Origin of the sequence: Pantoea sp. EEL5, from assembly GCF_049892805.1 — a bacterium.
Lineage (GTDB): Bacteria > Pseudomonadota > Gammaproteobacteria > Enterobacterales > Enterobacteriaceae > Pantoea > Pantoea ananatis.
This window is the reverse complement of the sequence record NZ_JBNDNJ010000001.1, coordinates 1,996,479-2,054,149: the sequence shown is the minus strand read 5'-3', so window position 1 is coordinate 2,054,149 and position 57,671 is coordinate 1,996,479. Positions and strand designations below refer to the sequence as shown.

Genomic DNA, 57,671 nt, shown 5'->3' with positions numbered 1-57,671 from the left:
GGTACAGGCGGGCGAGCGCTGGGTGATTCGCGGCCGTTCGGGCTGTGGTAAGAGCACGCTATTGCGCGCCTGTGCCGGGCTCTGGCCTTATGGCGAAGGCACTATTATTGCCCCCGAGTCTGTTCGTACGCTTTTTTTACCCCAGAAAAGCTATATCCCGGTAGGCACGTTAAAAAGTGCGCTGACCTATCCGCTTGAACCTGACGTTTTTACCGATCAGCAGTGCCAACAGGCGTTAATTGACTGCTGCCTGGAGGCTCACGCCGCTTCGTTAACACAATTTGACCGCTGGCAGCAGGTGCTCTCCGGCGGCGAACAGCAACGGCTGGCGATGGCCCGGGTGCTGTTGCACAAACCCGAAATGCTGTTTCTTGATGAAGCGACCAGCGCACTCGATCCGCAGACAGAAAACCGACTTTATCAGGCGCTTATCGACCAGTTGCCCAACTGTACGCTTATCAGCGTGGCACACCGTAAAGAGCTTGAACACTTCCACCCTCATATTCTCACGCTCACGGCCCGTTAATGAGCGTTAACGCTTGCAAAGGAAACACTATGACGCATAAATCCATTGAATTAACCGATCTTGAGCTTGATGTCTTTCTGGCCGATGCTCAGTTACCGGTTCTCGTCGATCTCTGGGCCCCCTGGTGCGCGCCTTGCCGAGCGATGTCGCCGATTATCGATAAGCTGGCCCGCAACACGGCGGGACATTTACTGGTCGCCAAACTTAATGTCGAAAAATATCCTTCCATCATGCAGCGCTTTAGCGTGCGGGGCATTCCCACCTTATTGCTGTTTAACCCGGCTCAGGACCCGGTTCGGTTAGTGGGCGCTCAGTCTCTGGCTCAGCTCAACGAATGGCTTGCCAACCATCATGTCAACATCTCGGTACCCACAGTGCACTTACAGCAGGACGAAAGTCTGGAATGGGGCAGTTTCTATGGGGATGACGAACTGTTCGCTTTTATTGCGGCACGTGTGCTGCGACATGCCCGCGAGCGAGAGATTACCACGGGCCAGAGTCGCTACTGGATCGAGGGTAAAGGCACCCTTGCGGCGGCGATGGTCCATCAACCCGACAGTAATGCATTTGAACGTATCACCGGGCTTTCCGCTGCACTGGGCTGCCTGCTTGACCGTTGTGAATATCTCACGGTGGAACAGGTGGAAGGCCTGTTTGGGGCGTTACGGGCAGGTAAAGATTACCGACTGGTGCCATCAGCGTTTATGCAGTGGTGGCTGAGCGATGGGTTCTTCCCCTGGGATAATCATCTGCGTGCGCCCGAGCTAATAACGCTACTGGCGCAGTGGCAAACACTGTGCGCCGACCGGTTTGCCGGACGCGAAACGACACCGCAGGCCTGGGCCGATATTGGCAATCTGGCATCTTCCCTGTTGTCTGGCTTCCAAACGTCAGACCGACAGCTGGAAAAGATAGTCGCCATGCTGATCCAACATCTTTCACCGTTTCCTGTTACGACCGACGGTGAACGGTGGGACATCATCACGAAAAATATGAACTGGGCGCATTTCCACATTATGCAAATCCACTCAGGCTGGAGCGACGACGATCGCGCCACACCAGAGAAGCGAATGGGTTGGTTTATGGCGAAAGAGCGTCAAACGCCGACGGGCAAGCTCACTCAGGGGGAGATCGCCCAGCTCAGAGATGAATGGAAGTCGCTAAATGGTGAATTTATTAGTAAAGAAAACGCGCTTCATCAAAACCTGTTGCAGCTTGCGCTGCCAATAAGCACAGCATCGCAGGCGGTTTTGAATCGCCTGCTTGCCGCGGCACCGGACCTTTAATAATGATGCATAAACAGGAGGCCGCTATGGCAAATACGTTGGCGCACAGCCGGGTTCAGCTGTCGGACCTGGCTGACAGCGTTATCAGGATGGCCTTGCAGGAAGGGGCTTCCGATGCGCAGGTGATGTTTAACGAAAGCACAGGACTGCTACTTGAAATGCGTCAGGGCCGGTTAAAAACGCGCACCCGCGCCAGTCAATCCAGCCTGTTTCTCACCGTTTACCGAGGTCATCATCAGGGAACGACCAGCTCAACGAACTATTCGTCTGCAAGCCTGCGTGAAACGGTGCAGGCCGCATGCCGTATTGCAGGTTACACCGGCGAAGATCGTTTCGCCGGACTGGCGGAGGCACGCTTTCTTTGCCGTGCATCGGACGAACTGGACCTCTGGCATCCCTGGAACCTCGACGAAGTCGATGCGACAGCACTGGCACAGCGCATAGAGGCCGGGATTGTTTCAGCGGGAGACGACGTGATTAGCGACGGTGTTACCGTGCACACCGGGCACTCGGACTGCTTCATCATGAACAGTCATGGATTTAGCTGCAGCGAACGCCAGAGCAATCACCTGATGGCAGCCCGCGCGCTGGCCCGTAAGCAGAATCGCAGCCTGCTGGATTTCCATTTCTCTGTTGCCCGCCACGCCCAGTCACTCATGGCACCGGAAGAGATTGGACGCCGGGCTGGAAATGGCGCGATAGCGGCGCTGGATACTGCCCCGCTTCAGGGCAGCCAGCGCTGTCCGGTCTTGTTTGACGCTAAATGTGCGCTGTCTTTGCTTGACCATCTGGTTCAGGCAACCAGCGGTAGCGTGCTGTATCACCGTAACAGCTTCCTCGCTGACAGACTGGGCGAGACGGTTTTCAGCGACCACGTCAGCGTCACTGAAGATCCCTTCGCGCCGCAGGGGCTCGCCAGCCGGTCATTCGACGGCGACGGTATCGGTGGCACAACCCGCAAGATCGTTAATCAGGGGATTCTGGCGGGTTTTTTCCTCTCAGCTTATGCCGCGCGCCATCTTGATATGGCTCCGACCGGGAATGGCTGGGGGCCGGGAAACCTGTCTCTGACCAGCAGCCTGACGCAGAAGGGCGATGATTTCGACGCGATGGTAAAAAAACTTCATACCGGGCTGATCGTGACCAGTTTCAGCGGCGGCGGGCCACGGTTGATTAACGGTGATTACTCGCGAAGCCTGCGGGGTTTTTGGGCTGAAGGCGGGCAAATACGGTACGCCGTTGATGGCGTTACGGTGGCGGGTAACCTGGCCGAAATGTTCCGCAACATTGTGGCTATCGGGACTGACGTGATAACCCAGGGCGCACTGACTTCCGGGTCTGTATTAATTGATAACCTTCAGGTGGCAGGACGCTGAGCCAAAGGAGTTTTACTATGAGTCAAACAGGCACAACCACTCGCCTGGTACAGGCCAAACAGCAATTGCTGGAACCCTACGGCCTGAGCGATGCCCTGCTACAGGACATCATGGGACGGATTCTCGTCCATCGGGTCGATTACGCCGATTTATATGTGCAGAGTCTTCGCCATGAAAGTTGGGCAATGGAAAATGGCGTGGTGAACTTTGGATCGTTTGATGTCGATCAGGGGTTCGGCCTGCGTGCGGTAGAGTACGATCAGACCGCCTTCGCTTATTCTCAGCATCTTGATCTCAAACATTTGCGCGAAGCCGCGCGATCGGTACGGACCATCGCTAAGCATTGCTGTCTCGCCCTGCCTGAACCTGTTAAAGCCCGGCCCGAGTCAACGCATATCGGCTCCCGCGATCCCTTAGTGGCATGGGAGGCGGCAGAGAAAATCAGTCTGCTGGAAAAAATCAACCAAATGACTCGTGCGCTTGACCCACGGGTGATTCAGGTCACGGCCAGCCTTCGATTGTCCCATTCGGTTAACTATGTTCTGCGCCATGATTTTTATCAGGCTGCAGATATTCGTCCGATGCTGCTGTTGCAGGTCAGCGTCATCGTCGAGCAGCGTGGCGTCCGTGAGTCGGCCACGACCGGCATAGGTGGGCGCGGCGATTTCAACATGTTCAACGATCAGGTGCTGCAACAGACTTTACGCACGATGGTGGATTCGGCACTGATAAATTTAGAGGCGGTTGCGGCCCCGTCCGGCGGAATGCCTGTTGTCATTGCCGCCGGATGGCCCGGCATGTTGTTGCATGAAGCCATGGGGCATGGCTTTGAAGGTGACTATAACCGGCTGGGTACCTCAGTTTACGCAGGGCGCATCGGAGAGAGAGTTGCACCACCTGGGGTGAATATCGTCGATGACGGCACGCTACAGGGGCGCCGGGGTTCGCTCAATACAGATGATGAGGGGCACCCGACGCAGTGCACCTCATTGATTGAAGGCGGTATTCTGCAAGGTTATATGCACGACAGCCTGAGTGCCCGTCTGATGAAACTTCCCCCCACTGGCAATGGCCGACGTCAGTCCTACGCGTATCTTCCTATGCCGCGCATGACAAACACCTTTATGCGTAATGGCCAGTATGAACCTGAGGAGATCATTGCGTCTGTTAAACGTGGATTATATCTGGCTAACCTGGGCAGCGGACAGGTGGATATCGTCAGTGGCCAATATAGCTTTCAAAGCGCGCTGGCCTACCTGATCGAAGACGGCAAAATTACAACACCGGTTAAAGGCGCCACGCTGACCGGAAAGGGACCGGAAACGCTGCAGCAGATCAGCATGGTTGGCAACGATCTGGCTCTGGATCGTGGCGTCGCCACCTGCGGGAAATCGGGACAAAATGTTCCAGTGGGCGTAGGGCAACCGACGCTTAAAGTGGATAACCTCATCGTTGGCGGCACGCGCCAGCGATGAGGTCATCATCCGACGAAACCGGTCTGTGGCGCTTGTCGCTTTGACGGACGCTACGGGTGGGCTGACCGCTGTTCAAATGTCGATGCCAGCGTTTGCGCGCGCTGCGGACGCGCCAGAGCCCGCAGCGATCATGTGTTTTATAAGCCAAAAATGAACCTGCCGTCACTGACTGGCGGTAAGGGGAATCTTGAGACGGTTAACGCTTTCTCGGGTAAGGAATGATGATGAAATTAACGCCATCCTGGACTGATGCATTTGCCCGGATGCCATTAACCTATTTGCGCCAGGAATATCCCAGTCATCTTGTACACTTAATGCTTGATGACAGTGATGCCTTGTCGCCACGTGTACTGCATCCGGTTTTCTATGGCTGCTACGACTGGCACTCTGCGGTACACGGTTACTGGCTGTTGCTCCGTGCCCTGAGCCTTTATCCCACGTTGTCATGCCGTGATGAAATCATTGCTGTTTTTCATGCGCATTTTACTGAAGAAAATATCGCGCAGGAACGTGCTTATTTTACCGTACCGTTTCGCACGGCGTTCGAACGTCCTTACGGTTATGCATGGTTGCTTGGCTTATCCGGGGAGCTGAAAAAATCTGCCTTGCCGCAGGCTGCGCAGTGGTATCAGAGGCTTGAGCCACTGACGCAGGACATTCGCAGTCGCTTTATCGACTACTTCAGTAAGCTGACCTACGCTATTCGGGTCGGGACCCATACCAATTCTGCCTTCGCGCTGATGTTAGCACTGGATTACGCACGCACTTTAGAGGACAGCTTGCTGGAAAACGTCATCGTTAATGTCGCAGAACGTTTTTACCGCGAGGACACTGATTATCCAGCACATTATGAACCCGGTGGGGACGAATACCTTTCTGGTGCATTAACGGAAGCCATGTTAATGAGTAAAGTCACCGTTAACTTCGCCAACTGGTTCGATGCATTTCTACCTGATATCGCCAGTAAGACCGCGCTGATGCAGCCTGCAGAGGTCAGCGATCGTACCGATCCCACCATCACACATCTTGACGGATTGAATCTCAGCAGAGCCTGGTGCTTTAGGCATCTTGCTGTTGCATTGCCAAATGCTCATCCCGCTGTCTCGTTGCTTCAGGCCGCAGCCGAACGGCATCTGACAGCCAGTCTCCCTCACGTGGTGGGCAGCCATTACAGCGGCGGCCACTGGCTTGCCAGCTTTGCACTGCTGGCTTTGGCGTCGCCTGTTGACGGCCAGGCTCATCATCAAACGTGATCTCGCGTTTGAGATCCTCTCCGGCATCCTGAGGTTACGATAACAAGATACGTAGCAGTAAACCGGTGGTCCTGTAGATATCGCAGGGAATTTGTCATGACGCTGTTTTCAATGACAAAGCGCGGTCCGTTTCCGGCAAAGACGTTGACGCCGTTTGGCATCTTGACGCTAGAGCCTGCGCTTTTGCTGGGTGCGGGCGTGGGACGTTTTTGGGGCGCGAGGGCAGAAATGTACTGGACGATGATGTGCGAAGCGGCGTTTTCTCATGCCACGCGCTTCTGATATCTGATCACAGCAAAATGATGGCTGGTTTTACCATTTTTTTACCCTCTCCAATCGCAGGCAATAAAAAACCAACCGTAAAGGTTGGTTTTTTAAGGGATAATTTGGTCGGCACGAGAGGATTTGAACCTCCGACCCCTGACACCCCATGACAGTGCGCTACCAGGCTGCGCTACGTGCCGAACTTTGGAAAGCTAGTCTACTGATTCTCTGCACGAATGCAAGCGATCAGGCAACTAACTGCCTCATTATTAATCAGTTAGCGATAAAACGTTTCTCTTCTGTGAGCACCTGCAACAAGAGCGCGAGTTCCGGTTTGTGATCTTTCAATACATTTCCACTGGCGTCGTAAGCACGGTAGCTGCCGTTATTGTTCAGCACCAGCGTGATTTTAGGCGTGGTAATGACCAGCTTATTATCTTCGCTACTGGTGACCCAGTCATGACGACGCTGAGCAGCAAACAGATCTTCGCCTTGAGCATAGTTGACCGGATTAGTGCGCACATGCAGCAGGCGCTGCATCAGGGTCACCATCACGTCCTGATGATCGGAAAGCCGGGTCACCGTCTGCGCGGGCGTGTCCGGCCAGTGAATAACCAGTGGCACCTGCAAGGTCTGGCGATTGCCTTCGTTGTCCGGATTGCCATCCAGCGCCACACCATGCTGAGCGGTAATGACCACCACGGTGTTTTTCAGTAAGTCACGTTGTTGCAGTGTGGTAAGGATGGCCTGAATCTGTTCATTGAGGGCAGGAGCCTGCCGCATATAGCTTCGCTGACGTGCTTTGTCGTTATCACCGCTTACCGTTGGGCCGTTCAGCGCCACCCAGGAGAACCAGGGCGTACCATCGCCTTTTTGGGCACTCAGCCAGCTTTGCCATTGTGAAACGGTGCTGGCATTGTGCTGCTCCTCGCTGGGGGGCAGAGAGTAGTCGGACAGCAGCGCCTGACGATACAGCGGCTGACTAAACCCCTCTGACGAGAACAGGCCAAACTGATAGCCTTGGGTGCTCAGTGCAGTAAGCAGGGCAGACGGCGTCCGCTGTGCCAGAACACCGTTCATATAACTCGGGGAGATGCCGTAGAACAGGCCAAACAGGCCTTTTTCTGCGTTGTCCCCGGCGCTGAAATGCTGGGTAAAACGCACGTTCTGGCTGGCAAACTGGTTCAACGCCGGCAGGGCGTTATCGGCACTGGCACTGTTCAGACCATCCACCGTAATGACCAACAGGTTATCGCGTGAGCCTTTGTCCGCAAAGGTGATATCGCTGAGCGGATACTGCACTGCCGCAGCCTCAGGATCGCCTTGCTGCACCAGACGGCGCTGATATTCCTGCGCATCCAGCAAGCCGTGACGCTCAAGAAAGCGACGGGCGGTCATCGGATAAGAAAGGGGCAGATTCGCACGTTGCATCGTGATCGGGCGATAAAAATTAGCGTCCGCCCAGATATACATCAAATGACTGGCAAAAAAGGCGCTGATAAAAAGGGCGGCCAGCGGCTTACCAAACGAACGGCGGTTCAGGCTACGCAGCTTCTGCCAGCTCCAGGTGGCAAACAGAATCTCCACCAGAAAAATGAGCGGCACGCCGATAAACATCAGCTGCCAGTCGCGCGCCATCTCACTTTGATCGGGGTTAATCACCAGTTCCCACACCACCGGATTAAGGTGTAAATGGAAACGGTTAAAGACGGCGCTGTCGACCATCAGCAGTGTCAAACCGGCGGTGGCGACCACCGTCGAAATCACCCGCATCAGACGTTGCGACATCACGACAAACGTCAGCGGGAAGATAATCAGCAGATAAACGGCAAATACAATAAAGCTGAAGTGACCAATCCAGCTGCTGTACGCATAAATGCGCCCAGCCAGTGAAGCAGGCCAGTCGGCAACCAACAGATAGCGGCTACCCAGAATAAGCGCGAAAAAGATATTGAACAGGGCAAACCAGTGTCCCCAGCTAATCATCTGGGAGACTTTTTCGCGGTAGCGCTGTCGGTTGGTTACCATAGTTTGACGTCAGATTAGCGAATTAATGGGCGCTGTCGTCTACCGACGCCTGCAGGGCATCAGCAAAAGAACGGGCCAGAGAGCGGCGTTGCGCGGGAGCAACATCGCTGTTGATCAGATTGGTTACCATGTTCCCCAGTACCATCAGGGAAAGGTCGGTTGGCGCCTGGTCTTTTTGCAAAACCTGCGCCATTTCCGCGAGGAGTTGTTCAACGCGTTGGTCGCTGTAACGGGATGATTGTGGCATAGCGAAAACTTATCTCGTCTCAAAAGGCGATATAGTACCGGAACAGCGCACTTTTTTCCGCAAATTTATCGAAAGCGCGGTGTTCGGGTTGTGCATGGAGTTGAAAGCTGCTGCTGGCGGTGTTTGAATACGCGCCTGTGCTATTAGGAGAGTTTACCATGAGTCTGGATATCGACCAGATTGCCTTGCACCAGTTAATCAAACGTGATGAAAATCAGTTAGAGCTGGTGCTTCGTGATTCGTTACTGCCGGCCACCAATACCGTCGAGGCGATGGTGGAAGAGCTGCACCGTGTATACAGTGCAAAAAGTAAAGCTTACGGGCTGTTTAATGCTGAAAGCGAACTGGCAGATGCACTGCGCAACTGCCGCAAGGGTAACGATGATTTTCTCGCTTTTAGCCGGGCTGCTACCGGACGCCTGCGTGATGAACTGGCAAAATATCCGTTCGCCGAAGGCGGCGTGGTGCTGTTTATCCAGTACCGCTATCTGGCGGTAGAATACTTGCTGGTGGCGGTGTTAAACAGCCAGTCGAGTATGCGCGTCAACGAACAGATGGATATCAGCAGTACCCACTATCTGGATATCAATCACGCCGATATCGTGGCACGAATCGATCTTACCGAGTGGGAAACCAGCCCTGAATCGACGCGTTACCTCACCTTCCTGCGTGGACGGGTAGGGCGAAAAGTTTCTGATTTCTTCATGGATTTTCTGGGGGCGGAAGTCGGACTGGATGCCAAGGCGCAGAACCGGGGGCTGTTACAGGCGGTAGATGACTATTGTGACGAGTCGAATCTGGATAAGAATGAACGACAAAACTACCGTCAGCAGGTTTACAGCTACTGTAATGAACAGCTTCAGGCTGGGGAAGAGATCGCGTTGAAAGCGTTATCAGGTGAGCTGCCACCACTGGGTGAAAAGACGTTTGAAGCCTTTACTCAGGAGCAGGGCTATGACCTGGAAGAGCATTTCCCGGCAGATCGCAGTACGTTACGTCAGTTAACCAAGTTTGCCGGTAGCGGTGGGGGGCTGACCCTGAACTTCGATGCCCTGTTGCTTGGCGAGCGCATTTTCTGGGATCCGGTCACCGATACGCTGACCATCAAAGGAACACCGCCTAACCTGCGTGAGCAACTGCAACGCCGCACCAGCAGTAAATAAGCATCTGCCCGATCCGGCGTTCTGGCGGATAACAGGCAAAATAAAAGGGCCGGTTTCGCAACCGGCCCTTCTACTTTCAACGCATTCGGCGATTAAGCGCGAACGAAGTCGATGTGGTGCAGTTTTGGCTTGAACGGATGACGCTGAACAGCCTGCACTTTAACTTTGGTTTCTTTACCGTCAACCACCAGAGTCAGCACTTCTTCGTAGAAGCCTGGCTTGGTTTGAAGGTTCATCACCTGGTCGTGGTCGAGGTCGATAGCAACAGCGGCTTCTGAACCACCATAAATGATGGCCGGGAAGCGGTTTGCTGCGCGCAGGCGGCGGCTCGCACCCTTACCCTGCTCTTTACGTTCTACTGCATTGATAGTGAACATTAATACGTCTCTTTATGATTTCTGCTACAGGCGACCCAGTAACAGAAGGGTTATTCAACACCGCTTATGCACATGCAAAAGCGGGCGGCATTATAGCGGTAATCCCCTACAGGGGCAAACGCTAATAAGGCTTAGCGCAGTTCATTAGCGCGGCGAAAGCGCCCCTGGTAGTCAAACAGCTTTTCGCGAATCTGCCAGAACTGGCCTTTGGCACGGGCCACCACAAAATCGGGATGGCGCAGAAGAGGCTGCAGGGCCAGCACATCGGCGGCGGTTTGCCAGCCCAGCGGCACGCCGGGCGCGCGCTGATGCGGGCGCATAAACAGGTGTTCAAACGCCTTGCGCTGTGCGGGCGTTTGCAGACGAAACCGCTCACTGACGCTGGTGCCGTCTTCATCGAAATAGGTGGCTTTCAACCATTCGCCTTTGTCGTCGCGGCCCTGTTCCAGCGTCATGCCGCCGCAGCGCAGAACGCGCGCATCTTTCAGCTTCAGCGCGGCTTTAAGCATATCGTCAGGATCGACCAGAATCTTGTCGCATTCGCGGCAGCGGCGCGCGGCGATGTCGTTTTCCGCGTTGCACGCCGGGCAGTTCTTAAACCGAAAGCGGTAGTCACACTGCTCGCGCCCGCCTTCGTCGTCTTCCAGTACGCCCTGACAACGCCGGCCAAAGTGCTCAATCACCATGCCATCGCTCGTGGCCTTGCCCCAGAAGGTATTGGCAAAGCCGCAGGCCGGGCAAAATACCTGCACGGGCTGATTGTCACTTTTCCCTTTCGGTGCGCCTACTTCAGGCGTAAACAGATCGTGAGGATTACCGGCATAGTCCAGAATCAGGCAGTCTTTTTTGCCGGGCGACAGGCGCAGACCGCGTCCGACAATCTGTTGATACAGGCTGACTGACTCGGTAGGGCGCAGGATCGCGATCAGATCCACATGCGGCGCATCGAAGCCGGTGGTTAGCACCGCAACGTTGACCAGAAACTTAAGCTGCTGGGCTTTAAACGCCGCGATTAGCGCATCCCGATCTTTCGCGTGAGTTTCTGCCGATACCAGCGCGCTGTTTTCAGGCAGCAGGCCCAAAATTTCGCGCGCGTGTTCGACGGTGGCGGCAAAAATCATCACGCCGTGGCGATCCTCGGCAAATTCCACAATCTGCTGGATAATATGGGGCGTCACCCGCTGCTGCTGTTTGAGTTCCCGATTCAGGTCGGCTTCGCTGAACAGGCCATTTGCCTGAGCGGTGAGGCGACTGAAATCATACTGAACCACCGGCATATCCAGCCGTTCCGGCGGCACCAGAAACTGATGCTTGATCATATAGCGCAGGGGCAGTTCATAGATGCAGTCGCGAAACAGGGCCTGCTCGTCGCCCCGAACCATACCGTGATAATGAAAACGGTAGATCCAGCCTTTGCCCAGGCGAAACGGTGTTGCGGTCAGGCCGAGCAGACGCAACTGAGGATTATGCTGGCGCAGGTGATTAAAAATTTGCTGATACTGGCTCGCTTTGTCATCACCAATGCGGTGGCACTCATCTACAATCACCAGCGAAAAGGCGCGGTCAAACAGGCTGAGATTACGTGCAACAGACTGGACGCTACCGAACACGACTTTCCGCTGGCTTTCTTTGCGCTGCAATCCTGCCGCAAAGATGTCAGCCTCAAGTCCGTAAGCCTGATACTTGCTGTGATTTTGCGCCACCAGCTCTTTGACGTGCGCCAGCACCAGCACCCGACCTCGAGCCAGGCGCGCAAGCTCGGCGATCACCAGGCTTTTTCCGGCCCCGGTGGGCAGAACGATCACGGCAGGTTCAGGATGACGACGGAAGTGGGCGAGGGTGGCATCGACCGCTTCCTGTTGATAAGGGCGTAAGGTAAAAGACATGCTGTTCACTTTTGTAAAACCTGCCGCAATTATGCCACGAATCCACAATAAACGCGCTGTCAGCGAGGCGCAGATCAGGCTATACTTCCCCTACTTTTTCAACGGTTAAAAATGCCGTTTTAGTTTCCCTCCGCAGTAACAGGCAAAACGAATTCATGCGACTCGACAAATTCATCTCTCAGCAACTGGAAATCAGCCGTGCCATCGCCGCACGTGAAATCCGTGGTCAACGTGTTACCGTTAACGGTGATGTGGTGCGCGACACCGCTTTCAAACTCCAGCCCGATCATGAGGTTGAGTATGACGGCAATGTATTGCAGATGCAGACCGGGCCGCGCTACTTTATGCTGAACAAACCTCAGGGCTATGTCTGCTCAACGGACGATCCCGATCATCCCACCATCGTCTATTTCATTGAAGAACCGATGGCGTTTAAGCTGCATGCCGCGGGCCGACTGGATATTGATACCACCGGTTTAGTCCTGCTGACGGACGACGGTCAGTGGTCACATCGCATTACCTCACCGCGCCACCATTGTGAGAAAACTTATCGGGTAACGCTGGAAGCGCCGGTGAGCGATGACACGGCCGCACAGTTCAGCGCCGGGGTGCAGCTGCATAATGAAAAAAGCCTGACTAAACCCGCTCAGCTTGAGGTCATCACCCCCACGGAAGTGCTGCTGGCCTTGAGCGAAGGCCGCTATCACCAGGTCAAACGCATGTTTGCAGCCGTGGGTAACCGGGTCGTTGGCCTGCACCGCGAGCGCATTGGTGAGATTGTGCTGGACGAGGCGCTGGAACCGGGTGAATACCGCCCGTTAACGGAAGAAGAGATAGCCAGCATTGGCTTACCGGATGAACTTAAACAAAAATAGCGAGAAACCTGGTGCGTAAGGAAAAGAATTCGCCAATGGGGCTGGTCGTCATCCTCGGCCTGTTAGCGATGTTGATGCCGTTGTCGATAGATATGTATCTGCCTGCAATGCCACAAATTGCGCGCCAGTTTGCCGTGTCCGCCGGTAGCGTTCAGATGACGCTCAATCTTTATATCCTGGGTTTTGCCATCGGTCAGTTGATCTACGGTCCGCTCGCCGACAGCTATGGCCGCAAGCCGGTGATTACGCTCGGCACCCTGATATTTGCCTGCGCAGCGGCAGCCTGCGCACTTTCGCAGTCGATTGAACAACTGATTGCGATGCGTTTTTTACACGGTCTGGCGGCAGCGGCGGCCAGCGTCGTGATCAATGCGTTGATGCGTGACAGTTACTCGAAAGAGGACTTCTCGCGCATGATGTCGTTCGTCATGTTGATTACCACCATTGCACCGCTGCTGGCGCCCATCATCGGCGGCTGGCTGCTGTTAGTCTGGAGCTGGCACGCCATTTTCTGGACGCTGTCGATAGCGGCGGTTATAACGACTGTGCTGGTGGCAACCCAGATTCGCGAAACCCTTAAACCTGAGCAGCGACAGCGCTTTAACCTGCGCACCACGCTGGGTAACTTCGTTATCCTGTTTCGCCACAAGCGCGCGTTCAGCTATATGTTATCGAGCGGATTCTCGTTTGCGGGGCTGTTTACCTTTCTCAACGCTGGCCCCTTTGTTTACATCGAACTGAATCACATTTCACCGCAGAGTTTTGGCTACTACTTCGGTCTGAATATTGTGTTTTTGTTCATCATGACGCTGATTAACAGCCGGGCAGTGCGCCGTTTTGGCCCCGTGGTCCTGTTTCGCTTCGGGTTGTTGGTGCAGTTTGCTATGGGCATCTGGCTGTTGATCGTCAGCGCTTTCGATCTGGGGTTCCTGCCGCTGGTATTAGGCATTGCAATGTTCATCGGCTGCGTGTCGATGGTGTCGTCAAATGCTATGGCGGTTATCCTTGATGAGTTTCCGCATATGGCCGGTACGGCCTCTTCTCTGGCGGGCACCTTGCGTTTTGGCGTGGGTGCGCTGGCGGGGGCGCTGCTCTCCCTGTTCAGCTTCAACAGTGCCTGGCCCATGGTGGGAACCATTGCACTGTGCGCGACAATCTCCGTTTCGTTATTTCTCTACGCCTCACGTCCGCGTACCGTCGCCCGCTAAGCGGGCGTCTGCCATCCTCTTTTTCCGCTTAGTCAAAAATGTTTCTTATTTGTGAAAAAAAATAGCAAATAAAGTAATCGTATTGGGACTAAAATGATTGTTAGTTATCATTAAACGCGGTACATATAGCCCAAAGTGAGATTTAACTCGCAAATTTGCTCTACCGGGCGATTGCGGATCGGCGCGTTAAGCAGACTTTACCCACTCTGCAGGCTGACACCATTGGTTGTGAATTGCGCTTCATTCTCTGGAGATAGGGATCACTATGTTGCAACTTTCGGTTGTGCATCGCCTGCCGCAGCGGTTTCGCTGGATTAGCGATCGTCATGCCGTGATTGAAACCGACGATGCGGGCTCAGAAGAGCATGACGTTATTGCGCTCCGGCTGATAAGCCATGATGGTGTTCCGGCATGGGAGATTCTGCGGGAACTGAAAGACATGCTGGCCGCCATTCAGGTTGACGGCAAAATCGCCGAGTGCGAAGGGCAGCCCTGCCTTTTTATCCGCCGTTGTGATGAGAGCGCCACGAACTGCTGCCTGAAAAATCAAGGCGTGGCGATTGCGGAAACCTTCATCGGTCACTGAGCGAAACGGAGCCGAGCAGCTCGCGGGTATAAGCCTGTGCAGGTGTGGCAAAGAGTGTCTCACAGTCGCCTTGTTCAACGACCTCGCCCTGACGCAGTACGATGAGCTGATGGCAGAGCGAGCGCACCACTTCCAAATCGTGACTGATAAACAGATAACTCAGCTGACGCTGCTGCTGTAATCCCCGCAGCAGCGTCAGAATCTGTTTTTGTACGGAGCGGTCGAGTGAGGAGGTTGGCTCATCCAGTATCAGCAGCTCCGGTTCAAGAATCAGGGCGCGCGCAATAGCGATTCGCTGACGCTGACCGCCGGAAAACGCAGCTGGATAGCGATGGCGGCTTTCCGCGTCCAGCCCGACCTCGGTCATGACCGCTTTAACCCGTTCGTCCTGTTGTGCGGCACTCAGGTGTGGATAATGCACGGCCAGACCTTCGGCAACGATCTGCTGAACAGTCATTCGGGGATTCAGCGCAGAATTAGGATCCTGAAAAACGACCTGAATGCGGCGACGCAGCGGCAACAGCGCTTTTCTCGACAGCTGATGCAGCGGCTGATTGTCAAACCAGACCTCCCCCTGAGCGGCAATAAGACGCAACAACGCCATACCGGTGGTGCTTTTACCTGAGCCTGACTCGCCTACTAATCCCAGACTTTCGCCTCGTTTCAGGCTAAAGCTAAGATTCTCTACTGCAATTTTTTCGCCTGTTTTACGTTTAAACAGGCCCTGACGCAGGGGAAAACTGACGCGCAGGTTGTCCACCTTAAGAATAACCGGCGTATCCGCAGGGAGCGGCACTGCACGACCTTCCGGATCGGCTGCCAGCAGCTGCTTCGTGTAGGCGTGCTGAGGCTGTGTTAGCAGGCGCTGGCCGGCGTTATGCTCAACCACCCGACCAGAGCGCATCACGCTGACGCTGTCTGCCAGTTGGCGAACAATCTTCAGGTTATGGGTAATAAACAGCATGCCCATATTCAGTTCCTGTTGCAGTTCGCGCAGCAGGCCAAGGATCTGCGCCTGAACGGTGACATCAAGCGCGGTGGTCGGTTCATCGGCAATCAGCAGCCTCGGCTGGGTCAGCAGGGCCATCGCGATCATCACACGCTGGCGCTCGCCCCCGGAGAGCTGATGTGGAAAAGCGTTCAGGCGGGAGGCCGGCTGGCGAATACCCACGCGATCGAGGCAGCGCAGGATTTCCGCTCGCGCGGGCTCGCGTCGCATGCCGCGATGTAGAGAAAGCACTTCATATAGCTGCTTTTCAATACTGTGCAAAGGGTTGAGTGACACCATGGGTTCCTGAAAAATCATCGCCATCTGATTACCCCGCAGGCCGCGGAGTCGCTGCGCCGACGCCTTGAGCAGGTCTTCGCCTGCCAGCAGAATTTCGCCCTGAGGATAGGCGACGGCGGACGCGTGCAGCAGCCGCATGATCGACAGGGCGGTAACGCTTTTTCCAGAACCGGATTCGCCCACCAGGGCCAGGGTTTCTCCTGCCTCTATACGCAGCGAGACATCGTCCACCACCTGATACAGCTGTTTGCCCTGACGAAAGGCGATGGAGAGATGGTTAACAGCAAGCAGCGGGGTGCTCATTCAGACTCCTTTACTGGGATCAAAGGCGTCGCGCACGGCTTCGCCAATGAAAATGAGCAGCGACAGCAGAATCGCCAGCGTAAAAAAGCCCGATAAACCCAGCCAGGGGGCCTGCAGGTTATTTTTCCCCTGCAGCAGCAGCTCTCCCAGAGAGGGAGAGCCGATGGGCAGACCAAACCCGAGAAAATCGAGCGAGGTTAAGGTGGTGATAGAGCCACACAGGATAAAAGGCAGAAAGGTCAGGGTTGCCACCATGGCGTTGGGCAGGATATGACGCAGCATAATACGTCCGTCACTGACGCCCAGCGCCTGCGCGGCCCGAATATAGTCAAAGTTACGGGTACGCAGAAACTCGGCACGTACGACGCTGACCAAACTCATCCAGCCAAACAGCACGGTAACCAGCAGCAGCCACCAGAAGCTGGGCTGAATCACGCTCGAAAGCAAGATCAGCAAAAACAGCGAGGGCATCCCGGACCAGACCTCAATCAGGCGTTGACCTATCAGGTCCACCTTGCCACCAAAGTAGCCTTGTATGGCACCGATGACGATCCCAATCACGCTGGAAAACAGCGTCAGCAGCACCCCAAACAGGAGTGAAATGCGCAGACCATATAACAGACGCGCCATAACATCGCCGCCGTTGGCATCCGTGCCCAGCCAGTTCTGCCGGGAGGGCGGCGAAGGGAAGGGCACCTGAGAAGCGAAATTAATACTGTTGGCACCGAAACGGATGGGTGCCCAAAGCGCCCAGCCGTGATTTTCAATGCGCTGTTGCAACCAGGGATCCTGATAATCCGCTGCCGTGGCAAACGGGCCACCATAATCGCTTTCGCTATAGTTAAAAAACAGCGGAGCGTACCAGCGCTGCTGATAATGCACCAGCAGCGGTTTATCATTGGCAATGAATTCCGCGCACAGGGAAAGCATAAAGACAGACAGAAAAATCCACAGCGACCAGTAGCCACGGCGGTGATGACGAAAGCGCTGCCAGCGCTGCTGATTTAGGGGAGAAAGACGCATCACCGGCCCTCAAAATCAATACGGGGATCCACCAGGGTATAGGTCAAATCACTCAGGATATTCATCAGCAAACCTATCAGGGTGAAAATATACAGGGTGCCAAACATCACGGGATAATCGCGCTGGATCGTCGCATCAAAACCCAGCAGGCCCAGGCCATTAAGAGAGAACATCACCTCAATCAATACCGAACTGGTAAAAAACATGCTGATAAAGGTGGCGGGAAAGCTGGCGATCACCAGCAGCATTGCGTTGCGAAACACATGATGGTAGAGAATGCGCCGCTCTGAGAGGCCTTTAGCCCGGGCGGTGACCACATACTGTTTGCGAATCTCATCCAGAAATGCATTTTTGGTCAGCATAGTTAAGGTGGCAAAACCGCCAATCACCGTCGCCAGTACCGGTAGCGCAATGTGCCAGAGATAATCGGTTACCCTGGCGTACCAAGGCAGCGAATCAAACTGTGGAGACGTCAGACCGCGCAGGGGAAACCAGTCAAAATAGCTGCCGCCGGCAAACAGAACAATCAACATAATGCCAAACAGAAACGCCGGAATGGAGTAGCCAATAATGATGAAGGTGCTGCTCCAGACATCAAAGGTACTGCCGTTACGCACCGCCTTTCTAATGCCCAGCGGGATGGAGACCAGGTAGATAATTAAGGTACTCCACAGGCCAAGGCTGACAGAGACGGGCAGGCTCTGTTTGATTAACTGCAATACGGAAGCACTGCGAAACAGGCTGTCACCAAAGTCAAAGCGCAGATAGTTCCACAGCATGGTGAGATAGCGCTCCCCGATAGGTTTATCGAAGCCGTAACGTCGCTCAATTTCTGCGATGACCTCCGGGTCCAGGCCGCGCGCGCCGCGGTATTGATTATCCCCTGGCGTGACGCGATGCAGGCTGGCCTGGGTGCCGCCGCCTTCACCGCTGCCCGCACCAGGCAGCCCGCTGGTCTGGCCAAACTGGATATTCGCCAGCGCCTGATCGACCGGGCCGCCTGGCGCAATTTGTACAATAAAAAAGTTGAGCGTAATGATGGCCCACAAGGTAGGAATAATCAGTAACAGTCTACGTAAAAAGTAACTTGCCAACCTGCCTCTCCTCAGCGTTTGTCGGCCGGCAGTCGCCCGGCTTTATTCACGTCATACCACCAGTTATCCAGACCTGTGCTGTAGGCAGGTTTAACCGCAGGATGGGAAAATTTGTCCCAAAAGGCAAGTCGCTGCTCGGCGTTGTACCACATCGGGATCATATACGCATTCCACAGTAAAATACGGTCCAGCGCCCGGCCCAACGGCAGCAAGGCGTCCGCATCGTCCTGATGGGCGATGATCTGTTTCACAACGCTATCGACAACGGGGTCCTTGACCCTGGCCGTGTTCCAGGAGGACTGAATATAGTCCGATTGCCAGTTGGCCTGCAGACTGCGTGAGGGGGTTGGCATCGCATGATAAAGATTACTGACCATATCATAGTCACCGCTGCGCAGGCGGCGCAGGTACTGCGAGCTGTCAATTTGGCGTAGCGTTAACGTGATACCCAGCCGCGCCAGATTATGTTGATAAGGAAGCGCCCATTCACTGTTTGCGCCTGCGGGCAGCAGCAGCTCTGCGCTAAAGGGCTGCCCGGTTTTATCATTAATCAGGCGCTGATTCCTGATGTGCCAGCCCGCCTGATTCAGCAGGGACATTGCCTTGAGCAGGTTGGTGCGATCGTAGCCGCTGCCGTCAGTTTGTGGCGGCACATAGGTTTCACTGAAGACTTCAGGCGGTAACTGTGCTGTGAACGGCGTCAGAATGCGCAGCTGCGCGGCATCGGGCAGGCCCCGTGCGGCATAGTGGGTATTCTGAAAATAGCTGCCTGTGCGCTTAAAAGCCTGATAGAAAAGCGTTTTATTCATCCATTCAAAATCGAAAGCCAGCGCCATCGCCTGCCGGACCCGACGATCGCTAAACAGGGCTTTTTCATTATTCAGCGCCAGCCAGCGCGTATCAATTGAGGCGGTATTCGGTGTGGTTTCTTTCACGATCTGTCGATCGTCGAAATGACGCCCCAGATACTGCGTGGCCCATTTCTTTGCCGACGTCTCTTCCCGCAGATCAAAGGCCCCGGCTTTGAATGCCTCAAATGCCACGTTGTCGTCCAGGTAATAGTCGTAACGCATTACATCAAAATTGAACCGGCCACGGTTAACCGGCAAATCTGCCGCCCAGTAATCGTTCACGCGACTGAATTCAATAAACTGGCCCAGCTTCCACTTACTGATGCGATAAGGCCCACTCGACAAGGGGGGCTGGCTGAGCGGCTCGTTAAATTTTCTCGTCTGCCAAAAGGTTTGTGAGATCACCGGTAGCGTCAGCAATCCCAGCATCAGGTCTTTATCCGGGGCCGGTAACCTAATACGCACGGTCTGGCGGTTGAGGGCGGTGACCGTGATGCCGCGATAAAATATCCGAAACTGCGGAACCCCTTCAGTCATAAACTTTTGGAAGGTAAAGGCCACATCCTCCGCCGTAATGGGTGAACCATCCTGGAACCGGGCGCGGGGATTAAGGGTAACGTCCATCCAGCTGAAATCCGCGGGATGACGAGCAGATTCCGCAATGAGTGGGTAATAACTGCTGGTTTCATCGTCCGACGTCGTGAATAAGCTGTCATACAGGGGCCCGGTACCGGCACCGGGATTGCCACGTGAGGCATAGCGGTTGAAATTGTCGTAAGTGCCAATGACGGACAAGACGATCTTGCCGCCCTTGGGCGCGGCAGGATTCACATAGTCGTAGTGACTGAAGTCTTGCGCATACTTTGGCGTCCCAACCTGAGCAAACGCGTAGCTTGTCTGAACCGGGGAAGCGTGCAGCGGAAGGGTAAGCAAGCTACACAGCAGCAGAAGGGCGAAGCGGAGCTGCATAAGGGATGTTCTCTCCTGTGAGTGTCTTGCACCGCAGCGATAATCTACGGCAATTAAAGCATGGGTTACCTGTTTTGACGCTGAAAATAGTCTTTGATCTGCTCCGGGCGTAACGGACGGCTATAAAAATAGCCCTGTAAATAGGTGACGCCACGGTCGATCAACCAACTGGCCTGTTCGTCGGTTTCAACGCCCTCGGCCACGCTCATCAGATTGAGCCGTTTAGCCAGTTGTAACACCGTATCCAGCACCGGCGAAGTGATCGTTTCCGTTCCGATACTTTGCACAAATCCACGATCGATTTTCAGGTAATCAAAATGGTACTTCTCAAGATAGATTAATGCACTGTGCCCGGTGCCAAAATCATCAACCGCGATTTTAATGCCTCGCTGTTGTAGCCAGTGAAACAGTTCGGCCGCATTCGCGTTCTCGACGACTGCGCGCTCGGTAATTTCAAAAACATACAGAAAATGATCGTGAGGCATATTGTCCTGCCAGTACAGGACATCGTCACGAAAACTGCAGGCGCTGAGATGCAGAGGGGAAATATTTACGCTGATGCAGGTTCCTTTGGGCAGGCTATCACGGAGTTGATGTGCATCGCGGGCGACCAGTTCAAACAGGTGTCGGGTCAGGGGGACGATTTGGCGTTGTGCTTCAGCATAGCTGATAAAAATATCGGGTGGGACCGTTTCACCCGAAGGATGTGTCCAGCGTAGCAGTGCCTCCATACTATAAGATTTGCCATCCTGGGCCGAAACTAAAGGCTGATACTCGACATGAAATTCCCCTCGTCGGATACCCAGGGTGATCTCTTTGCCAGGCCGCTGAAAGCGGGTCAGCAAAAACCAAAAGGCACAGCTGGCGATTAATGAAATCAGCAGGCTGCTCAGCATGATGGTCTGATAGTCACTTGCTGACAGCGTTGAACCGTAGAGAGCAAACTGGAAAGGAAGGCCTTCCAGGGGCGTTTGCATTAGCGGCGGCGGGAGTTGACGATTTCGTACCAGCGTTGGCTGCCAACTGGTCATGGCAGTTTTATGGGCGAGTAAGGCAATCCCGGTGATTTCGGGGTAAGAAGACGCTTTTAGCTGATACGTTGCCAGGCTCAGATTCAATGTCGTAAAAATGCCGGACTGAAGGGTGCCGGGCTGCTTAATCCAGATGGCTAGCACCGGCTTTGTCGGCTGCATCGGCGTACCCGGCAACAACCGAATGTCCCTGTCACGTGTGCTATCCGTTCGGGCTGAGAGCGCGCTAAGCGGCTGAAAAAAGCTTCCGGTTGCGGAAGAGCAAAACGCGTTACCGTCTTTAACTAAAATAATGGCGCGTATGTCGCCGGCAAACGCGGCTTGCGCGGTTAACTCATGATTACCGATATAGCATTCTGACTGAACGAATGGAAGCAGGGGGGAAAGCGTGTCCGAAATAAGCGTCTGGACGCTACGTTGAAAGTCGTTACTACTGTCGATGAGCAACTGTTTATGTTGGCTTTCCCGACGATGTTGGGTTTCGATGAGCAAAACAGAGGTTAACAACAAAAAAAACAGACTGCCAATAATCGCGCTATTCCACGCGATTTGACGAGGATAAGTTGCCTGGCGTATCAGCGCCCGCGACAATGGCATGAAGTGCTTCCCCTGATCAAAATATAAAACTTACTGGTGCGCAATCGCCCGAATATTTGCGTCTGAGAATATAACGAGTCTGTTAATAATGTCTCGTTATTATTTTGATAAACAAGTATTTTTAGGGGGATTCGAGGGATTAAAAAAAAACGCTGCCTGGGCAGCGTTCTGTTTTTCTCTGGCTGAGAGGACATTCGGGAGCGGCATTAGCTCGGGTTGCGACTTAAGACCCGCCGCGCTTCGCGATAACGTTTTTTCCAGTAATCTTCATTAAGGCTGGAGATCATGACACCGCTGCTGGTCGAAGCATGAACAAAGTTGTCATTGCCGAGGTAGATACCGACATGACGGCCCGTTGAGCCAGCACGGAACAGAACTAAGTCACCCGGTCGCAGTCTGCTGCGAGAAATCTCTTTTCCCGTTCCCTGCTGTTCGGACGTTGAGCGAGGAAGATCCAGACCAAACTGTTCGCGGAACGTACGCTGAACGAAAGCGGAACAATCAATACCACGCTTGGTATCACCGCCAAGACGGTAACGAACACCTTTCCAGCTCGCGTATTGATCCATGATGCGCGTCTTAACATCAACGTTGCGCACCATCTCTTCGAACTCATCCTGAGACGCTTGAAGTAAAAAACCATTCTGGTTGTTAACTTCATGATTCTCGTTTTTAACGGTGTTATGGGTACTGCTACAAGCTGAGAGGAGAGTTGCCAGCGCCAGAGCGGGCGCAATCCGCCAGATATATCTCAGTATTGGTTGAGACTTGACCATTATTCGGGTTTTCCTTCGAAGTCCTTACGACAAGATTGTCGCCAGCCAGATGACAAAACGGAATGAGATTAATAAGCCAGTCAGAACAAGACAATGCTTTAATTATAAAAATGTGTAAATCACCACATTTTATCTATTAAAGAATGCTTAATACCGCGTCTTCTTTTCTCACTGCGACCGAGATTAACCGATTCCAGAGGCCGTGGCGAGCGCTTTTAATCAAATTCTGATAGGTTTTTTTGATACTTATCAAACTTAAATAACTTGTTCACTTTATCAACAGTTATTCAAGGTGATAACAGGAGGAAAGGGGTGATCTGGCGCTAATTCCAGGCTTAGTGCGGGCTGGGAGAAGGTCAGCAGAGTAACTGTCGTCGAAGGCTGAAGAGAAGTCCTGCATTATCATCGGGTTCGGATGTCTTTTTTGGTTAGCTTGCTAATTATTTCCATGGGTTTTTTATAAGTGAGGGCGGGTTATAATTTAATCATAATTCCGCCCTCGCTAATTAATTACTATTAGGGTTTATTTTTACCCGGTAATTTGTGATAAAACCAATTAACCAGATAATCACTTGCCGGCGTTAATAGCCACCAGCTTAATCCCACTAACGCCACGGAAAGCGATCCGACTGCAATATCGCTAAACCAGTGCGCGCCTGCCATGACGCGTGGCAGCGAGAACAGCCCCACAATGACAACACCCACTAAAAACGTACGTAAGCCGAAATAACGCCACATGAATGCCGCAAAGATAATGAGCATCATGCCATGATCGCCTGGAAAACTGTCGCTTGACGCATCTTTGGCTGGGATACCCGTTAACTCACTGACGCGGTGAACGTTCTCAAAGAACAGCGTCGGGCTGGCGTGTTTTTCTGGGATCAAATGGCCCGCCTGGTTCAAAACGACCGCTGTCAGCAACATCGTAATGCCAATGGCAAACATACGACGGCGGCCCGCAGGCGTTTCCCGCCGCCACAGCCACAGATAGAGTAACCCCATCGCCAGCAACGACACGGCGTCAAAACCGCGAAAGTTAGTGATGGCGACCAGCAGGGCAAACCCTGGGTGATCCACCATTTCATTATTAAACGCGAAGAAAATCCCTTTATCGATATCAAACCAAAACCCGTGATGGGGCGGTAAATACCATGAAAAAAACAGCACCAGTCCCAGTGCGTTAAGCAACAGGATGGTGACAAGGCGTGTTGCGTGCATAATTCTGCCCTAGTAAAAAATAACCGCCGACCTTAATCCTGTCAGCTTAAACGAAACCTCAACAAAGCAGATTGTAAACTATTCCAGTCGGCAGATGAGGAATGAATCATCTCAATGCGACTGTCAGGTGGGGTTGCGGCGAGAATTTCAACCTGCACGTCTTCTCCCTGACGGTTAATGCTGACGCATCCTTCAGGGATGCGCAGCACGCCTTTAACCCGATCGACGGGGGCAAGCCGCGCCCATTCCAGCAAAGGAAGGCTATCAAACACCGTTTCGTGGTCAAAAATCCAGCCGCAGGCGACATAACCCTGACCCTCATTCACCGCCCGACGCCACGACGCGCGCCCGTCGAGTCGCAAGGCTGCGATACCGCTGCCCGGGGCCGCAGCGTGATGATGGTGGACCGGATGCGGAAGGGCGCGCGGTTTCCCGCGCGGACTGTCAAGTAACGCCAGGGGAATCTGACCGAACTCGGCAGTAACAAATTCACGATCGTCCTGATGGGCGGCAAGCCATGCCTGGAGGCGCTGCCGATCGGCCTCGCGCCAGCAGTCGCGTTTATTGCCGACAATAATGTCGGCCGCGGCCAGCTGATCGCGAAAGTTTTCATTTTCCGTTACACGCGCGTCGGCGAGCTGGCGGGCGTCCAGCAGGGTTAGCGTGGCCTGCAGTTCCAGCCAGGGTTGATAAACAGACGACGTCAGCATCTGTAGCAGCTGGCGCGGATGGCCCAGTCCCGTGGGCTCAATAAGCAGGCGGTCGGGCTTGTTTTGTTGAAGCAGCCTGTTTAGCCCGACCTGCATGGGCAGCCCATTAACGCAACACATGCAGCCGCCGGGGATCTCCTTTAACGTCGCGCCACGGTTGGCCAGTAACGCGCCATCAATACCAATCTCACCGAATTCATTGACCAGCACAGCCCAGTTTTCATTCTGGGGCTTGTGCGCCAGCAGATGAAGCAGCGTGGTGGTTTTTCCGCTGCCTAAAAATCCGGTGAGAAGGTTAACGCGTGTCATGCCAGTGACTCCTGTAGAGAAAGAGGGCGGTGTTATAATATAACACTACCTGTCAACCCGGCGTACAGCGCGCGTTCTCAGTCGGCACGTCCCATATAACGACGCTCGGCAACATGGATGCGAATGCGATCGCCGTTGCTGAGGTACTCGGGAACCTGAATGATCAAACCGGTAGACATTCCCGCCGGTTTAGTGCGGGCACTGGCCGATGCGCCTTTGATACCGGGTGAAGTATCCACAATATCCATGTCCACCGTTTGTGGCAGCTCAAGCGCCAGCACCTGGCCATCCATCGTGAGTACCTGAATGCCGGGAATGCCACCTTCCGGGATGAACAGCAGCTCTTCTTCTATTTGCGCTTTTTTAAAGGAATAGGGCGTGTAATCTTCGTCGTCCATAAAGACATATTCATCACCATCAATATAGGAGAAGGTAACGCTACGGCGGCTCAGGGAGATGGCCTCAATGATCTCGTCGCCCTTAAAGCGTTCTTCCACCTTCATACCGGTGCGAACATCGGTAAAACGCATTTTATAAAACGTTGCCGCACCGCGCGCGCTGGGGCTCTGGACATCAATATCCTTTACCAGCAGCAGTTTTCCATTGTGGGTAACGGCCATTCCTTTTTTGATTTCATTCGCCTTTGGCATTGCTGTTCTCACTTGCAGAGTAATAGTGCGCGCAACGTTACTCGCGCGGTCGTGAACAGGCAAGATAGCGCGAAAAATTTTGTGGTCGCGGATCAGTGGCAGTGCAGGCGGGCGTTTATCTTCAGGCAGGATGAAGTGACTCAAGCCTCTCGCTCTCTGGGCATCGCGCTTCTTGCGAAAGCACGTTAGCCGTGGCAGGAAAAAATTTTTACGCGGCAAGGGATTTCGACGCTTTAAGCGTTCTGCTATCGTCCACCTTTGACACTATACAGAGAAATTCAAGATGGAATGCCGTTCAGGCTGTGGTGCATGTTGTATTGCACCCAGCATTTCTTCACCCATACCTGGTATGCCCGACGGGAAGCCAGCTGGCCATAAGTGTGTTCAGCTCGATGAAAACATGCGGTGCAAAATTTTCGGTCATCCTGACCGTCCTCGCGTCTGTGGCTCGCTACAGCCGAGTACTGCGATGTGTGGCGATAATCGCGAGCAGGCAATATTCTGGCTTGGTGATTTGGAGAGAGCGACAACGCCAGGAATTTCAGTTGTGCAAAACGATGAGCAGTGAGCTTAATGCTTCGCTGTAACGCACAAGCGATAGCGCTGATTTAACGATGTATTGAATTACCGTTAATGTATAAAGCAATACCTTTTCTGTATACCTGAGTCAGTGATCTTAAAAAAACCAACCTGGTCAGAACATCCTGAGATTTCCTGTTAAACGGGATGTACCTTCGTTTGATTCTGAGTCGTTAGATCTGGCCAATCTTCAGATTTGATTCTATAACGCCCTGAAGCCGCGGCGTTCTGTTTATAGGTGGTTCATGGAAAGAATGAACGGAGACACTTACGCGTATGGACAATTTTTTATCAAGAGTCTGATTTGGGCGGGGATTTTTGTGGCCCTGTCACAGGCAGTATCGATTATTGTCTCATTGATATTCACTGATTTTATCCATGGAAATCCACACAGAAGCAAAAGTAATGCTGTTTCTATGATGGAAATTTTTCCATTAATAATGGGTTTTATAGCGATAATTGGCGTCTTTATTGTATTTTCACTCTCACAGGCTATTCAGGTAATTATGCTGCGAAAACTGTATCCAGCATTTGGTCGCCGTTCCTGTTTATTCGTCGCCCTGGCGACGCCGTTGGTTACGATTGTGACCTGGTATAGCTATGATTACCTGACGCCCACCAATTTTAGTTTTGTCGGAGCGGATTGGGTGCCGCCCTATCAGCATGGTATAAGTTTCACGAGATATTTTTTAACACTCGCATACCAGTGTATGGTAACGGCATTTAGCCTGCTCTATTTTGATTATGAGGTCAGGAAACGCTCAAAAAAATCAGTGTTGCTGGGGACTCTTCTCATAACGATTATCGCTGGCGCTTTGTGGGGATATCACGATGCAACGGTACAATATCATTTTATAGATAATCCTGCAGATTCTCCTTCTATAACCGATTCTTAAGTTCATCACTTTTGAACTGTGCTCTTACGCATTACCCTCCATCTTTGCCATAGCGTTTGTCAGGTACGCTTTAATCGCCCTTGTTTTAAGCTCCACCATTCAGAGTTTAAATAGCGAGAAACGGAGCGTTCACTTCATTGCGTCCAGCCGACTTCAGCGTACGCCCGGACGGTAAACGGCAAGACTCAACGCCAGATCCGCTGTCCAGAGTCGGTAACATTTTGTTTTGCAGAGCAAATCTGACGAGCCAGAGAAAGACCCGTCAGATGATGGCTATCGGTCTCACCTGATTAGCACCGTAATTTTGCCTGGCTAAGGCGATAACTCTTCAAGCGATTTCCCTTTGGTTTCAATGGCGAAGAGCAGGGTAATCACTCCGCCGATTAGGGCAATCACGGCGAACGCAATGAAAACAAACCGGATACCAAATCCCGATACAATGAAACCCACCATCAGCGGCCCAACAGACGACCCGGCGCGCAGCCAGGCGCTGGAAAAGGCAGTACCTGTCGCGCGAAGTCTGGTCGGATACAGTTCGGCAGAATAGAGATAAAGTGAAAAGGCAATTGTTTGCAAAATAGCATAGGCCATGCTGCCCAATATCAGTATCTGCCATGGCGTATTGGCACCCAGTACACACAGCACGATGAGCGGAATAATGGCCAGCATAAATGCCCAGGTGTACCAGCGCTTACGGCCTACTTGATCGATCTTAAAGGCACAAATGACAGAGGCAATAACGCCACAGGTAGAGGTAATCCATCCATAGGCCAGGCTGGTTTCTAATGGCAGATGAAACAAGGTTCTGTACATAGTGGGAAACCAGGTAATCATGCCGTTGTTAACGGTATAAACCGTGAGCCACAATCCCCACAGCATAAACGTGCGGGATTTGTAGATACCTGAAAACAGCGCCTTTACGCCGCTGGACGAGGCGGGCATCACCGGTACGGGTTTTATTACGGGGTCGGGCAATGACATACCGCGACGTAGGGCTTCTGCTTCAAACGACTGAACGACTTTTTCAGCCTGTTGATGGCGGCCTTTAGAGACTAACCAGCGCGGAGACTCTGGCATAAACCAACGCAAAGGCGCCGCCAGAGCTGAAGGGATCAGACCAATGAGAAACATGATTTTCCAGCCATAAATGGGCACCAGAAAGAATCCGATAAGGCCAGCACACATCATGCCGACTGGAAAGATCACTTCATAAAGTAGAAAAAACCGACCCCGCTTCTTTGCACCGACAAATTCGTTGATATAGGCACTGGCAACGGGAACCTCAGCACCAATGCCCAGTCCCTGCAAAAAACGAATGATCAGAATTGACCAGCCGTTCCAGGCGAACAGGCAGGCGGCATCCATAATCACAAACATCACGATGGTGATACGTAAAACACCAATCCTGCCAATTTTTTCTGCCAGCGTACCAAAAAAGAGCGCTCCCACCAGTTGCCCAATATAGCTGGCTGCAATGATCAGACCGACGAACGTCGGCGTAAGCCCCCATTCCTGCGTCAGTTGTGGCAGGGCAAACGCGATGGCAATAATGGTATAGGCATCAAAAAAAGTGGACAGCCCTACCACAACACGAATCGCCATTAACCGGCGTGTGATGGGCAATCGCTCAAGCCGTGCCAGTAATACTGATGCGTCGGCGGGATGAGCGTGGCAAGCGATAACCTGAGTTGACATAGTTACACCCTGTTGCGTGATGGATATGGGGCAAACATGCAAGACGACGCGCGTTCCTGAGCCATGCATTTGCAGCCCACTCACTGACGGTGGTTGCATAAAACCTGTGCAAAACGGATAGTGTGAAAACGTTAATGCAATCGTTTTCACATGAGTTATCGTTGGTTTAATATCCCGCTGCGTCAATTAAGCGGCTTGATTAATTGTTAACGTGTTCACATTCCGCTCTCAGGCAATCGAAAAAGCGTGAAACAGGTCATACTCTCTTCAATAGCCTTTATGGGGACGCTCAGGCTGGGGAGAACAATGAGAGCCTAAGCGTTGAAAATCGTATTCTTCAGGCGTGACGACAAAGAGAAATGCCGCCCCTAGGCAGTGCATGTTAAGGGCGTATCCCGTTGTTATAGCGTCTGTTGTATAGTATTGCCGTCTGCAGAGGGATCTTTGCCACCCACATTAATCCTCGGAGTGATATATGGATCAGGAAAGCCAGGAAAAGGAACAGTCGGATAAAAGGCTGATAACGATGCGTGATGTTGCTAATGCCGCGGGCGTAAGCATCTCCACCGTATCGCGAATTCTGGATGAGAGGCTTCCGCAGTCAAAAAGCGCGTCAGCTGAAAAGGTTCGCCAGGTTGCCCGTGAACTTGGCTATCGGCGTGATTATGTTGCCTCCAGCCTGCGCAGGGGCGATACCGGCACGCTTGGCGTTCTGGTTCCGCGTATGACGGATGCGGTGACGGCGATGCTGTTTGAGGCTATCGCGACAGCAGCTTCACGACGCGGCTATTTTGCCATCGTGGCGACCTGTGGTGACGATCCGCAACAGGAAAAAGCGTCCGCAGAATCACTACTGGACAGACGCGTTGACGGCCTGATTCTTTCAACCTGTCGTCTGGGCGATCCGCTTCCCCAGACCCTGCGGGAGCGCGAAATACCGCACGTGCTGGTATTGCGTACGGATGGCGTAAGTCCTTCTTCCGTTGGCGATGACGAAATGGGCGGCTACCTTGCAGCGCGTCATCTGATCGATTTAGGCCATAAAAAAATCGGGATGATTGGTGGACCGGATTTTGCGTCCAATGCGTTGAATCGTCGAAAAGGTTTTGAACGGGCAATGGGTGAAGCCGGTTTGCCTGTTCGGCCAGAATGGTGCCGTTCGTCTGACTTTAATATCAAGTCAGGCGAAGATGTGGGGTCGTCAATGTTGAACCATCCCTCGCGGCCTACCGCAATTTTTGCCGTCAATGATGAGATTGCGATTGGGGTCATGGCTGCGGCGCATCGTGCAGGCATGACCATCGGTAAAGACCTGTCACTGGTCGGATACAACGATATCCCCCTTGTCAGCCGCTTGCCTGTCGCATTGACCTCAGTGCGAACACCGCTGGAACATATTGCCGGGAATGCTGTAGATATGCTTATCCATGGCAGGCATGAACCCCATTTATCGACCATTATTCCTACGTTGATTCCGCGAAAATCCACGTCTTCTCCTCATCAGTAATCGTTCCTTTAATGACCGCATTGCGAATGTAATGTGGTCATTAACCCGCTGGGATCCCGATCGCAAACTCTCTTCGTCTCCCAAAGCGTTTTGTGATAACTGCCTCATTTATCAATCGCCGCTGGTTGACGCGATGAAATTAGATTGCCAATTTATCTTATGTGAAAACGATTGCAGTAACGTTTTCATATTGTGTTCACTTTGACTGAACCTGTGACTAAAAGTATTTCACATCAAGGAGTTAATCATGATTAATATCGACCTCAGAGGTTTAACCCCTGCGCCTGTCACCCCATTCACGCGCGAAGGGCAAGTGGATTTTGACGCGATTCAACGTCTGGGCAGTTGGCTGGGAAGTATCGACGGCGTAAAGGGGCTGGTGGTCCTGGGGCATGCTGGCGAGGGCACCTTTCTGACGCAGGATGAACAGGCCGACGTGATTCGGGCATTTGTAAAATCGGTCGAAGGCAAAATCCCCGTTATTGCCGGTATTACCGGGGAAGGCACCGAAGTCGCGGCGCGTGAGGCAAAACGCGCTGTCGAGGCCGGTGCGGCTGCCGGTTTGCTCTATCCCTCACACGGCTGGTTGCGTTTTGGGTACCAGGACGGCGCACCCCAGGATCGCTACCGGATCGTGTATGAAGAGAGTGGTTTACCGCTTATTTTATTCCAGTACCCGGATGTGACCAAAGCCACCTATAACCTGAAAACGCTGCTGGATATTTCCGCGCAACCCGGCGTGTTTGCGATGAAAAATGGCGTGCGTAATATGCGGCGGTGGGATACTGAAATTCCCGTCATCCGCCGTGAACGTCCCGATCTACAGATTCTGACCTGCCACGATGAATATCTGCTGCATACCATTTTTGATGTTGATGGCTTCCTGGTGGGCTACGGCAATATTGCCCCTGAGCCGCTGATTGAAATGATTAACGCAGGTAAAGCGCAGGACTATAAGAAAGCACGTGCTTTACATGATCGACTGATGCCTGTGACTAAAGCGGTTTACCATCGTGGCTCACATATGGAAGGCACTGTCGCACTCAAACATGCGCTGGTTGCGCGTGGCATTCTGGAACATGCCACTGTCCGTTCACCGCTGTTACCGCTGGGTGAGGGAGCGGCCGAAGAGATTCATGCCGCAATGCGTTCTGCTGAGCTGGGCCGGGTGAAATAAAACGGGCGAGTCTGGCAGGCAGGGCGCCTTCATGTGGGAACTGCCTGTCGTCGCGGCCTAAGGCTATTCAACGTATCTCTGGGATAACCCGGTTTACTGACCGGCAGCCAGCCAGAGAAAAAAGGCATCAGCGCGAAAAGAATTTACACCCTCAGTGCACCTGATACGCAGAAAACGGTTATTTAGCCGCGTGCCATTTCTCTGTAGGACATACCGACAAATAACCCGTTGCAACCTTGCGGAGTGAAAGGAAGCCTGTACCGGCCTTGAGTGTGGGCTGGAACGGTGTAAACCGCAGTCAGAAGGAATGGGATCATGCTACTACTACAGTTTATGACCGTGCTTTTTTTTCTGTTTTTGGGAATGCGTATTGGCGGTATCGGTGTGGGGTTTGCAGGTGGGGCGGGTGTAATCATGTTGTGCGCGCTGGGTGCCACGCCTGGCGATCTGCCCATGCTGGTAATGGTATTTATTATGGTGGTGATCGTCGCCATATCGGCCATGCAACAGGCAGGCGGCATTGATTATCTGGTGCAACTGACAGAACGTGCCTTACGTCGCTATCCGCGGTTGTTGGTGATTACGGCACCGCTCTCAACCTGGTTACTGACCATGATGGCCAGTACCGGGCAGGTCTCTTTTGCCTGTATGCCCGTGATTGTGGCTGTGGCCAGAGATAATCACCTTCGTCCAACCCGCGCATTAGCGCTTTCCGTTGCCGCATCCTTACTGGGCATTGTGGCCTCGCCCATTTCTGCCGCCGTGATTTTTCTCTCTGGGATTCTGGAACAGGGACCGCATGGTTGGGGCTATATTGAACTGATTGCCGTGACCATTCCCGCCACCTTCATGGCGCTTTTCTGTTCCGCCTTGTTTTACCTGTGGTGGGATCGCTTACGTCACACAGACCAGCTTGAGCATCAGGATGATGCGGTAAACACCGTACAGCATTCGCATTCCGCTCTCCACGGCAGACGTTCAGTACTGATTTTTATTGTCGGCCTGGTGACAGTGCTGATTTATGCCATTATCAGCAGCCCTAAAATGGAGATCATTACCCGCCCCGTTCTCAATAGCGGACAGGCACGGATTGCCGTAATGCTAACGGTGGCGATGGCTATCGTCATGTTCTGTCGGGTGAATGTGCATACAATTCCGGGATCGTCGGTGTTTAAAACCGGAATGACGTCTTGTATATGCATACTGGGTGTGGCCTGGCTGGGTTCCACATTTATGGAGAGCAATCGTCTGTGGTTGCAGGATAGGGTGGCGAGCTATTTTCTGGATTCCACATGGTTACTGGCGTTGATTATCGTACTGGCATCATGTTTTCTCTATTCTCAGGCGGCATCGACCAAAATTTTATTTCCGATGGCCTTAAGTATGGGCATTGCGCCCGCCACGCTTGTTATCTGTTTTCCCGCTACCGCGTCCCTGTTTATCTTACCGAACTATCCCACATTGCTGGCCGCCGTTGCGCTGGATGATACGGGATCCACCCGCCTTGGCCGACGGATAATCGATCACCCATTTATCCTGCCTGGCCTGCTGGCTACCGGTCTGTCGATGCTTTTTGCAGCAGGTTTAGCAAGGCTGTTCTAACCTTAAGGACATCATGAGGGTAAAAGGCTAAGCCCCTTTGCCGCCATGCTGTGAAGCCCGTGCTGGTGGATTATCACTGTCTGGCAACGTGCCTCTGAGAGGTTAACGTTACCCTGTTTGCAGCGTCTGCTGACGCTGCTGAAATCACGCTCAAAAAAATCGGCCTCGTGTCGTCCAGACTTCAGCACTATTTTTAAGAAAATTCCGTAACCTCTCTGAATTGTGCGTAATGTCAAAGATCTGTTATGCCGTTTACGCATTTTCTTGCCTGCAAAGCCAAGCTGAATAACAATCCCTGAAACGTTTCAGCGTTGCTGTGACAACCTTCACCAGGTCAAACAGCAAGATTCAACACCATTGAGCTGAAACGATTCAATCAGCAAGCGAGGAGAATTATGTTCCAGCTCGAATTGCAGGCCATCCATACCGGAGCCAGCGCCCAAAATAAAGAAGATGCGATTCGTCAGGTTGCGGCGGCACTTACCGCTGCGGGTAACGTGGCGGAAGGTTATGTCAACGGCATGCTGGCGCGTGAGCAGCAAACCTCAACCTTTTTGGGTAATGGCATCGCCATTCCTCACGGCACCACCGACACGCGCGATCTGGTGCTGAAAACCGGCGTTCAGGTCTTTCAGTTTCCTCAGGGAATTGCCTGGGGCGACGATCAAACGGCCTATGTCGCGATTGGTATTGCCGCGAAATCTGATGAACATCTGACGTTGCTGCGCCAGCTGACGCACGTACTGAGTGACGACAGCATCGCCGAACAGCTTAAAACGGCCTCTGCTGAAGATCTGCGCGCGCTGCTGATGGGTGAGAAGCAGTCAGCTGAATTCAGCTTCGATACTTCACTAATTTCCCTGGATGTCAGCGCACGTGACCTGATAACGCTGCAGGCCGTCAATGCCGGCCGCTTACAGGCTGCGGGTGTGGTTGATGCCAGCTATGTTGCTGAGGTGGTTTCCAGTAAACCGCTGAGTCTGGGGCAGGGCATCTGGTTAAGCGACAGCGGCAAAGGCAATCTGCAAAGCGGTGTGGCCGTCAGCCGCGCGACGACAGCCTTTGAACATGAAGGTGAATCCGTGGCAATGCTAGTCAGCGTGGCCGCCGTCGATGACCGCCCGCTGGAGGTACTGGGTTACCTGAGCGCACTGCTGCATGGCAACAAAGCCGACCGTTTGCTGAAAGCCGATGCGGCAGGTGTTTATGCCCTGCTAACCAGCGAAGTTGACGAGCAGGCAGACCAACTGACGGCTGAATTTACTATTCGCAACGAGCATGGCTTACATGCGCGTCCGGGGACCGCCCTGGTGAGCGTGATTAAACAGTTCAACAGCGACATTACGATTACCAACCTGGATGGCAGCGGTAAACCTGCAAACGGACGCAGCCTGATGAAAGTCGTTGCGCTGGGTGTGAAAAAAGGTCATCGCCTGCGTTTTACTGCCAGTGGTGAAGATGCCCAACAGGCGCTGACGGCTATCGAAGAAGCCATCAACAGTGGCTTAGGTGAGGGGGCGGCATGACCAGACGTGTTGCAACCATCACGTTGAATCCTGCGTACGATCTGGTCGGTTATACGCCTGAAATTGAACGTGGTGAAGTGAACCTGGTGAAAACCACTGGCTTACATGCTGCCGGGAAAGGCATCAATGTGGCGAAAGTGCTGAAAGACCTGGGTATCGACGTAACCGTTGGTGGCTTTCTGGGTAAAGACAATCAGGATGGTTTTCAGCAGCTCTTTAGTGAACTGGGGATCGCCAACCGTTTTCAGGTCGTGAATGGCCGCACGCGCATTAACGTCAAGCTGACTGAGCAAACCGGTGATGTGACCGATCTTAACTTTTCCGGTTTTCAGGTGACGGCTCAGGACTGGGATCGCTTTACCAGCGACTCATTAACCTGGCTGGGCCAGTTCGATATGGTGTGCGTGAGTGGCAGCCTGCCGGAGGGGGTGGATCCGGATGCCTTTACCCGCTGGATGACTGAACTGCGTACGCACTGTCCCTGCATCATCTTTGACAGTAGCCGCGAAGCGCTGGTGGCGGGCCTGAAAGCCGCGCCCTGGCTGGTTAAACCTAATCGTCGCGAGCTTGAGATTTGGGCAGGGCGCAAGCTACCTGCACTCCAGGACGTGATTGACGCAGCGCACGAGTTGCGTGAGCAGGGCATTGCACATGTGGTGATTTCTCTGGGTGCTGAAGGCGCACTTTGGGTCAATGCCTCAGGTGAATGGATAGCTAAACCGCCGGTGTGCGAAGTTGTCAGCACCGTTGGCGCAGGTGACTCCATGGTAGGTGGCCTGATTTATGGCCTGTTAATGCGTGAATCCAGTGAACATACGTTGCGTCTGGCTACTGCGGTAGCCGCGATGGCTGTCAGCCAGAGCAACGTCGGCGTGACCGATCGTACCCAGTTGGCCGCAATGATGGCGCGCGTCGACTTACAACCCGTTAACTGACAGCAGGAGAGCGATAGTGAAAACGCTGCTGATAAAAGATCCTTCAACAGGACTGGCTTCTGCCTACATGGCAAAACAACGTCTGGCCGCTGCGGCTGCTCAGGCTGGTATAACGCTAACCGAAAACCCGGCCGAGGCCGAACTGGTGATCGTCACCGGTAAAACAGTACCAGAGGATGCCGCGCTGACGGGGAAATCCGTGTGGCTGGGCGATGTGCAGCAGGCAGTCAGTGAACCTGAACTGTTCCTGAATCGTGCCAAAGCCGAAGCGAAACCCTGGCAAGCCAGCGTGGCAGCACCTGCTGCCGTTGCCGCTGTGCCAGCGAATGGGCCAAAACGTGTGGTTGCTGTGACCGCTTGCCCAACGGGCGTTGCGCATACCTTTATGGCGGCCGAGGCAATCCAGGCGGAAGCGACCAAACGCGGCTGGTGGGTTAAAGTTGAAACCCGTGGCTCTGTAGGGGCCGGTAACGCGATCACCCCTGAAGAAGTTGCCGCAGCCGATCTGGTTATCGTGGCCGCGGATATCGAAGTGGATCTGGCTAAGTTTGCGGGTAAACCGATGTACCGCACCTCAACTGGTCTGGCACTGAAAAAGACCGCGCAGGAGCTGGATAAAGCCGTGGCAGAAGCGAAGCCTTATAAACCTTCTGGCGCGCAAAACAGTTCTCAGGAAGAGAAAAAAGAGGGCGGCGCGGGGGCTTACCGTCACCTGTTGACCGGCGTCTCCTACATGCTGCCCATGGTGGTGGCGGGTGGCTTGAGTATCGCGCTGTCTTTTGCGTTTGGTATCACGGCCTTTAAAGAGCCCGGTACGCTGGCCGCTGCCCTGATGCAAATCGGTGGCGGGAGTGCCTTTGCACTGATGGTTCCGGTTCTGGCGGGCTTTATTGCCTTCTCAATCGCGGATCGTCCTGGTCTGACGCCTGGCCTGATTGGCGGTATGATCGCCACCAGCATCAACGCGGGCTTCCTTGGCGGCATCATCGCCGGTTTTATTGCGGGTTATGCGGCCAAACTGATCAGCGGTAAGGTGAAGTTGCCACAGAGTATGGAAGCGCTAAAACCTATCCTGATTATTCCGCTGTTTGCCAGCCTGATCACCGGCTTGCTGATGATCTACGTGGTAGGTAAACCGGTCGCGGGCATCATGAGCGGTTTGACCAGCTGGCTTGCTAACATGGGTACCGCGAATGCAATCCTGCTGGGCGCTATCCTGGGTGGCATGATGTGTACCGATATGGGTGGTCCTGTTAACAAAGTTGCTTACGCATTTGGCGTCGGCCTGCTGAGTTCACAAACCTACGCACCTATGGCCGCAATTATGGCTGCCGGTATGGTGCCACCGCTGGCGATGGGGCTGGCGACGCTGGTTGCGCGTCGTAAATTTAACAAAGGTCAGCAGGAAGGCGGTAAAGCCGCGCTGGTTCTGGGTCTGTGCTTTATTTCAGAAGGTGCGATTCCGTTTGCGGCCCGTGACCCGATGCGCGTCCTGCCATGCTGTATCGTCGGTGGCGCAGTAACCGGTGCCGTTTCCATGGCGATTGGTGCCAAGCTGATGGCACCGCACGGTGGCCTGTTCGTCCTGTTAATCCCGGGGGCGATTACGCCGGTCGTGGGTTATCTGATGGCGATTTTGATTGGTACCGCGATTGCCGGATTAGGCTATGCAGTACTGAAGCGCCCGGAAGAAGAGCTGGCGAAAGCCTGACAGGTAAGACGACAAAGGAGCCGCAAGGCTCCTTTTTCTTATTTCTTAACGTTGTTCTGACTTAAGCCAGGCAATTTCATCTTTCCAGATATCCGGATTAATGGTCTCCAGAATCAGCGGAATACCATCGAAACGCGAATCCTTCATCATCCAGCTAAAGGCGGTTTTACCGATATTCCCCTCACCCAGGCTGTGATGACGGTCAACCCGGCTGCCCAGCGTACTTTTGGCATCATTCAGGTGCATCCCGCGAAGATAGTTAAAACCCACCACGCGCTCAAATTCGGCAAAGGTCTCCGTGCAGGCGGCTTCACTGCACAGATCGTATCCGCCCGCGAAGGCATGGCAGGTATCGATGCAAACGCCGACGCGCGACTTATCTTCGACGTGTTCAATAATGGTCGCCAGATGTTCAAAGCGGAACCCCAGGTTGCTGCCCTGACCGGCGGTATTTTCGATAACGGCGGTCACGCTGTGGGTTTGATCCAAGGCGATGTTAATTGACTCGGCGATGCGCTTTAAGCAGGTCAGCTCATCAATTTGCTGTAAATGACTGCCCGGATGAAAATTCAGTAGCGTCAGCCCCAGCTGTTCCGCGCGCTGCATTTCATCTACGAACGCATCGCGCGATTTTTGCAACGCGTCCATGACCGGATGCCCCAGGTTTATCAGATAGCTGTCGTGCGGCAGAATCTGGCCCGGTCCAAAATGATATTTCTCACAGGCAGCGCGGAAGGCGGCGATGGTTTCGTCTGACAGCGGGGCGGCTTTCCACTGACGCTGGTTCTTCGTGAACAGCGCAAAAGCCGTGGCTTCCAGTTCGTGGGCGCGGAGGACCGCCTGATCCACACCACCCGATGCGCTGACGTGCGCGCCAATATACTTCATGCCGTTCTCCTGAAGGATTTAACTCAGATTGAACGGCATGATACACGATGGCGCTGTGGCAAAGCGCGGTGCGCAGGAAATTTTTAGCGAGGTCAGGAGGGGGCATTATCAGGAATACAGCCGTGCCACAAAGGGCTCGCTGTTTTCACCCGAATACGCGAAAAGTCTCAGAAAAGGGGCCGGGCGTGAGGCGAAACCGGCCGGTGCCGAATCGACCTTGTCTGTCGGAAGAAGACAACGCAGCGGATCAGTGGCGGAGTTTCGCCAATTCGTCTTCGGTCAGGCCGGTCATTTTAATCACGGTCGGGCGATCAAGGCCGTTATTTAACATGGTCTGGGCAATCTTCAGCGCTTCTTCCTTCCTGCCTTTTTCAATGCCTTTTTGTTCCAGCTGTTCTGCAATGGTCATCAGAGCCTCTCCGTGTTGCGGCACCCGCTGTGCCAGCTTATGAACAAAGGTTTGCGCATCTGAAGCTTCGCCCACCTGTATCATGTAGTTTACCAGCGATATCACCAGCGATGAAGAGAGATGTTTATGCAGAAGAAGGCTGACCAGGCTGTCAATCAGGGCTGTCAGGTTTCGCTGGTGGATATGCTTTTGCAGTAAGGTTAAGGCGGCCATGCTGCGATGGTGTGCAATCTCCTCGTCAGGGATAATCGTCACATCAACCAAAGGGAAAGCCGTGGTGTACAGTGCGCTCGCGATGTCCGATCGGGCAAATTCATCGAGCCAACAGAGGGAATAAGGATACGGGCTGCGTGCTTACGCCATGAGGTGCTGGACCAGCAGATTAATAGTACCGCCACCCACAATCAGCCAGACAAATACCAGTGCTCCTAACAGCACAGGCTTAAATCCGGCAGCGCGCAGGGCAGTAAAGCGGGTAGTTAAGCCCAACGCTGCCATTGCCATGGTCAGCAGGATCCCGCCGAGGGTATTTAATGTGTTAACCCACCCGGCCGGCAACCAGTGCAGGGAGTTGAACAGAGCGACAGCAACAAACATTAAAGCAAACCACGGAAAGGTGACCGGCTGTGCGCTATGCTGTGCTGTCTGTTCACGTCGCAGTACACCGCTCAGCAACAGTAAAAACGGAGCCAGCATCATCACCCGGAGCATTTTCGCAATGACTGCGCTGCTCTCGGTTTCGGGCGCAATGCTGTGTCCGGCGGCGACCACTTGGGCCACTTCGTGGATCGTCGAACCGGTGAAAACACCAAACTGTGTCAGACTGACGGCAGGGAAAAGATGATGAACCCATGGCCACAGCAAGGGATAAACAAAGATCGCCAGGGTGCCAAACAGCACGACCGTTGCCACGGCCACCGCCACCTTTGAGGGGGCCGCTTTCACGACTGGCTCTGTGGCCAGTACGGCAGCGGCACCGCAGATGCTGCTCCCCGCACCGATTAACCACACGGTGTCACGATCGAGCCTGAGCAGGCGCCTGCCCAGCAGGCAGGTTATAAAAAACGTGCTGCTCAGGGTCAGTACATCAATAACGACGCCGCTCAGGCCGACATCCGTGATTTGTTGTAAGGTGATGCGAAATCCGAACAGTATCACGCCCAGCCGGAGCAGTTTTTGTTTGGCCAGCAGTACGCCAGCGTCGCACTGACCGGCCATCGGGGAATAAACACTGTTCCCGATAATGATGCCCAGCATAATGGCCAGAGTTAACGAACCCAGCCCCAGACGCGAGACGGCAGGTACCTGCGCCAGCAGCGCCGTGACGCTGGCAAGGGTACCGCATAGCAACAGGCCTGGCAGCCATTGCTGCACAGTGTGAGATTTTGAAATGCTGATGTCGGCCATGATTACGCTCCTGGTTGAGCACGCATCATCGCGCCAGGTTTGTTAAAAGTGAAATTGATTATATATTTATAATCTACCGCTATAAGTGATAAGGCAGGATATATGCTGTTCGCACGACTGGGGCGCTTCATCACGCTCATCAAAAGAGATGTTTTAACGCTCGCCTATGCCTGCCGCGATCCCCGAACGCCGCTGTGGTGTAAAGGCGCGGCCGTGGGACTCATGGCGTACGGCATCAGCCCCATTGATGTGATCCCTGATGTCATCCCGGTCGTCGGGCTACTCGATGATGCAGTGATCATTCCCACCGGCGTCATGTTGCTGCTGAAAATGTTACCCACGGAAGTGCGCGCCAGCAGCGCAGAGCGTGCCCGGCAGCAGCGTGCACGCGGTAAAACCCTGTTCGGTGTGCTGGGTGTGGTTTTTCTGCTGTGGATAGCCCTGATGGTTTACCTCTTACAGCGTTAGATTCAGGAGTCTCCATGCACATTACACTGCGACAAATCGACGTTTTTACCGAAGTGCTGAAAAGCGGCTCCACCACGCAGGCTTCTCAGGTGTTGGCCTTGTCCCAGTCAGCCGTCAGTGCGGCACTCGCCGATCTGGAAAACCAGCTTGGCGTTCAGCTTTTCGACCGTGTAGGTAAGCGACTGGTAGTGAATGAACACGGCCGGTTACTTTACCCGCGGGCCGTGGGCCTGCTTGAACAGGCGACGGAAATCGAACAGCTGTTTAAAGAAGATAACGGGGCTATCCGAATTTATGCCAGTAGCACAATCGGGAATTACCTGTTGCCGGGGATGATTGCCGGCTACCGCCGTGATTTCCCGACCTTACCTTTAGAGCTGAGCGTGGGAAACAGCCAGGACGTGATCATGGCCGTGTCTGAATTCAGGGTTGATGTCGGGTTAATCGAAGGTCCCTGTCATATGACGGAACTGGTAAGCGAGCCCTGGCTTGACGATGAGCTGGTGGTGTTTGCCGCGCCGGATGCTGCCATTTTACAGCAGCCGGTGACGCTGGCATCGCTGGCGGAGGCCACCTGGATTCTTCGCGAACGGGGTTCAGGGACGCGCGAAATCGTTGATTACCTGCTGCTGTCTCATCTGCCGACCTTCCAACTGGGCATGGAACTGGGCAACTCCGAAGCGATCAAACATGCCGTGCGTCACGGCATGGGCATTAGCTGTTTATCCCGTCGGGTTATTGCCGACCAGCTCAGTGCCGGAACGCTCATTGAGCTGAATACGCCTTTGCCCAATTTGACGCGTACGCTTTACCGTATTCATCACCGGCAAAAACATATCTCAAAGGCGCTGTCACGGTTTTTGTCCTACTGCCGGGAATAACCGCAGGGGGAGGCTGATGATGAAATAAGCGGTTCAACCCCTTGAAATTCAGGGAGACAGGCGCTGCCGCTAATAATCTGCCGCCTATCATGAAGGTAACTTATATCAACGCAGCATTCGCTATACAGTGCGGCCTTTGCTGCTACAATCGCGCCTTATTTTTACCCAGCGTAATGTTTACACATGCATAATGACACAAAAACAACACAACAACCTGCGTTACGACGCGATCTAAAAGCGCGTCACCTCACCATGATCGCCATTGGCGGTTCAATCGGTACAGGCCTCTTTGTGGCATCAGGTGCCACCATCTCTCAGGCCGGTCCAGGCGGCGCGTTACTCTCCTATGTTCTTATTGGTTTGATGGTTTATTTCCTCATGACCAGCCTGGGTGAACTGGCGGCATTTATGCCGGTATCCGGTTCTTTTGCTACCTACGGTGCGAAATACGTCGAAGAAGGCTTTGGTTTTGCCCTTGGCTGGAACTACTGGTACAACTGGGCGGTTACGATTGCCGTTGACCTGGTGGCTTCCCAACTGGTGATGAATTACTGGTTCCCGGACACGCCAGGATGGATCTGGAGCGCTCTGTTCCTGAGCCTGATGTTCCTGATCAACTACATCTCGGTGAAAGGCTTCGGCGAAACGGAGTACTGGTTTTCGCTGATCAAGGTTGTCACCGTGGTGATCTTTATCGTGGTTGGCGTACTGATGATTGTCGGGATTATGCGCGGCGCTGAAAATGCGGGCTGGCATAACTGGCAGGTCGGTGACGCGCCATTTGCGGGCGGTTTCGCCGCGATGATCGGCGTGGCGATGATTGTCGGCTTCTCCTTCCAGGGCACTGAACTCATCGGTATTGCGGCGGGGGAATCAGAAGATCCGGCGAAGAATATTCCTCGCGCAGTACGTCAGGTGTTCTGGCGTATCCTGCTCTTCTATGTGCTGGCTATCCTGATCATCAGCCTGATTTTGCCTTATACCGATCCGCAGCTGTTACACAATGATATTAAAGATATCAGCGTCAGTCCGTTTACGCTGGTGTTCAAAAATGCCGGTCTGCTGTCAGCGGCGGCGGTGATGAACGCGGTCATTTTAACGGCGGTATTGTCCGCGGGTAACTCCGGAATGTACGCCTCAACGCGCATGCTTTATAACCTTGCACGCGAAGGCAAAGCACCGCGTATCTTTGCCCGCCTGTCAAAAGGTGGCGTCCCCCGTAATGCCCTGTGGGCGACCACGGTGGTGGCTGCTCTGTGCTTTTTAACCTCGAAATTTGGCAATCAGGAAGTCTATCTCTGGCTGTTGAATACCTCAGGCATGACCGGCTTTATCGCCTGGCTCGGTATTGCAATCAGCCACTACCGTTTCCGTCGGGGTTACGTTGCGCAGGGCCACGATCTTACTGCGCTGCCATATCGTTCCGGCTTTTTTCCCGTTGGACCGATTTTTGCTTTTGTCCTTTGTCTGATTATCACTCTGGGCCAGAATTATCAGGCGTTCCTGCAGGATAAAATCGACTGGTACGGCGTGGCGGCTACCTATATCGGTCTGCCTCTGTTCCTGCTGATCTGGCTGGGTTACAGGCTGGTGCGGGGCGGTCGGATCGTCAAATATACTGAAATGGAATTTCCCGTCTATAAAGAGTAACAATGCCTGAAAGCGCCCGGTGAACGCCGGGCGTTTTTTAAGCTTACGTCATCACTGTTAACATTCCATGAATTGATAATTATTATCACCTGCACTATTGTGGCTGCGTTTTTAATTCTGGAGCCATTACTGGGTTGAATCATGACAACGGAATCCTCGTTGATCGGTGCTGAAGCGGATCATCAGCACACATTAAAAAATTATCATCAGGTTGTGCGCCGCCGAATCTTCTGGCTGGGTGCGCTGCTGATAGCGATACTCGCCTCACTCGTTCTTGATTTTACGCTCGGTCCGGCAGGGCTCTCTTTGTCCGTGTTGTGGCACACGCTGCTCTCTCCTGAGAGCGTCGATGCAGGTACCCGCGTAATCGTCTGGGATATTCGCCTGCCTTATGCCTTGATGGCGATTGTTGTTGGCCTGGCGCTGGGCCTCGCCGGCGCCGAAATGCAAACGATCCTGAATAATCCGCTCGCCAGTCCGTTCACGCTGGGCGTGTCTTCTGCGGCGGCGTTTGGTGCAGCACTGGCGATTATTCTAGGCGTAGGGATTCCGGGCATCTCCGGGCAGTGGTTTATCTCGGCCAACGCCTTTCTGTTTGCCCTGTTTGCCGCGTTGATGCTGGATGGCATTACGCGATGGACTCAGGTGTCATCGTCCGGTGTGGTGCTGTTTGGTATCGCCCTGGTGTTTACTTTTAACGCCCTGGTTTCAATGATGCAGTTTATTGCCAGCGAAGATACGTTACAGGGGCTGGTGTTCTGGACCATGGGCAGCCTGGCGCGCGCCTCCTGGGAAAAGCTGGGCGTACTAAGTGCGGCCTTTGCGCTGCTGGTTCCCTTCTCTATGCTCAGCAGCTGGAAACTTACCGCGTTGCGCCTGGGTGAAGACAGGGCGATCAGTTTTGGTATTGATGTTCGTCGTTTACGCCTGGCCACGCTGCTCCGTATCAGCGTACTGTCCGCGCTGGCCGTCGCCTTCGTCGGACCGATTGGCTTTATTGGGCTGGTGGCACCGCATATTTCCCGCATGATGTTTGGTGAAGATCATCGCTTCTATTTGCCGGCCAGCGCGCTGACCGGTGCCCTGGTGTTGTCGCTGGCTTCTGTGGCGTCGAAAAACCTTATTCCCGGCGCCATCGTGCCGGTGGGCATTGTGACTTCGCTGATTGGCGTACCGTTCTTCCTGAGTATTATTCTGCGTCACCGGGGGACAGTATGAGGGAGCAAGGATTAAGCCTGCGCGGCTTCACGACCGGTTATCCCAAACACCAGGTCATTGAAAACCTGAATGTGGCGCGCCTGCCGCGTGGGGAAATTACGGTTCTGCTAGGACCGAACGGCTGTGGCAAATCTACGCTGCTGCGTGCGCTGGCCGGACTGAATAAAGGGCAGGGCGAGCTGTGGCTCAACGGGGAAGACCTGATGACCCAGCCTTTCGCCCAGCGTGCCAGACAGGTCGTGTATCTGCCCCAGTCGCTGCCGGCTGGCGTTCATCTGCACGTGCTGGAGTCCATTATCGTGGCACAGCGCGCCTCCAGTGGTTTACATAGCGCCGCCAGCGAGGCGGACGTGATGGCGCTGCTGGAGCAACTGGGCATTGCGCATCTGGCCATGCGTTACCTTGACCAGCTCTCCGGTGGACAGAAACAGTTAGTGGGCCTGGCGCAGTCGCTGATTCGTCGGCCTGCGCTGCTGCTGCTGGACGAACCGCTCAGCGCGCTGGATTTAAACTACCAGTTCCACGTGATGGATTTGGTACGGCGTGAAACCGCGCTGCGCAATATGGTCACGGTGGTGGTGGTGCACGATATCAATATTGCCTTACGCCACGCTAAGCATGCGGTGATGCTTAAAGCGGGCAGGTTAATTGCCGAAGGCACGCCGGATAGCGTTATCACCCCAGCAACCCTGGCGCAGGTTTACGGCGTACAGGGCCGCATTGAGCACTGTTCACGCGGTACACCGCAGGTCATGATTGACGGGCTGGTACAGGAAGGACTGTCTTGAAATCAGGGGATTGCACTGGCAATCCCCTGTGTGAGATCACCCTACCAGCAGGTGTTGCGCATGGAAGCGCAGGTGATCTTCGACAAAGCTGGCAATGAAGAAGTAGCTGTGATCGTAGCCAGGCTGGATGCGCAGGGTCAACGGGAAGCCCATTTCCTGCGCGATCGCTTCTAAGCGCTCCGGCTGCAGTTGATCCGCCAGGAACTGATCGCTGTCGCCCTGATCGATCAACAACGGCAGACGATGCTGAACCTCCCGCATCAGCTGGCAGCTGTCGTAGGCGAGCCAGGCCTGGCGATCGTCCCCCAGATAGGCCGTGAATGCTTTCTGGCCCCAGGGAACCTCACAAGGGTTAACGATGGGCGCAAAGGCGGAAGCCGACGCAAAGCGGTTTCCCAGACGTAATGCCAGCATCAGCGCACCGTGTCCGCCCATGGAGTGGCCCATTATCGACTGACGTTCACTGACCTTAAAGTTATCGGCAACCAGCTCAGGCAGCTCGTCACTCAGGTAGTCGAACATACGGTAATGATCCGCCCAGGGCTGTTGCGTGGCGTTGAGGTAAAAACCTGCGCCCTGGCCCAGGTCATAGCCTTCGTCATTCGCAACCTGCTCACCGCGTGGGCTGGTGTCCGGCATGATTAACACCAGGCCCAGCTCGGCAGCGACACGCTGTGCGCCAGCCTTGGTGGTGAAGTTCTCGTCGTTGCAGGTCAGGCCCGCCAAAAACCACACCACCGGCGGCGGGGAATCACCGCGCGGACTCGGCAAATAGATACTGAACGTCATCGGGCAATGAAGCACCTGAGACTGATGACGCCAGCGCTGCTGCCAGCCGCCAAAAATACGATGCTCTTCCAGCAGCTCCAGAGTAGATGTCATAGATAGCGCCCCCGGTTACTTGTTAAAATGCACGACGGAGCGGATCGATTTCCCTTCATGCATTAAATCAAAGGCGTCATTAATCTCTTCAAGCGGCATGGTATGGGTAATGAAATCGTTCAGCGCGAATTTCCCATCAAGATAATCCTGCACGATACCGGGAAGTTGTGAACGGCCTTTCACGCCACCGAAAGCAGAGCCACGCCAGACGCGGCCGGTTACCAGCTGGAATGGACGCGTTGAAATCTCCTGACCTGCGCCTGCAACGCCGATGATCACCGACTCGCCCCAGCCCTTGTGACAGCACTCCAGAGCAGAGCGCATCACATTGACGTTACCGATACATTCAAAGGAATAATCCACGCCGCCGTCGGTGAGTTCAACAATCACGTCCTGAATAGGCTTGTCATAGTCTTTCGGGTTAATCAGATCGGTGGCACCCAGCTTACGCGCCAGATCAAACTTACTGGTGTTGATATCAATACCAATAATGCGGCCCGCTTTGGCCATTTTCGCGCCGATAATCGCCGACAGACCAATGCCGCCCAACCCAAAGATGGCAACGGTATCGCCTTCTTTAACCTTGGCGGTGTTCATCACTGCGCCCATACCGGTGGTTACGCCACAACCCAGCAGGCACACTTCTTCCAGTGGCGCTTCTTTACTGATTTTCGCCAGGGAGATTTCAGGCACGACGGTATATTCAGAGAAGGTTGAAGTGCCCATGTAGTGGAAAATCGGCTTGCCGTCTTTAAAGAAACGCGTGGTACCGTCAGGCATCAGACCTTTGCCCTGCGTGGTGCGGATGGCCTGACACAGATTCGTTTTACCGGACAGGCAGAACTTACATTGACCACATTCTGGCGTGTAAAGCGGGATCACGTGATCGCCCACTTCAACGCTGGTCACGCCTTCGCCGACCGCTTCAACAACGCCACCGCCTTCGTGACCCAGAATCGCCGGGAACACGCCTTCAGGATCGCTGCCGGACAGCGTATACGCATCCGTATGGCAGACGCCGGTGGCGACGATACGTACCAGCACTTCCCCTTTCTGCGGCGGCATAAGATCCACTTCTTCGATTTTTAGCGGTTCACCTGCGGCCCAGGCTACGGCGGCACGGGTTTTGATCATGTTCATGCAATCCCTCTTCCAGTCAGATTGTGACGCGATGTGGCGTCTGGATGGTCGTGATAAGTTAAAAATAGCGCGGAAACTCTATTCCGCCGCCTGCAATGGATGCATCAGCTCGTCATTGAGCGGACGATCGTGAAATTGTTCAATAATAAGATACTTTAGCGCCTCAACGTTGGGCGTGAAGGCATCGCGTCGCCACATCAGCCAGGTGGCGGTGTTGCGATATTCAGCCGGCAGGCTGTGTACCTGAACACGGGCGCGGTCTGGCATCTGTTTCAGCACCGACGCGGGAATCATAGCCACGCCCGCGCCGCCTGCGACACAGGCCAGCATGGCATGGTAAGACTGAATCTCCATCACGCTGTGAGGCGCGGCCTGGCTGTCGCGGTACCAGGCTTCAAGTTTAACCCGGTAAGAACAGCTGTTGCGAAAGGCAAACAGAGTATCGTCTTGCGTGTCGCGCGCGCAGGTTACCGGGATATGATCAAGATCGGTGATCAAGACCATCTCCTCGCGAAATGCAATACAGCCATTCAGATCGTCGTGCTGAACCGGGCCATCGACCAGGGCCGCGGCCAGCGTGCCTTCACGTACTCGATCAATAATTTCCCCTGAGGTGCCCGTGATCAGCGATAAGGCGACAGCAGGAAAACGCTGATGGAAGGCAGCCAGAAGGCCCGGCAGGCGCGTCGCGGCGGTACTCTCCATCGAGCCAAGTGCAAAATTCCCGCCGGGTTTACCCGCTCGGGTCATATTTAATGCTTCATCACTCAGGGCCAGAATACGCTGGGCGTAGTTAAGGAAATTATGGCCCATGGGTGACAGGCGAATGCGCTGTTTTTCGCGAATAAACAGATCGACACCCAGTTCCTCTTCCAGCTGACGCAGACGCGTCGTGAGGTTGGAGGGAACCCGATGCAGTTGTTCCGCAGCACGGGCCAGGGAACCGCTTTCTGCCACGGAACAGAACATACGTAACTGAACTAAATCCATAGTGTTCTCTTCCTGTAAACAAGTTGCTTAAGATTATTCACTTTTTGTGAGTTTAAGCATCGTTCATGCTATAAGCAAGTTTCTGTGTAAAAAACTGAGGTGGCAGATGGCGTTTCGCGTGGCAATAAGTGCATTTTTGACGTTGTTTGTTGTAATGGGAATCGGGCGCTTTGCCTTCACTCCGCAGGTTCCCCTGATGATTCAGGCGCACCAGTTAACGCTGACCAGCGCCAGCCTGGTGGCGGCGTTAAACTATCTGGGCTACCTGTGCGGGTCTTTCGATGCCATGCGCGCACGCCATAAGGTCGCGTTGCGTCTGCAACTCGGAACGTGGGGTGCCGTGGTGCTGACGGCACTGTCGGCCTTTGCCGACGGGCCGTGGTGGCATGGCGTTATTCGCTTTGCCATCGGCTGGGCCAGTGGATGCGCCCTGGTGCTGGCGGCGGCGTGGAGCAACGAGCAGTTGCATCAGTATGGTCGTCCGGGGCTGTCGGCAGCCGTCTTTGCCGGACCGGGTGCAGGCATTTTTATCAGCGGTCTGCTCGCGGTGAGCTTGCACAGTTATCAGGTCTCAGCGGCGCTGGCCTGGTGGGTTTATGCCGCGCTGGCGGCGCTATTGGTGGCGCTCATTAGCCGAAATCTGCCGCGCAAGGGTGAGCTACATCGTCCGGAGCAGGCACCGCCGTCGCTGGTGCTGACCCGTAACCTCCGGCGGCTGGTCCTGAGTTACAGCCTGGCGGGCTTTGGCTATATTCTCCCCGCGACATTTCTTTCACAAATGGCTGCAGTGCGTTTTCCAGGCAGTGCCATGGCACAGTTTGTCTGGCCGATATTCGGCGGTGCGGCGGTCATCGGTATTGTTCTGGGCATTGTCACGCGCAAGACGGGGAGCAGTCATGCCCGCCTGGCGGTGGCCCTGTGGGCACAGGCGCTGGGTGTGCTGGCGGCCGCATTGCTACCGGGATTCAGCGGGCTGCTTATTGGTGCGCTACTGGTAGGGGGCGGCTTTCTGTGTGTGGTACAGCTGTCTTTGCTCTGTGCCCGTGAACTGGCACCGCAGCATATGCGGTATATGGCCGGCCTGCTGACAACCGGCTACGCAGTTGGGCAACTGGCAGGGCCCATGCTCTCCTCGCTGTCAACGCTGTTTCTTCATCGTCTCGAACCCGCACTGTGGGTGGCAGGGGCCAGTCTGATCGTCGCAGGGCTTCTGGTCTGGCGGCGGGAGGCGTGAAAAGCTTTCATCTCCAATCGGATTGATTGCTGGATTCCCTGCACAGAAAGTTTCACAATACGCACTCAGAAATATGACCCGCTGGCAACAGACGGCGGGCGCAACACCTGTCGGAGAAGAGTAAGATGAGCACCTTGAGTCAGGAAGCTGCACTGGTCCACGAAGCGCTGCTGGCGCGTGGGCTGGAAACGCCGCTGCGCGCACCCACGCGTGAAATAGACGATGAAACGCGTAAGAGCCTGATTGCAGGCCATATGACGGAAATCATGCAGCTGCTGAATCTGGATCTTGAAGATGACAGCCTGATGGAAACCCCGCATCGCATCGCCAAAATGTATGTCGATGAGGTCTTTTCCGGTCTCGATTATGCCAACTTCCCCAAAATCACGCTCATCGAAAACAAGATGAAAGTGGATGAGATGGTGACGGTTCGCGACATTACGCTGACCAGCACCTGCGAACATCATTTTGTGATTATCGACGGGAAAGCCACCGTCGCGTATATCCCTAAAGATAAGGTGATCGGCTTATCCAAGATCAACCGCATCGTGCAGTTCTTCGCGCAGCGGCCTCAGGTGCAGGAGCGTTTAACACAGCAGGTCCTGCTGGCGCTGCAAACGCTGTTGGGAACGAATAACGTTGCCGTTTCGATCGATGCCGTTCACTACTGTGTGAAAGCGCGCGGCGTGAAGGATGCCACCAGCGCCACGACCACGACCTCGCTGGGTGGGCTGTTTAAATCCAGTCAAAATACCCGTCAGGAATTCCTGCGCGCGGTGCGTCATAACTAAATCTGACGGGCGGGCGCGACGGTCGCCCGCCTGAGACATCAGGATCCCACATGCAACGCTACCTCGTGCTGGATTTTATTCGGGGCTGTGCCATTCTCGGCATTCTGTTGTTAAATATTATTGGCTTTGGTTTACCTTCTGCTGCCTACCTTAATCCTGCCTGGCAGGGCAGCATCACACTTTCTGATGCCTGGACGTGGGCTATTTCCGATGTCTTTGCCCAGCTTAAATTCCTGACGCTTTTCGCTCTGCTGTTTGGAGCAGGCCTGCAGATGCAGCTGTCACGCGGTAGCCGCTGGCTGACTGCCCGTTTATCCCTGTTAGTGATGCTGGGATTGATTCACAGCGTATTTATCTGGGAAGGCGATATCTTGCTGGATTACGGCATTATCGGGCTGGTTATCTGGCGTATGCTGCGCGATGTTCCCTCTACCCGGGGGTTAATTAACACCGGAATTCTGCTCTATCTGATGGGATGCGCCGTGTTGCTGGTATTTGGCTTGATCTCCAGCCCTGAACCGTCGCCCTCATGGCTCCCGGGCGCTGCAGAGATCCAGTACGAGCAGTTCTGGAAGCTCACGGGCGGTCTGGCCGCCGTGCAGATTCGTTTAGATCACCTTTCTTCGGGATTGATGGCGCTGGTGGCCCAGTACGGCTGGCAACTGGCGGGACTGATGATGCTGGGGGCGGCGCTGGTGCGCAGCGGATGGCTGAAAGGAACCTTTCCGCTACAGCACTACCGACGCGTTGCCGCGCTGTTGCTGCCGCTGGGTTTGCTGATGGCGGCGGCGGGCGTTGCCGCACAGTGGTGGGTTAACTGGGACTACCGCTGGAGCGCGTTTTATCTGCAACTGCCGCGCGATCTGGCCAGTCCGCTCATCAGCCTCGGCTATACGGCATTGTGTTTCGGCTTTTGGTCTTCTGTCCAGCGCTGGCGGCTGAGCTATGCCATTCGTTGCGTAGGTCGAATGGCGCTCAGCAACTACCTGTTGCAATCCCTGATCTGTACCACGCTCTTTTATCGCTTCGGCGAGTTTATGCATTTCTCACGCCTGCAGCTGGTGATGCTGGTGCCAGTCATCTGGTGCGTTAACCTGCTGTTTTCCGTGCTGTGGCTGCGTTACTTCCCGCAGGGCCCCCTCGAATGGATCTGGCGTCGTCTGACGCTGATTGCCGCAGGCGCACCGTCCACTTCCCCCTCTGAAAGATAATGACCGCCATCACAAAGGTTACAGAATTGTATGTAACCGTTTTCATTGATGTGACGTAATTCACGCTGTGTGGCGATCTTCCCTGACAAAATAGCGCCGGTGTTGTAACTGGCGTAATGCCTTATCTCTCTGGAAGTGCTGCATGATAACGATTCGTGATGTTGCGCGTCAGGCCGGTGTGTCAGTGGCCACCGTTTCGCGCGTACTAAATAACAGCAGCGCGGTCACCGCTGAAACACGTGACGTCGTGTTACAGGCGGTTGACGCTCTGGGCTATCGCCCAAACGCCAACGCTCAGGCGCTGGCTACCCAGGTGAGTGATACCATCGGGGTGGTGGTTATGGATGTTTCCGACCCCTTTTTCGGCGCGCTGGTGAAGGCGGTAGATACCGTGGCACAGCGCGTGCACAAGCATGTTCTGATCAGTAACTCCTGGCACCATGAAGAAAAAGAACGCCACGCCATTGAAGTGTTGATACGCCAACGCTGCAATGCGCTGGTGGTGCACGCGAAAACGCTTTCAGACGCCGAACTGGCCGATTTTATGAGCCAGGTGCCCGGTATGGTGGTGATTAACCGTAGCGTGCCGGGTTTCGAGCATCGCTGTGTCAGCCTTGATAATGTAACGGGCGCATTGATGGCCTCAAGAATGCTGCTGCAACAGGGGCATTGCCGCATTGGCTATTTGTGTTCCAGTCATCCCATTGAAGACGTTACACAGCGGCGTGAAGGCTGGCTGCAGGCCCTGGCAGAGCAGGGGATTCGTCCGCAGGAAAGCTGGATAGCCAGCGCCGAACCCGACATGCAGGGCGGCGAAGCCGCAATGGTTGAACTGCTGGGGCGTAATCTCAATCTGAGCGCCATATTCGCCTATAACGACAGCATGGCGGCAGGCGCGCTTACGGCCCTTAAAGACAACGGAATTCAGGTCCCTCAGCATTTTTCCGTAGTGGGCTTCGACGATATTCCGATTTCCCGATACACCGATCCGCAACTGACCACCGTTCGCTATCCCATTGTTTCAATGGCAAAACTTGCCACCGAACTGGCGCTTCAGGGGGCCGCGGGCTGTATCGACAGCAGTGCAAAACACATCTTTATGCCGACGCTGGTACGCCGCCATTCCGTAGCGCAAAAGCAAATTGTGGAGTCCGTCACTAATTCAGGCGATTCCACGATGTAACCGTTTTCAATCTGTGATTGTATTCACAGTTAATTAACATTGCTATCACTATGATGGCAGCGTCTTACAGTACTGAAACATTATGTAACGCCACTCTCCTGTTGAGGGCACCGGCCTGGTCGCCGGTTTACATGGTTCATGACACGCACTATGGATGCAGTAGCCTACACGGAAGTCACGGAAGTTGAGTTTTGCATGGCACAGCAGTGGCTCAGCCTGATAGAGAGCGCATCCTGCCTCGCCGAATAATTCTACCTGATGTTCTAACGCCATCTGCGCGGCAGAACAAAAAAAGACCCTGCAAAAAAACCGGAGATACCATGAATAAGAAGGTTTTCACGCTCACAGCACTGGTTGCCAGCATGATGTTTGGTGCAACGGCGCATGCCGCTGACACGCGTATCGGCGTAACCATTTACAAATACGACGACAACTTCATGTCGATGGTACGTAAAGATATCGAGAAAGAAGCCAAGACGCTGGGCGGTATTCAGCTGCTGATGAATGACTCGCAGAACGACCAGTCTAAACAGAACGATCAAATTGACGTGCTGATGGCAAAAGGCGTGAAAGCGCTGGCAATTAACCTGGTCGATCCGGCGGCGGCCGCGGTGGTTGTCCAGAAAGCCCGTGCTAACGACATTCCCGTGGTGTTCTTCAACAAAGAGCCAAACGCGAAAGTGCTGGCCAGCTATGACAAAGCTTATTACGTGGGGACAGACTCAAAAGAGTCTGGTGTGATTCAGGGCAAACTGATTGAGAAGCACTGGAAAGCAACCCCGGCCTGGGACCTGAATAAAGACGGTGTGATTCAGTTCGTTCTGCTGAAAGGCGAGCCGGGTCATCCGGATGCGGAAGCGCGTACCAAATACGTTATCGATACGCTGAACAAAGACGGTGTTAAAACCCAGCAGTTAGCGATGGATACGGCAATGTGGGATACCGCTCAGGCGAAAGATAAGATGGACGCCTGGCTGTCAGGCCCTAACGCCAAGAAAATCGAAGTGGTTATCGCCAACAACGATGCCATGGCAATGGGTGCCGTAGAAGCGCTGAAAGCACACAACATGTCTTCCATCCCTGTCTTCGGTGTGGATGCGTTACCTGAAGCACTGGCGCTGGTTAAGTCAGGCGCAATGGCCGGTACCGTGCTGAATGACGCGGAAAACCAGGCGAAAGCCACCATCGACATGGCCAAGAACCTTGCAGATGGCAAACCGGCGACGGCAGGCACCAACTTCAAGATGGTTGATAAGATCGTACGCGTACCTTATGTACCAGTTGATCAGGAAAACCTGTCTCAGTTCCAGAAATAACTCTTTGCAGACGGGCGCGGCAGCTGCTGCGCCTTTTTTATGTCATCACCGTTTTGTAGCCAGGTAAATTATGGCCAGTGATAATACGACCGCGCAGCGCGAATATCTGCTGGAAATGACCAACGTCAGTAAATCATTTCCCGGCGTGAAAGCTCTCGACAACGTTAATTTAAAAGTGCGGCCTCACTCCGTTCATGCACTAATGGGTGAAAACGGCGCTGGTAAATCGACATTGTTAAAGTGTTTATTTGGTATCTATAAAAAAGATACAGGCAGCATTCTTTTTCAAGGGCAGGAAATAGATTACAAAAGCTCCAAAGAAGCGCTGGAAAACGGCGTGTCGATGGTGCACCAAGAATTAAACCTGGTATTACAGCGTACCGTGATGGACAACATGTGGCTTGGGCGTTATCCACGCAAAGGCTTTTTTGTCGATCAGGACAAAATGTACCGTGATACCAAAGCGATTTTCGACGAGCTGGATATTAATATCGATCCGCGTGATAAAGTCGCCCATCTCTCCGTCTCGCAAATGCAGATGATTGAGATTGCCAAAGCATTTTCCTATGACGCCAAAATCGTGATCATGGATGAACCGACTTCTTCGTTAACCGAAAAAGAAGTTAATCATCTGTTCACGATTATTCGTAAGCTCAAAGATCGCGGCTGCGGAATTGTTTATATCTCGCATAAAATGGAAGAAATTTTCCAGCTGTGCGATGAAATTACCATCCTGCGTGATGGCCAGTGGATTGTGACTCAGCCGCTTGAAGGGCTGGATATGGATAAGATCATCTCCATGATGGTTGGGCGCTCTCTCAGTCAGCGCTTCCCGGATCGCACCAATGTTCCGGGTGAAACCATTCTGGAGGTGCGCAATCTGACCTCGCTGCGTCAGCCCTCAATTCGCGATATTTCTTTTGATTTACGTAAAGGGGAGATACTCGGCATTGCCGGGTTAGTGGGTGCAAAACGTACCGATATCGTTGAAACGCTGTTTGGCATTCGCGAAAAATCGGGCGGCACAATTAAACTGCATGGTAAAACGATTAACAATCATACCGCCAATGAAGCCATTAACCATGGTTTTGCGCTGGTAACTGAAGAGCGTCGTTCTACCGGTATTTACGCTTTTCTGGATATTGGATTTAATTCCCTGATATCCAATATCAAAAAATATAAGAACAGTATTGGTCTGCTGGATAATAAACGCATGAAAAGCGATACCCAATGGGTTATCGACGCTATGCGGGTAAAAACGCCAGGGCATCATACGCAAATTGGTTCACTTTCTGGTGGTAACCAACAGAAGGTCATTATTGGTCGCTGGTTGCTGACTCAGCCTGAAATCTTAATGCTTGATGAACCCACGCGCGGTATTGATGTGGGGGCCAAATTCGAAATTTATCAGCTGATGGCTGAGCTGGCGAAGAAGGAAAAGGGCATCATTATTATCTCTTCCGAAATGCCAGAGTTGCTGGGCATCACCGATCGTATTCTGGTAATGAGTAACGGTCTGGTCGCCGGCATTGTTGATACGAAAACGACCACGCAGAACGAAATATTGCGTTTAGCGTCATTACACCTTTAATGAAGTAAGGGCTGTTAACATGAAAGCGACTACAAAAAAGAATGCGCTAACCTGGCTGAAAGAGGGCGGCATTTATGTCGTACTGCTGGTACTACTGGCTGTTATTATTTTCCAGGATCCGACATTTTTAAGTTTAATGAACCTGAGTAACATTCTGACCCAGTCTTCGGTGCGTATTATTATCGCGCTGGGCGTGGCGGGGCTGATTGTGACCCAGGGTACTGACCTGTCTGCCGGGCGTCAGGTGGGGCTGGCCGCCATTGTGGCCGCCTCATTGCTGCAATCCATGGATAACGTCAACAAAGTGTTTCCGCATCTGGAAACCGTGCCGATTCCGGTCGTTATCCTGATTGTTTGTGTGATTGGTGCCGTTATTGGTCTGGTGAATGGTGTCATTATTGCCTATCTGAAAGTGACGCCTTTTATCACTACGTTGGGTACCATGATCATCGTTTATGGCATTAACTCACTGTATTACGACTTCGTTGGGGCCTCACCGATTGCGGGCTTCTATGATGGCTTCTCAACTTTCACACAAGGCTTCCTTCGTTTCGGTGATTTCAAACTGTCTTACATCACCTTCTATGCAGCGATTGCTGTCGTGTTTGTCTGGATTCTGTGGAACAAAACGCGCTTTGGTAAAAACATTTTTGCTATCGGGGGTAACCCGGAAGCGGCAAAAGTGTCAGGTGTGAACGTTAACCTGAACCTGATCCTGATTTATGCCTTGTCAGGCGTGTTTTATGCCTTCGGCGGTATGCTGGAAGCGGGTCGTATCGGCTCAGCCACGAATAACCTCGGTTTCATGTATGAACTGGATGCTATCGCAGCCTGCGTAGTCGGTGGCGTGTCCTTTGCCGGTGGTGTCGGTACGGTGGCCGGTGTGGTGACCGGGGTGCTGATCTTCACCGTCATCAACTACGGTTTGACCTATATCGGTATCAACCCTTACTGGCAGTACATCATCAAGGGCGGCATCATTATCTTCGCTGTGGCGCTCGACTCGTTGAAGTACTCGCGTAAAAAATAACAGCAGTGGCAATGATGCAAGCGGCCTCAGGGCCGCTTTTTTTGCGCCCTTTTACGCGGTGTTGTGGGGTTCGCTCATCGTCGGGGCGCTGTTTCTTTCATGGCACAGGCTCAACGTCACGGTGCGCAACCCTGAATTGGCTGGCGGACGTCGCCGCAGCCTTCCCGTTTCATTTCTGACAGCAGCATCAGGCGGGCGGGGGAGCCATAAGCCATTCCGGGCTCATCTGTTACTGAAACGCGGGTAAACGGGATGAATTACTGACGGCGTTTCTGTTCCAGTTCCAGTAGCTGTTCTGGCGTCACGGCAGGATAGCTCTGTGCATCTTCAGGAACTTCATGTACAGCCGGGATCGGCACCAGCGGGCCAAGGAAACGCGGTTCGCGCTTCAGTAAAAACAGATCGGCCAGCGCACCCAGCCGCGCACCGACTTCACGCATTCGTACGCTGAGCATATTTTTAGGAGACGGAACCGCATAGCACTGCGCCTGAATCCCCAGGTGCAGGGCAATAAACAGCGCCCGTTCGCAGTGAAAACGTTGGGTAATGATAATAAAGTCGTTGGTGTCGAATACCTTACGCGTACGGACGATAGAATCCAGCGTACGGAAGCCCGCATAGTCCAGCACAATATCAGCAGGATCGACGCCACCTTTGATGAGATCGCGCCGCATAGTCATGGGTTCGTTGTAGCTTTGCTGCGCATTGTCCCCGCTCAGCAGCAGGTAGTTCACCTTTCCACTGTTATAGGCGTTAAGCGCGCCCTGCATGCGGTACAGGTAATACTGGTTAATCACGCCGGTGCGATAATATTTGGCCGTGCCCAGTACCACCCCGACCTGACGGTGGGGAAGGGATGCAAGGTTGTCATAGATATAGGGTGCCGTTTTCCAGCTGATCCAGCGGTCCAGGCCGAGCGCCGTCGCCACCATCGTTAAGATGATGAAAAGCAGAGCAATGAAAACGCGTTTCAACATGCGCCTGAGCACTCGAGATCCGAAGTTTGGGTGGGACAAGGCTACTTGAGCGTCACCCGCTAAGCAAGTTTACCCCGTCTGGCTGGTGTAAATTTAAGCAGCGCTGGATCCGCAGGGATCCAGCGCCGAGTTTTTAGATAGAGGTACGGCGGTAGTGGCGGTATTGAGGCAGCCAGAAATTATTGGCGATAGACTGTGAGAGCACGTCTTCTGAAGTCACCACCGCGACGCCCGCGAGCTGGGCAGCTTTGCCCACTTCCATCGCGATAATCTTCGACACGCCCTGAATATCTTTAATTTCAGGCAGAACCGGGCCTTCACCATCGTTCACCAGCGGTGAACAATCCGCAAGAGCACGGCTGGCCGTCATCAGCATGGTATCGGTGACACGCGATGCGCCAGACGCAATCACGCCCAGGCCAATGCCAGGGAAGATGTAGGAGTTATTACACTGCGCGATCGGGTAGGTCTTACCGTTCCACGAAACCGGTGAGAACGGACTACCGGTAGCGACCAGGGCGGCACCATCGGTCCAGGCAATAATGTCTGCCGGCGTGGCCTCAACGCGAGACGTTGGGTTAGAAAGCGGCATCACGATTGGACGTTTGCAGTGCTTGTGC

The 57,671-nt window shown here is 53.7% G+C and carries 51 protein-coding genes, 1 tRNA gene and 1 pseudogene (2 of these 53 cut by a window edge); 30 read left to right on the top strand and 23 right to left on the bottom strand.

Annotated elements, in window-relative coordinates:
* From ACPXSQ_RS09705 to ACPXSQ_RS09680, 6 genes are all read left to right on the top strand, one after another.
* Positions 1-526, top strand: partial view of an ABC transporter ATP-binding protein/permease gene (locus ACPXSQ_RS09705; protein ID WP_019106562.1) — the 3' portion only. Its footprint begins 1,166 nt before the window's first position; 526 of the gene's 1,692 nt are visible here — the last part of the coding sequence; the start codon falls outside the window, past its left edge; the stop codon is at positions 524-526.
* Positions 527-555: 29 nt separating this feature from the next.
* Complete coding sequence (locus ACPXSQ_RS09700) at positions 556-1,812, top strand: thioredoxin family protein (protein WP_210509694.1); 1,257 nt, start codon at positions 556-558, stop codon at positions 1,810-1,812.
* Between the two features lie 26 nt (positions 1,813-1,838).
* Positions 1,839-3,188, top strand: coding sequence for a TldD/PmbA family protein (locus ACPXSQ_RS09695; protein ID WP_233255864.1), 1,350 nt, complete (start codon positions 1,839-1,841; stop codon positions 3,186-3,188).
* Between the two features lie 17 nt (positions 3,189-3,205).
* Positions 3,206-4,663, top strand: a complete 1,458-nt coding sequence (gene tldD / locus ACPXSQ_RS09690) for a metalloprotease TldD (RefSeq protein ID WP_426143523.1) — start codon at positions 3,206-3,208, stop codon at positions 4,661-4,663.
* A 224-nt stretch (positions 4,664-4,887) separates the two neighbouring features.
* Entirely contained in the window at positions 4,888-5,916 is a 1,029-nt protein-coding gene (locus ACPXSQ_RS09685; RefSeq protein WP_042678205.1) for a DUF2891 domain-containing protein, read from the top strand.
* Between the two features lie 96 nt (positions 5,917-6,012).
* Positions 6,013-6,198 (top strand): hypothetical protein, encoded by a 186-nt coding sequence (locus ACPXSQ_RS09680; RefSeq protein WP_072138883.1) that lies wholly within the window; start codon positions 6,013-6,015, stop codon positions 6,196-6,198.
* Between the two features lie 105 nt (positions 6,199-6,303).
* On the opposite strand, the gene ACPXSQ_RS09675 is transcribed toward ACPXSQ_RS09680, so the two are convergent.
* The 3 genes from ACPXSQ_RS09675 to ACPXSQ_RS09665 form a co-directional block, all read right to left on the bottom strand.
* A tRNA-Pro gene (locus ACPXSQ_RS09675) sits at positions 6,304-6,380 on the bottom strand.
* A 73-nt stretch (positions 6,381-6,453) separates the two neighbouring features.
* On the bottom strand, positions 6,454-8,208 hold the full coding sequence (gene yejM / locus ACPXSQ_RS09670) for an LPS biosynthesis-modulating metalloenzyme YejM (RefSeq protein WP_426143520.1): 1,755 nt from the start codon (positions 8,206-8,208) through the stop codon (positions 6,454-6,456).
* 22 nt (positions 8,209-8,230) lie between these two features.
* The gene (locus tag ACPXSQ_RS09665) at positions 8,231-8,455 is read right to left on the bottom strand and encodes a YejL family protein (RefSeq protein ID WP_013026459.1); all 225 of its coding nucleotides are present in this window, start codon (positions 8,453-8,455) and stop codon (positions 8,231-8,233) included.
* A 158-nt stretch (positions 8,456-8,613) separates the two neighbouring features.
* Between ACPXSQ_RS09665 and yejK the strand changes: the two genes are divergently transcribed.
* Positions 8,614-9,618, top strand: coding sequence for a nucleoid-associated protein YejK (yejK, locus tag ACPXSQ_RS09660; protein WP_014594136.1), 1,005 nt, complete (start codon positions 8,614-8,616; stop codon positions 9,616-9,618).
* A 92-nt stretch (positions 9,619-9,710) separates the two neighbouring features.
* Here yejK and rplY read toward each other — a convergent pair whose 3' ends face one another.
* Both rplY and ACPXSQ_RS09650 read right to left on the bottom strand, forming a co-directional pair.
* A complete protein-coding gene (gene rplY, locus ACPXSQ_RS09655) occupies positions 9,711-9,995 on the bottom strand; it encodes a 50S ribosomal protein L25 (protein ID WP_013026457.1) in 285 nt (94 codons plus the stop codon).
* Between the two features lie 131 nt (positions 9,996-10,126).
* Positions 10,127-11,881, bottom strand: coding sequence for a DEAD/DEAH box helicase (locus ACPXSQ_RS09650; RefSeq protein ID WP_014594135.1), 1,755 nt, complete (start codon positions 11,879-11,881; stop codon positions 10,127-10,129).
* A 155-nt stretch (positions 11,882-12,036) separates the two neighbouring features.
* Here ACPXSQ_RS09650 and rsuA point away from each other — a divergent pair, with 155 nt between their 5' ends.
* From rsuA to ACPXSQ_RS09635, 3 genes are all read left to right on the top strand, one after another.
* Positions 12,037-12,756: a 16S rRNA pseudouridine(516) synthase RsuA gene (gene rsuA, locus ACPXSQ_RS09645; protein WP_426143516.1), complete on the top strand. Its 720-nt coding sequence runs from the start codon at positions 12,037-12,039 to the stop codon at positions 12,754-12,756.
* Between the two features lie 11 nt (positions 12,757-12,767).
* Positions 12,768-13,964: a Bcr/CflA family multidrug efflux MFS transporter gene (locus ACPXSQ_RS09640; RefSeq protein ID WP_210452808.1), complete on the top strand. Its 1,197-nt coding sequence runs from the start codon at positions 12,768-12,770 to the stop codon at positions 13,962-13,964.
* 265 nt (positions 13,965-14,229) lie between these two features.
* The gene (locus ACPXSQ_RS09635; protein ID WP_013026453.1) at positions 14,230-14,550 is read left to right on the top strand and encodes a hypothetical protein; all 321 of its coding nucleotides are present in this window, start codon (positions 14,230-14,232) and stop codon (positions 14,548-14,550) included.
* Here the strand turns inward: ACPXSQ_RS09635 and yejF are convergent.
* From yejF to yeiP, 9 genes are all read right to left on the bottom strand, one after another.
* Positions 14,537-16,141, bottom strand: a complete 1,605-nt coding sequence (gene yejF, locus ACPXSQ_RS09630) for a microcin C ABC transporter ATP-binding protein YejF (RefSeq protein ID WP_072138170.1) — start codon at positions 16,139-16,141, stop codon at positions 14,537-14,539. The genes ACPXSQ_RS09635 and yejF overlap by 14 nt on opposite strands.
* Positions 16,142-17,164 carry an ABC transporter permease gene (locus ACPXSQ_RS09625; RefSeq protein WP_014605409.1) on the bottom strand — a complete coding sequence of 341 codons (1,023 nt, stop codon included), beginning with the start codon at positions 17,162-17,164 and terminating at the stop codon, positions 16,142-16,144.
* Positions 17,164-18,258, bottom strand: coding sequence for a microcin C ABC transporter permease YejB (locus tag ACPXSQ_RS09620; RefSeq protein WP_015699894.1), 1,095 nt, complete (start codon positions 18,256-18,258; stop codon positions 17,164-17,166). Before ACPXSQ_RS09620 ends, ACPXSQ_RS09625 begins: the two co-directional genes overlap by 1 nt.
* Before the next feature lie 11 nt (positions 18,259-18,269).
* Complete coding sequence (locus tag ACPXSQ_RS09615; protein WP_072138169.1) at positions 18,270-20,078, bottom strand: extracellular solute-binding protein; 1,809 nt, start codon at positions 20,076-20,078, stop codon at positions 18,270-18,272.
* Between the two features lie 65 nt (positions 20,079-20,143).
* Entirely contained in the window at positions 20,144-21,706 is a 1,563-nt protein-coding gene (locus ACPXSQ_RS09610; RefSeq protein ID WP_104933510.1) for a cyclic di-GMP phosphodiesterase, read from the bottom strand.
* A gap of 206 nt (positions 21,707-21,912) precedes the next feature.
* Positions 21,913-22,482 (bottom strand): bifunctional murein DD-endopeptidase/murein LD-carboxypeptidase, encoded by a 570-nt coding sequence (mepS, locus tag ACPXSQ_RS09605; protein WP_013026447.1) that lies wholly within the window; start codon positions 22,480-22,482, stop codon positions 21,913-21,915.
* A gap of 516 nt (positions 22,483-22,998) precedes the next feature.
* The gene (locus tag ACPXSQ_RS09600; protein WP_014594127.1) at positions 22,999-23,700 is read right to left on the bottom strand and encodes a phosphatase PAP2 family protein; all 702 of its coding nucleotides are present in this window, start codon (positions 23,698-23,700) and stop codon (positions 22,999-23,001) included.
* A gap of 41 nt (positions 23,701-23,741) precedes the next feature.
* Positions 23,742-24,719 carry a CobW family GTP-binding protein gene (locus tag ACPXSQ_RS09595; protein WP_014594126.1) on the bottom strand — a complete coding sequence of 326 codons (978 nt, stop codon included), beginning with the start codon at positions 24,717-24,719 and terminating at the stop codon, positions 23,742-23,744.
* Positions 24,720-24,796: 77 nt separating this feature from the next.
* A complete protein-coding gene (yeiP, locus tag ACPXSQ_RS09590; RefSeq protein WP_426143512.1) occupies positions 24,797-25,369 on the bottom strand; it encodes an elongation factor P-like protein YeiP in 573 nt (190 codons plus the stop codon).
* 283 nt (positions 25,370-25,652) lie between these two features.
* Here yeiP and ACPXSQ_RS09585 point away from each other — a divergent pair, with 283 nt between their 5' ends.
* Entirely contained in the window at positions 25,653-25,937 is a 285-nt protein-coding gene (locus ACPXSQ_RS09585; RefSeq protein WP_014594124.1) for a YkgJ family cysteine cluster protein, read from the top strand.
* 256 nt (positions 25,938-26,193) lie between these two features.
* On the top strand, positions 26,194-26,844 hold the full coding sequence (locus ACPXSQ_RS09580) for a hypothetical protein (protein ID WP_014594123.1): 651 nt from the start codon (positions 26,194-26,196) through the stop codon (positions 26,842-26,844).
* 312 nt (positions 26,845-27,156) lie between these two features.
* On the opposite strand, the gene ACPXSQ_RS09575 is transcribed toward ACPXSQ_RS09580, so the two are convergent.
* Positions 27,157-28,539 (bottom strand): MFS transporter, encoded by a 1,383-nt coding sequence (locus tag ACPXSQ_RS09575; RefSeq protein ID WP_024471943.1) that lies wholly within the window; start codon positions 28,537-28,539, stop codon positions 27,157-27,159.
* A gap of 475 nt (positions 28,540-29,014) precedes the next feature.
* Here ACPXSQ_RS09575 and ACPXSQ_RS09570 point away from each other — a divergent pair, with 475 nt between their 5' ends.
* From ACPXSQ_RS09570 to fruA, 6 genes are all read left to right on the top strand, one after another.
* Entirely contained in the window at positions 29,015-30,046 is a 1,032-nt protein-coding gene (locus ACPXSQ_RS09570; protein ID WP_426143509.1) for a LacI family DNA-binding transcriptional regulator, read from the top strand.
* Between the two features lie 247 nt (positions 30,047-30,293).
* Positions 30,294-31,223, top strand: a complete 930-nt coding sequence (locus tag ACPXSQ_RS09565; RefSeq protein ID WP_072138165.1) for a dihydrodipicolinate synthase family protein — start codon at positions 30,294-30,296, stop codon at positions 31,221-31,223.
* 315 nt (positions 31,224-31,538) lie between these two features.
* On the top strand, positions 31,539-32,825 hold the full coding sequence (locus ACPXSQ_RS09560; RefSeq protein ID WP_028715355.1) for an anaerobic C4-dicarboxylate transporter family protein: 1,287 nt from the start codon (positions 31,539-31,541) through the stop codon (positions 32,823-32,825).
* Between the two features lie 395 nt (positions 32,826-33,220).
* A complete protein-coding gene (gene fruB / locus ACPXSQ_RS09555) occupies positions 33,221-34,351 on the top strand; it encodes a fused PTS fructose transporter subunit IIA/HPr protein (protein WP_064352343.1) in 1,131 nt (376 codons plus the stop codon).
* Positions 34,348-35,286 carry a 1-phosphofructokinase gene (gene fruK / locus ACPXSQ_RS09550; RefSeq protein WP_013026437.1) on the top strand — a complete coding sequence of 313 codons (939 nt, stop codon included), beginning with the start codon at positions 34,348-34,350 and terminating at the stop codon, positions 35,284-35,286. Before fruB ends, fruK begins: the two co-directional genes overlap by 4 nt.
* A gap of 16 nt (positions 35,287-35,302) precedes the next feature.
* Complete coding sequence (fruA, locus tag ACPXSQ_RS09545; protein WP_014605420.1) at positions 35,303-36,997, top strand: PTS fructose transporter subunit IIBC; 1,695 nt, start codon at positions 35,303-35,305, stop codon at positions 36,995-36,997.
* A 45-nt stretch (positions 36,998-37,042) separates the two neighbouring features.
* On the opposite strand, the gene nfo is transcribed toward fruA, so the two are convergent.
* The 3 genes and pseudogenes from nfo to ACPXSQ_RS09530 all read right to left on the bottom strand — a co-directional run bounded on the left by nfo (position 37,043) and on the right by ACPXSQ_RS09530 (position 39,701).
* A complete protein-coding gene (nfo, locus tag ACPXSQ_RS09540; protein ID WP_013026435.1) occupies positions 37,043-37,885 on the bottom strand; it encodes a deoxyribonuclease IV in 843 nt (280 codons plus the stop codon).
* A gap of 247 nt (positions 37,886-38,132) precedes the next feature.
* Positions 38,133-38,645: pseudogene (locus ACPXSQ_RS09535) on the bottom strand (Rpn family recombination-promoting nuclease/putative transposase); the annotation flags it as partial.
* Positions 38,646-38,648: 3 nt separating this feature from the next.
* On the bottom strand, positions 38,649-39,701 hold the full coding sequence (locus ACPXSQ_RS09530) for a YeiH family protein (protein WP_014594116.1): 1,053 nt from the start codon (positions 39,699-39,701) through the stop codon (positions 38,649-38,651).
* A 102-nt stretch (positions 39,702-39,803) separates the two neighbouring features.
* On the opposite strand from ACPXSQ_RS09530, the gene ACPXSQ_RS09525 reads away from it, so the two are divergent.
* The 5 genes from ACPXSQ_RS09525 (at position 39,804) to ACPXSQ_RS09505 (ending at position 44,706) form a co-directional block, all read left to right on the top strand.
* On the top strand, positions 39,804-40,169 hold the full coding sequence (locus ACPXSQ_RS09525; protein ID WP_013026432.1) for a YkvA family protein: 366 nt from the start codon (positions 39,804-39,806) through the stop codon (positions 40,167-40,169).
* A 14-nt stretch (positions 40,170-40,183) separates the two neighbouring features.
* Entirely contained in the window at positions 40,184-41,050 is an 867-nt protein-coding gene (gene yieE, locus ACPXSQ_RS09520; RefSeq protein ID WP_014594115.1) for a DNA-binding transcriptional regulator YeiE, read from the top strand.
* A 183-nt stretch (positions 41,051-41,233) separates the two neighbouring features.
* Entirely contained in the window at positions 41,234-42,700 is a 1,467-nt protein-coding gene (locus tag ACPXSQ_RS09515) for an amino acid permease (RefSeq protein ID WP_014594114.1), read from the top strand.
* A 141-nt stretch (positions 42,701-42,841) separates the two neighbouring features.
* Positions 42,842-43,918 carry a FecCD family ABC transporter permease gene (locus ACPXSQ_RS09510; protein ID WP_013026429.1) on the top strand — a complete coding sequence of 359 codons (1,077 nt, stop codon included), beginning with the start codon at positions 42,842-42,844 and terminating at the stop codon, positions 43,916-43,918.
* Positions 43,915-44,706 carry an ABC transporter ATP-binding protein gene (locus tag ACPXSQ_RS09505; protein WP_014594113.1) on the top strand — a complete coding sequence of 264 codons (792 nt, stop codon included), beginning with the start codon at positions 43,915-43,917 and terminating at the stop codon, positions 44,704-44,706. Before ACPXSQ_RS09510 ends, ACPXSQ_RS09505 begins: the two co-directional genes overlap by 4 nt.
* 36 nt (positions 44,707-44,742) lie before the next feature.
* On the opposite strand, the gene fghA is transcribed toward ACPXSQ_RS09505, so the two are convergent.
* The 3 genes from fghA to ptrR form a co-directional block, all read right to left on the bottom strand.
* On the bottom strand, positions 44,743-45,588 hold the full coding sequence (gene fghA, locus ACPXSQ_RS09500) for an S-formylglutathione hydrolase (protein WP_013026427.1): 846 nt from the start codon (positions 45,586-45,588) through the stop codon (positions 44,743-44,745).
* A 15-nt stretch (positions 45,589-45,603) separates the two neighbouring features.
* Complete coding sequence (locus ACPXSQ_RS09495) at positions 45,604-46,728, bottom strand: S-(hydroxymethyl)glutathione dehydrogenase/class III alcohol dehydrogenase (protein WP_013026426.1); 1,125 nt, start codon at positions 46,726-46,728, stop codon at positions 45,604-45,606.
* Positions 46,729-46,806: 78 nt separating this feature from the next.
* Entirely contained in the window at positions 46,807-47,718 is a 912-nt protein-coding gene (ptrR, locus tag ACPXSQ_RS09490; protein WP_013026425.1) for a putrescine utilization regulator PtrR, read from the bottom strand.
* 106 nt (positions 47,719-47,824) lie between these two features.
* Between ptrR and ACPXSQ_RS09485 the strand changes: the two genes are divergently transcribed.
* The 7 genes from ACPXSQ_RS09485 (at position 47,825) to mglC (ending at position 56,074) form a co-directional block, all read left to right on the top strand.
* Positions 47,825-48,952 (top strand): YbfB/YjiJ family MFS transporter, encoded by a 1,128-nt coding sequence (locus ACPXSQ_RS09485; RefSeq protein WP_014594112.1) that lies wholly within the window; start codon positions 47,825-47,827, stop codon positions 48,950-48,952.
* Between the two features lie 125 nt (positions 48,953-49,077).
* Positions 49,078-49,743, top strand: coding sequence for a GTP cyclohydrolase I FolE (gene folE / locus ACPXSQ_RS09480; protein ID WP_014594111.1), 666 nt, complete (start codon positions 49,078-49,080; stop codon positions 49,741-49,743).
* A gap of 50 nt (positions 49,744-49,793) precedes the next feature.
* The gene (gene yeiB / locus ACPXSQ_RS09475; protein WP_022623414.1) at positions 49,794-50,954 is read left to right on the top strand and encodes a DUF418 domain-containing protein YeiB; all 1,161 of its coding nucleotides are present in this window, start codon (positions 49,794-49,796) and stop codon (positions 50,952-50,954) included.
* 142 nt (positions 50,955-51,096) lie between these two features.
* Positions 51,097-52,137, top strand: a complete 1,041-nt coding sequence (gene galS / locus ACPXSQ_RS09470; protein WP_013026421.1) for an HTH-type transcriptional regulator GalS — start codon at positions 51,097-51,099, stop codon at positions 52,135-52,137.
* A 320-nt stretch (positions 52,138-52,457) separates the two neighbouring features.
* Positions 52,458-53,453, top strand: a complete 996-nt coding sequence (gene mglB, locus ACPXSQ_RS09465; protein WP_013026420.1) for a galactose/glucose ABC transporter substrate-binding protein MglB — start codon at positions 52,458-52,460, stop codon at positions 53,451-53,453.
* 70 nt (positions 53,454-53,523) lie between these two features.
* Positions 53,524-55,044, top strand: coding sequence for a galactose/methyl galactoside ABC transporter ATP-binding protein MglA (mglA, locus tag ACPXSQ_RS09460; protein WP_029570284.1), 1,521 nt, complete (start codon positions 53,524-53,526; stop codon positions 55,042-55,044).
* Positions 55,045-55,063: 19 nt separating this feature from the next.
* Positions 55,064-56,074, top strand: coding sequence for a galactose/methyl galactoside ABC transporter permease MglC (mglC, locus tag ACPXSQ_RS09455; protein ID WP_013026418.1), 1,011 nt, complete (start codon positions 55,064-55,066; stop codon positions 56,072-56,074).
* Positions 56,075-56,331: 257 nt separating this feature from the next.
* On the opposite strand, the gene sanA is transcribed toward mglC, so the two are convergent.
* Positions 56,332-57,051: an outer membrane permeability protein SanA gene (gene sanA / locus ACPXSQ_RS09450; RefSeq protein ID WP_014594108.1), complete on the bottom strand. Its 720-nt coding sequence runs from the start codon at positions 57,049-57,051 to the stop codon at positions 56,332-56,334.
* Between the two features lie 133 nt (positions 57,052-57,184).
* A protein-coding gene (locus tag ACPXSQ_RS09445; RefSeq protein WP_014594107.1) for an NAD-dependent malic enzyme crosses the window boundary here: on the bottom strand, positions 57,185-57,671 show its end. The gene runs 1,211 nt beyond the window's last position; 487 of the gene's 1,698 nt are visible here — the last part of the coding sequence; its start codon lies beyond the right edge, outside the window; the stop codon is at positions 57,185-57,187.

Bases quoted from the DNA above. Each gene is read 5' to 3' on its own strand.
- ACPXSQ_RS09700 (WP_210509694.1), top strand. From the start codon at position 556: ATGACGCATAAATCCATTGAATTAACCGATCTTGAGCTTGATGTCTTT.
- ACPXSQ_RS09695 (WP_233255864.1), top strand. From the start codon at position 1,839: ATGGCAAATACGTTGGCGCACAGCCGGGTTCAGCTGTCGGACCTGGCT.
- tldD (WP_426143523.1), top strand. From the start codon at position 3,206: ATGAGTCAAACAGGCACAACCACTCGCCTGGTACAGGCCAAACAGCAA.
- ACPXSQ_RS09685 (WP_042678205.1), top strand. From the start codon at position 4,888: ATGAAATTAACGCCATCCTGGACTGATGCATTTGCCCGGATGCCATTA.
- ACPXSQ_RS09680 (WP_072138883.1), top strand. From the start codon at position 6,013: ATGACGCTGTTTTCAATGACAAAGCGCGGTCCGTTTCCGGCAAAGACG.
- yejM (WP_426143520.1), bottom strand. From the start codon at position 8,208: ATGGTAACCAACCGACAGCGCTACCGCGAAAAAGTCTCCCAGATGATT.
- ACPXSQ_RS09665 (WP_013026459.1), bottom strand. From the start codon at position 8,455: ATGCCACAATCATCCCGTTACAGCGACCAACGCGTTGAACAACTCCTC.
- yejK (WP_014594136.1), top strand. From the start codon at position 8,614: ATGAGTCTGGATATCGACCAGATTGCCTTGCACCAGTTAATCAAACGT.
- rplY (WP_013026457.1), bottom strand. From the start codon at position 9,995: ATGTTCACTATCAATGCAGTAGAACGTAAAGAGCAGGGTAAGGGTGCG.
- ACPXSQ_RS09650 (WP_014594135.1), bottom strand. From the start codon at position 11,881: ATGTCTTTTACCTTACGCCCTTATCAACAGGAAGCGGTCGATGCCACC.
- rsuA (WP_426143516.1), top strand. From the start codon at position 12,037: ATGCGACTCGACAAATTCATCTCTCAGCAACTGGAAATCAGCCGTGCC.
- ACPXSQ_RS09635 (WP_013026453.1), top strand. From the start codon at position 14,230: ATGTTGCAACTTTCGGTTGTGCATCGCCTGCCGCAGCGGTTTCGCTGG.
- yejF (WP_072138170.1), bottom strand. From the start codon at position 16,141: ATGAGCACCCCGCTGCTTGCTGTTAACCATCTCTCCATCGCCTTTCGT.
- ACPXSQ_RS09625 (WP_014605409.1), bottom strand. From the start codon at position 17,164: ATGCGTCTTTCTCCCCTAAATCAGCAGCGCTGGCAGCGCTTTCGTCAT.
- ACPXSQ_RS09615 (WP_072138169.1), bottom strand. From the start codon at position 20,078: ATGCAGCTCCGCTTCGCCCTTCTGCTGCTGTGTAGCTTGCTTACCCTT.
- ACPXSQ_RS09610 (WP_104933510.1), bottom strand. From the start codon at position 21,706: ATGCCATTGTCGCGGGCGCTGATACGCCAGGCAACTTATCCTCGTCAA.
- mepS (WP_013026447.1), bottom strand. From the start codon at position 22,482: ATGGTCAAGTCTCAACCAATACTGAGATATATCTGGCGGATTGCGCCC.
- ACPXSQ_RS09600 (WP_014594127.1), bottom strand. From the start codon at position 23,700: ATGCACGCAACACGCCTTGTCACCATCCTGTTGCTTAACGCACTGGGA.
- ACPXSQ_RS09595 (WP_014594126.1), bottom strand. From the start codon at position 24,719: ATGACACGCGTTAACCTTCTCACCGGATTTTTAGGCAGCGGAAAAACC.
- yeiP (WP_426143512.1), bottom strand. From the start codon at position 25,369: ATGCCAAAGGCGAATGAAATCAAAAAAGGAATGGCCGTTACCCACAAT.
- ACPXSQ_RS09585 (WP_014594124.1), top strand. From the start codon at position 25,653: ATGGAATGCCGTTCAGGCTGTGGTGCATGTTGTATTGCACCCAGCATT.
- ACPXSQ_RS09580 (WP_014594123.1), top strand. From the start codon at position 26,194: ATGGAAAGAATGAACGGAGACACTTACGCGTATGGACAATTTTTTATC.
- ACPXSQ_RS09575 (WP_024471943.1), bottom strand. From the start codon at position 28,539: ATGTCAACTCAGGTTATCGCTTGCCACGCTCATCCCGCCGACGCATCA.
- ACPXSQ_RS09570 (WP_426143509.1), top strand. From the start codon at position 29,015: ATGGATCAGGAAAGCCAGGAAAAGGAACAGTCGGATAAAAGGCTGATA.
- ACPXSQ_RS09565 (WP_072138165.1), top strand. From the start codon at position 30,294: ATGATTAATATCGACCTCAGAGGTTTAACCCCTGCGCCTGTCACCCCA.
- ACPXSQ_RS09560 (WP_028715355.1), top strand. From the start codon at position 31,539: ATGCTACTACTACAGTTTATGACCGTGCTTTTTTTTCTGTTTTTGGGA.
- fruB (WP_064352343.1), top strand. From the start codon at position 33,221: ATGTTCCAGCTCGAATTGCAGGCCATCCATACCGGAGCCAGCGCCCAA.
- fruK (WP_013026437.1), top strand. From the start codon at position 34,348: ATGACCAGACGTGTTGCAACCATCACGTTGAATCCTGCGTACGATCTG.
- nfo (WP_013026435.1), bottom strand. From the start codon at position 37,885: ATGAAGTATATTGGCGCGCACGTCAGCGCATCGGGTGGTGTGGATCAG.
- ACPXSQ_RS09530 (WP_014594116.1), bottom strand. From the start codon at position 39,701: ATGGCCGACATCAGCATTTCAAAATCTCACACTGTGCAGCAATGGCTG.
- ACPXSQ_RS09525 (WP_013026432.1), top strand. From the start codon at position 39,804: ATGCTGTTCGCACGACTGGGGCGCTTCATCACGCTCATCAAAAGAGAT.
- yieE (WP_014594115.1), top strand. From the start codon at position 40,184: ATGCACATTACACTGCGACAAATCGACGTTTTTACCGAAGTGCTGAAA.
- ACPXSQ_RS09515 (WP_014594114.1), top strand. From the start codon at position 41,234: ATGCATAATGACACAAAAACAACACAACAACCTGCGTTACGACGCGAT.
- ACPXSQ_RS09510 (WP_013026429.1), top strand. From the start codon at position 42,842: ATGACAACGGAATCCTCGTTGATCGGTGCTGAAGCGGATCATCAGCAC.
- ACPXSQ_RS09505 (WP_014594113.1), top strand. From the start codon at position 43,915: ATGAGGGAGCAAGGATTAAGCCTGCGCGGCTTCACGACCGGTTATCCC.
- fghA (WP_013026427.1), bottom strand. From the start codon at position 45,588: ATGACATCTACTCTGGAGCTGCTGGAAGAGCATCGTATTTTTGGCGGC.
- ACPXSQ_RS09495 (WP_013026426.1), bottom strand. From the start codon at position 46,728: ATGAACATGATCAAAACCCGTGCCGCCGTAGCCTGGGCCGCAGGTGAA.
- ptrR (WP_013026425.1), bottom strand. From the start codon at position 47,718: ATGGATTTAGTTCAGTTACGTATGTTCTGTTCCGTGGCAGAAAGCGGT.
- ACPXSQ_RS09485 (WP_014594112.1), top strand. From the start codon at position 47,825: ATGGCGTTTCGCGTGGCAATAAGTGCATTTTTGACGTTGTTTGTTGTA.
- folE (WP_014594111.1), top strand. From the start codon at position 49,078: ATGAGCACCTTGAGTCAGGAAGCTGCACTGGTCCACGAAGCGCTGCTG.
- yeiB (WP_022623414.1), top strand. From the start codon at position 49,794: ATGCAACGCTACCTCGTGCTGGATTTTATTCGGGGCTGTGCCATTCTC.
- galS (WP_013026421.1), top strand. From the start codon at position 51,097: ATGATAACGATTCGTGATGTTGCGCGTCAGGCCGGTGTGTCAGTGGCC.
- mglB (WP_013026420.1), top strand. From the start codon at position 52,458: ATGAATAAGAAGGTTTTCACGCTCACAGCACTGGTTGCCAGCATGATG.
- mglA (WP_029570284.1), top strand. From the start codon at position 53,524: ATGGCCAGTGATAATACGACCGCGCAGCGCGAATATCTGCTGGAAATG.
- mglC (WP_013026418.1), top strand. From the start codon at position 55,064: ATGAAAGCGACTACAAAAAAGAATGCGCTAACCTGGCTGAAAGAGGGC.
- sanA (WP_014594108.1), bottom strand. From the start codon at position 57,051: ATGTTGAAACGCGTTTTCATTGCTCTGCTTTTCATCATCTTAACGATG.